Annotated in this window: 55 protein-coding genes, 1 tRNA gene and 2 pseudogenes; 24 read left to right on the plus strand and 34 right to left on the minus strand. The window is 38.9% G+C overall.

Features of this window, described 5'->3' with window-relative positions; genetic code table 11:
• From V7K44_RS19330 to V7K44_RS19360, 7 genes and pseudogenes are all read left to right on the plus strand, one after another.
• Positions 1-200 (plus strand): hypothetical protein (locus V7K44_RS19330; protein WP_334933524.1); only part of this gene is annotated, 200 nt, incomplete at its 5' end.
• The gene (gene proC / locus V7K44_RS19335) at positions 151-765 is read left to right on the plus strand and encodes a pyrroline-5-carboxylate reductase (RefSeq protein ID WP_334933630.1); all 615 of its coding nucleotides are present in this window, start codon (positions 151-153) and stop codon (positions 763-765) included. The genes V7K44_RS19330 and proC, both read left to right, overlap by 50 nt.
• Positions 766-969: 204 nt before the next feature.
• Positions 970-1,638, plus strand: a pseudogene (locus V7K44_RS19340) (ABC transporter ATP-binding protein/permease); the annotation flags it as partial.
• A gap of 492 nt (positions 1,639-2,130) precedes the next feature.
• Positions 2,131-2,928 carry a 2OG-Fe(II)-dependent halogenase WelO5 family protein gene (locus tag V7K44_RS19345; protein ID WP_334933525.1) on the plus strand — a complete coding sequence of 266 codons (798 nt, stop codon included), beginning with the start codon at positions 2,131-2,133 and terminating at the stop codon, positions 2,926-2,928.
• Between the two features lie 387 nt (positions 2,929-3,315).
• On the plus strand, positions 3,316-4,041 hold the full coding sequence (locus tag V7K44_RS19350; protein WP_334933526.1) for an alanine--tRNA ligase-related protein: 726 nt from the start codon (positions 3,316-3,318) through the stop codon (positions 4,039-4,041).
• 479 nt (positions 4,042-4,520) lie between these two features.
• Positions 4,521-5,726, plus strand: a complete 1,206-nt coding sequence (locus V7K44_RS19355; RefSeq protein ID WP_334933527.1) for an AAA-like domain-containing protein — start codon at positions 4,521-4,523, stop codon at positions 5,724-5,726.
• A gap of 602 nt (positions 5,727-6,328) precedes the next feature.
• Entirely contained in the window at positions 6,329-7,747 is a 1,419-nt protein-coding gene (locus V7K44_RS19360; RefSeq protein ID WP_334933528.1) for an AAA-like domain-containing protein, read from the plus strand.
• A 593-nt stretch (positions 7,748-8,340) separates the two neighbouring features.
• On the opposite strand, the gene V7K44_RS19365 is transcribed toward V7K44_RS19360, so the two are convergent.
• A tRNA-Val gene (locus tag V7K44_RS19365) sits at positions 8,341-8,412 on the minus strand.
• 206 nt (positions 8,413-8,618) lie between these two features.
• On the opposite strand from V7K44_RS19365, the gene V7K44_RS19370 reads away from it, so the two are divergent.
• Positions 8,619-9,062, plus strand: coding sequence for a hypothetical protein (locus V7K44_RS19370; protein ID WP_334933529.1), 444 nt, complete (start codon positions 8,619-8,621; stop codon positions 9,060-9,062).
• Positions 9,063-9,093: 31 nt separating this feature from the next.
• On the opposite strand, the gene V7K44_RS19375 is transcribed toward V7K44_RS19370, so the two are convergent.
• Both V7K44_RS19375 and V7K44_RS19380 read right to left on the minus strand, forming a co-directional pair.
• Complete coding sequence (locus V7K44_RS19375) at positions 9,094-10,740, minus strand: hypothetical protein (protein WP_334933530.1); 1,647 nt, start codon at positions 10,738-10,740, stop codon at positions 9,094-9,096.
• Positions 10,740-11,468 carry a hypothetical protein gene (locus V7K44_RS19380; protein ID WP_334933531.1) on the minus strand — a complete coding sequence of 243 codons (729 nt, stop codon included), beginning with the start codon at positions 11,466-11,468 and terminating at the stop codon, positions 10,740-10,742. Before V7K44_RS19380 ends, V7K44_RS19375 begins: the two co-directional genes overlap by 1 nt.
• A 51-nt stretch (positions 11,469-11,519) precedes the next feature.
• Here V7K44_RS19380 and V7K44_RS19385 point away from each other — a divergent pair, with 51 nt between their 5' ends.
• Both V7K44_RS19385 and V7K44_RS19390 read left to right on the plus strand, forming a co-directional pair.
• Positions 11,520-11,828 (plus strand): transposase, encoded by a 309-nt coding sequence (locus tag V7K44_RS19385; RefSeq protein WP_334933532.1) that lies wholly within the window; start codon positions 11,520-11,522, stop codon positions 11,826-11,828.
• Positions 11,825-12,373, plus strand: a complete 549-nt coding sequence (locus V7K44_RS19390; protein ID WP_334933533.1) for a transposase — start codon at positions 11,825-11,827, stop codon at positions 12,371-12,373. Before V7K44_RS19385 ends, V7K44_RS19390 begins: the two co-directional genes overlap by 4 nt.
• A 212-nt stretch (positions 12,374-12,585) precedes the next feature.
• On the opposite strand, the gene V7K44_RS19395 is transcribed toward V7K44_RS19390, so the two are convergent.
• The 14 genes from V7K44_RS19395 to V7K44_RS19460 form a co-directional block, all read right to left on the minus strand.
• Positions 12,586-12,894, minus strand: a complete 309-nt coding sequence (locus V7K44_RS19395; RefSeq protein WP_334933534.1) for a hypothetical protein — start codon at positions 12,892-12,894, stop codon at positions 12,586-12,588.
• Positions 12,845-13,615, minus strand: coding sequence for a hypothetical protein (locus V7K44_RS19400; RefSeq protein ID WP_334933535.1), 771 nt, complete (start codon positions 13,613-13,615; stop codon positions 12,845-12,847). Before V7K44_RS19400 ends, V7K44_RS19395 begins: the two co-directional genes overlap by 50 nt.
• A gap of 70 nt (positions 13,616-13,685) precedes the next feature.
• Positions 13,686-14,384 (minus strand): hypothetical protein, encoded by a 699-nt coding sequence (locus tag V7K44_RS19405; RefSeq protein WP_334933536.1) that lies wholly within the window; start codon positions 14,382-14,384, stop codon positions 13,686-13,688.
• A gap of 202 nt (positions 14,385-14,586) precedes the next feature.
• Positions 14,587-16,554, minus strand: coding sequence for a hypothetical protein (locus V7K44_RS19410; RefSeq protein WP_334933537.1), 1,968 nt, complete (start codon positions 16,552-16,554; stop codon positions 14,587-14,589).
• Between the two features lie 2 nt (positions 16,555-16,556).
• Positions 16,557-17,939: a hypothetical protein gene (locus tag V7K44_RS19415; RefSeq protein WP_334933538.1), complete on the minus strand. Its 1,383-nt coding sequence runs from the start codon at positions 17,937-17,939 to the stop codon at positions 16,557-16,559.
• A 9-nt stretch (positions 17,940-17,948) separates the two neighbouring features.
• A complete protein-coding gene (locus tag V7K44_RS19420) occupies positions 17,949-18,782 on the minus strand; it encodes a hypothetical protein (protein WP_334933539.1) in 834 nt (277 codons plus the stop codon).
• Between the two features lie 4 nt (positions 18,783-18,786).
• Positions 18,787-19,356, minus strand: coding sequence for a hypothetical protein (locus V7K44_RS19425; protein WP_334933540.1), 570 nt, complete (start codon positions 19,354-19,356; stop codon positions 18,787-18,789).
• Positions 19,353-21,644, minus strand: a complete 2,292-nt coding sequence (locus V7K44_RS19430; RefSeq protein ID WP_334933541.1) for a hypothetical protein — start codon at positions 21,642-21,644, stop codon at positions 19,353-19,355. The genes V7K44_RS19425 and V7K44_RS19430 overlap by 4 nt, the downstream gene beginning before the upstream one ends.
• Before the next feature lie 58 nt (positions 21,645-21,702).
• Positions 21,703-22,776, minus strand: a complete 1,074-nt coding sequence (locus tag V7K44_RS19435; RefSeq protein WP_334933542.1) for a hypothetical protein — start codon at positions 22,774-22,776, stop codon at positions 21,703-21,705.
• A 27-nt stretch (positions 22,777-22,803) separates the two neighbouring features.
• Entirely contained in the window at positions 22,804-23,169 is a 366-nt protein-coding gene (locus V7K44_RS19440) for a hypothetical protein (RefSeq protein WP_334933543.1), read from the minus strand.
• A gap of 33 nt (positions 23,170-23,202) precedes the next feature.
• Entirely contained in the window at positions 23,203-23,562 is a 360-nt protein-coding gene (locus tag V7K44_RS19445; protein ID WP_334933544.1) for a hypothetical protein, read from the minus strand.
• A gap of 101 nt (positions 23,563-23,663) precedes the next feature.
• Entirely contained in the window at positions 23,664-24,350 is a 687-nt protein-coding gene (locus V7K44_RS19450) for a hypothetical protein (RefSeq protein WP_334933545.1), read from the minus strand.
• On the minus strand, positions 24,280-25,032 hold the full coding sequence (locus V7K44_RS19455; RefSeq protein WP_334933546.1) for a tyrosine-type recombinase/integrase: 753 nt from the start codon (positions 25,030-25,032) through the stop codon (positions 24,280-24,282). The genes V7K44_RS19450 and V7K44_RS19455 overlap by 71 nt, the downstream gene beginning before the upstream one ends.
• Positions 25,033-25,304: 272 nt before the next feature.
• Positions 25,305-25,793, minus strand: coding sequence for a DUF1499 domain-containing protein (locus V7K44_RS19460; protein WP_334933547.1), 489 nt, complete (start codon positions 25,791-25,793; stop codon positions 25,305-25,307).
• A gap of 324 nt (positions 25,794-26,117) precedes the next feature.
• Between V7K44_RS19460 and V7K44_RS19465 the strand changes: the two genes are divergently transcribed.
• The 5 genes from V7K44_RS19465 to opcA all read left to right on the plus strand — a co-directional run bounded on the left by V7K44_RS19465 (position 26,118) and on the right by opcA (position 32,322).
• Positions 26,118-26,381 carry a hypothetical protein gene (locus V7K44_RS19465; RefSeq protein ID WP_334933548.1) on the plus strand — a complete coding sequence of 88 codons (264 nt, stop codon included), beginning with the start codon at positions 26,118-26,120 and terminating at the stop codon, positions 26,379-26,381.
• A gap of 208 nt (positions 26,382-26,589) precedes the next feature.
• On the plus strand, positions 26,590-27,639 hold the full coding sequence (fbp, locus tag V7K44_RS19470; protein WP_292782937.1) for a class 1 fructose-bisphosphatase: 1,050 nt from the start codon (positions 26,590-26,592) through the stop codon (positions 27,637-27,639).
• A gap of 334 nt (positions 27,640-27,973) precedes the next feature.
• The gene (tal, locus tag V7K44_RS19475) at positions 27,974-29,119 is read left to right on the plus strand and encodes a transaldolase (RefSeq protein ID WP_334933549.1); all 1,146 of its coding nucleotides are present in this window, start codon (positions 27,974-27,976) and stop codon (positions 29,117-29,119) included.
• A 126-nt stretch (positions 29,120-29,245) separates the two neighbouring features.
• Positions 29,246-30,775, plus strand: coding sequence for a glucose-6-phosphate dehydrogenase (zwf, locus tag V7K44_RS19480; RefSeq protein WP_334933550.1), 1,530 nt, complete (start codon positions 29,246-29,248; stop codon positions 30,773-30,775).
• 170 nt (positions 30,776-30,945) lie between these two features.
• On the plus strand, positions 30,946-32,322 hold the full coding sequence (gene opcA, locus V7K44_RS19485; protein WP_334933551.1) for a glucose-6-phosphate dehydrogenase assembly protein OpcA: 1,377 nt from the start codon (positions 30,946-30,948) through the stop codon (positions 32,320-32,322).
• 198 nt (positions 32,323-32,520) lie between these two features.
• On the opposite strand, the gene V7K44_RS19490 is transcribed toward opcA, so the two are convergent.
• Both V7K44_RS19490 and V7K44_RS19495 read right to left on the minus strand, forming a co-directional pair.
• Positions 32,521-32,760: a hypothetical protein gene (locus V7K44_RS19490; protein WP_334933552.1), complete on the minus strand. Its 240-nt coding sequence runs from the start codon at positions 32,758-32,760 to the stop codon at positions 32,521-32,523.
• 107 nt (positions 32,761-32,867) lie between these two features.
• Positions 32,868-33,503, minus strand: coding sequence for a glutathione S-transferase family protein (locus tag V7K44_RS19495; RefSeq protein ID WP_334933553.1), 636 nt, complete (start codon positions 33,501-33,503; stop codon positions 32,868-32,870).
• Between the two features lie 237 nt (positions 33,504-33,740).
• Between V7K44_RS19495 and V7K44_RS19500 the strand changes: the two genes are divergently transcribed.
• The gene (locus V7K44_RS19500; protein ID WP_334933554.1) at positions 33,741-35,150 is read left to right on the plus strand and encodes a cobyrinate a,c-diamide synthase; all 1,410 of its coding nucleotides are present in this window, start codon (positions 33,741-33,743) and stop codon (positions 35,148-35,150) included.
• A 48-nt stretch (positions 35,151-35,198) separates the two neighbouring features.
• Positions 35,199-35,627 (plus strand): bifunctional diaminohydroxyphosphoribosylaminopyrimidine deaminase/5-amino-6-(5-phosphoribosylamino)uracil reductase RibD, encoded by a 429-nt coding sequence (locus V7K44_RS19505; protein WP_322686592.1) that lies wholly within the window; start codon positions 35,199-35,201, stop codon positions 35,625-35,627.
• A 213-nt stretch (positions 35,628-35,840) separates the two neighbouring features.
• On the opposite strand, the gene V7K44_RS19510 is transcribed toward V7K44_RS19505, so the two are convergent.
• From V7K44_RS19510 to V7K44_RS19530, 5 genes are all read right to left on the minus strand, one after another.
• Entirely contained in the window at positions 35,841-36,263 is a 423-nt protein-coding gene (locus tag V7K44_RS19510; protein ID WP_334933555.1) for a tellurite resistance TerB family protein, read from the minus strand.
• A gap of 57 nt (positions 36,264-36,320) precedes the next feature.
• A complete protein-coding gene (locus V7K44_RS19515) occupies positions 36,321-37,733 on the minus strand; it encodes a 16S rRNA (cytosine(967)-C(5))-methyltransferase (protein WP_334933556.1) in 1,413 nt (470 codons plus the stop codon).
• 208 nt (positions 37,734-37,941) lie between these two features.
• The gene (locus tag V7K44_RS19520) at positions 37,942-39,393 is read right to left on the minus strand and encodes a glycoside hydrolase 100 family protein (RefSeq protein WP_334933631.1); all 1,452 of its coding nucleotides are present in this window, start codon (positions 39,391-39,393) and stop codon (positions 37,942-37,944) included.
• Between the two features lie 794 nt (positions 39,394-40,187).
• The gene (locus V7K44_RS19525) at positions 40,188-41,927 is read right to left on the minus strand and encodes a DnaJ domain-containing protein (RefSeq protein WP_334933557.1); all 1,740 of its coding nucleotides are present in this window, start codon (positions 41,925-41,927) and stop codon (positions 40,188-40,190) included.
• Complete coding sequence (locus V7K44_RS19530) at positions 41,911-42,720, minus strand: PspA/IM30 family protein (RefSeq protein WP_334933558.1); 810 nt, start codon at positions 42,718-42,720, stop codon at positions 41,911-41,913. The genes V7K44_RS19525 and V7K44_RS19530 overlap by 17 nt, the downstream gene beginning before the upstream one ends.
• A 437-nt stretch (positions 42,721-43,157) precedes the next feature.
• Between V7K44_RS19530 and V7K44_RS33240 the strand changes: the two are divergent.
• Both V7K44_RS33240 and V7K44_RS19540 read left to right on the plus strand, forming a co-directional pair.
• Positions 43,158-43,277: pseudogene (locus V7K44_RS33240) on the plus strand (Coenzyme F420 hydrogenase/dehydrogenase, beta subunit C-terminal domain); the annotation flags it as partial.
• A 65-nt stretch (positions 43,278-43,342) separates the two neighbouring features.
• Positions 43,343-45,028, plus strand: a complete 1,686-nt coding sequence (locus tag V7K44_RS19540) for a SulP family inorganic anion transporter (RefSeq protein WP_334933560.1) — start codon at positions 43,343-43,345, stop codon at positions 45,026-45,028.
• A gap of 346 nt (positions 45,029-45,374) precedes the next feature.
• Here the strand turns inward: V7K44_RS19540 and V7K44_RS19545 are convergent, their stop codons facing one another.
• Positions 45,375-46,040, minus strand: a complete 666-nt coding sequence (locus tag V7K44_RS19545; RefSeq protein WP_334933632.1) for a pentapeptide repeat-containing protein — start codon at positions 46,038-46,040, stop codon at positions 45,375-45,377.
• Between the two features lie 137 nt (positions 46,041-46,177).
• On the opposite strand from V7K44_RS19545, the gene V7K44_RS19550 reads away from it, so the two are divergent.
• A complete protein-coding gene (locus V7K44_RS19550) occupies positions 46,178-46,333 on the plus strand; it encodes a hypothetical protein (RefSeq protein ID WP_334933561.1) in 156 nt (51 codons plus the stop codon).
• Here the strand turns inward: V7K44_RS19550 and V7K44_RS19555 are convergent.
• A complete protein-coding gene (locus tag V7K44_RS19555; RefSeq protein ID WP_334933562.1) occupies positions 46,281-46,955 on the minus strand; it encodes a cadmium resistance transporter in 675 nt (224 codons plus the stop codon). The two genes, V7K44_RS19550 and V7K44_RS19555, sit on opposite strands and share 53 nt — an antisense overlap.
• A gap of 549 nt (positions 46,956-47,504) precedes the next feature.
• On the opposite strand from V7K44_RS19555, the gene V7K44_RS19560 reads away from it, so the two are divergent.
• On the plus strand, positions 47,505-47,921 hold the full coding sequence (locus tag V7K44_RS19560) for a cyclic nucleotide-binding domain-containing protein (RefSeq protein ID WP_094347260.1): 417 nt from the start codon (positions 47,505-47,507) through the stop codon (positions 47,919-47,921).
• Positions 47,922-48,074: 153 nt separating this feature from the next.
• Here V7K44_RS19560 and psb35 read toward each other — a convergent pair whose 3' ends face one another.
• The 6 genes from psb35 to V7K44_RS19590 form a co-directional block, all read right to left on the minus strand.
• A complete protein-coding gene (gene psb35 / locus V7K44_RS19565) occupies positions 48,075-48,302 on the minus strand; it encodes a photosystem II assembly protein Psb35 (protein ID WP_289797416.1) in 228 nt (75 codons plus the stop codon).
• Positions 48,303-48,592: 290 nt separating this feature from the next.
• A complete protein-coding gene (locus V7K44_RS19570) occupies positions 48,593-49,582 on the minus strand; it encodes a D-alanine--D-alanine ligase family protein (protein ID WP_334933563.1) in 990 nt (329 codons plus the stop codon).
• Positions 49,583-49,585: 3 nt separating this feature from the next.
• Positions 49,586-50,740, minus strand: a complete 1,155-nt coding sequence (locus V7K44_RS19575) for a KamA family radical SAM protein (RefSeq protein ID WP_334933564.1) — start codon at positions 50,738-50,740, stop codon at positions 49,586-49,588.
• Between the two features lie 414 nt (positions 50,741-51,154).
• Positions 51,155-51,607, minus strand: coding sequence for an HNH endonuclease (locus V7K44_RS19580; protein ID WP_334933565.1), 453 nt, complete (start codon positions 51,605-51,607; stop codon positions 51,155-51,157).
• Positions 51,608-51,615: 8 nt separating this feature from the next.
• Positions 51,616-52,056 carry a hypothetical protein gene (locus V7K44_RS19585; RefSeq protein ID WP_334933566.1) on the minus strand — a complete coding sequence of 147 codons (441 nt, stop codon included), beginning with the start codon at positions 52,054-52,056 and terminating at the stop codon, positions 51,616-51,618.
• 12 nt (positions 52,057-52,068) lie between these two features.
• Entirely contained in the window at positions 52,069-52,602 is a 534-nt protein-coding gene (locus tag V7K44_RS19590; protein WP_334933567.1) for a hypothetical protein, read from the minus strand.
• A gap of 489 nt (positions 52,603-53,091) precedes the next feature.
• On the opposite strand from V7K44_RS19590, the gene recA reads away from it, so the two are divergent.
• Together recA and V7K44_RS19600 are read left to right on the plus strand one after the other, a co-directional pair.
• Entirely contained in the window at positions 53,092-54,171 is a 1,080-nt protein-coding gene (recA, locus tag V7K44_RS19595; protein WP_179074924.1) for a recombinase RecA, read from the plus strand.
• Between the two features lie 363 nt (positions 54,172-54,534).
• The gene (locus tag V7K44_RS19600) at positions 54,535-54,858 is read left to right on the plus strand and encodes a thioredoxin family protein (protein WP_185580382.1); all 324 of its coding nucleotides are present in this window, start codon (positions 54,535-54,537) and stop codon (positions 54,856-54,858) included.
• Here V7K44_RS19600 and V7K44_RS19605 read toward each other — a convergent pair.
• Entirely contained in the window at positions 54,845-55,078 is a 234-nt protein-coding gene (locus tag V7K44_RS19605; RefSeq protein ID WP_289796246.1) for a hypothetical protein, read from the minus strand. The genes V7K44_RS19600 and V7K44_RS19605 overlap by 14 nt on opposite strands.
• Positions 55,079-55,187: 109 nt before the next feature.
• Positions 55,188-57,038, minus strand: coding sequence for a S8 family peptidase (locus V7K44_RS19610; RefSeq protein WP_334933568.1), 1,851 nt, complete (start codon positions 57,036-57,038; stop codon positions 55,188-55,190).
• Positions 57,039-57,157: 119 nt separating this feature from the next.
• Between V7K44_RS19610 and V7K44_RS19615 the strand changes: the two genes are divergently transcribed.
• Positions 57,158-57,592, plus strand: coding sequence for a hypothetical protein (locus V7K44_RS19615; RefSeq protein ID WP_334933569.1), 435 nt, complete (start codon positions 57,158-57,160; stop codon positions 57,590-57,592).
• Positions 57,593-57,671 lie beyond the last annotated feature (79 nt).

Genomic DNA, 57,671 nt, shown 5'->3' on the forward strand with positions numbered 1-57,671 from the left:
AGCTGAGAACATCGGAAGCTGGGTGCGGTGAAAATCGCACGCCCAGATTTAACAGAGAGGTGCCCCGGATAATACCGGGCATCGACTCTACCATACGGAGTAGATACTACAACGAGCAATATAGAAGCTGTCCAAGGCGTATCCATTGTAATATTGGCGGTGAAGCCGCAGGTTCTAACCTCTGTTATGGCTATGCTTAAGGATAAAATTTCACCTGATGCTTTAGTAATTAGTATTGTGGGTGGAGTGGGTATTGCATCTTTATGCCAAGGGTTGAATCATCCTGCTGTTGTGCGTACCATGCCGAATATTGCAGTACAAGTTGGTCATGGAACTACGGTGTGGAGCGCATCATCAAGTGTGACAGAGGTACAGCGATCGCATACCCAAGTTATTTTACAAGCATTAGGTAAGGAATTTGCTACTCAAAATGAGCATTACCTTGATATGGCAACCGCTTTGAGTAGTGCCGGCACTGGATTTATATTTCTATACATCGAGGCGATGATTGATGCTGGCGTGCAGATGGGTTTAACTCGCACACAAGCTCAAGAACTAACATTGCATACGATTGCTGGCAGCGTAGAACTGATGTTTCAGACTGATGAACATCCAGCCGTCTTACGCAACAAGGTAACGAGTCCTGGGGGAGTTACTGCTGCTGGTCTTTACGAGTTAGAAAAAGGCGGTATGCGAACCGTCATTTCTAATGCAGTGCTTACTGCTTTGAGTCGGACTCAACAATTAGGTAATTTAAAAAATTAGTGGTAATTAAAATTTTTTATCAGTAATTATGACTGATTATTCAACACTCAAAAGTTTAAATAATTCGGAATTCGTTATAAAGTTTTGTATTAGCGAGTCCGCGTACCCCTAAATACAAAAGTTACCGATTATAGAATCGGGGGACTTAAAACCCACGGAGCTTGCTAAATATAATTTAAAATTATTGAAATTTATTTCCCTAATATGTCAACCCAAGTTGTTCAAGCTAAATCCTCAACAAATGCCTTTTCCGACTTTATTCAATTCTGGAAAGATGTAACAGCGATCGCTGGACATTGCTGGTATCCAACCTCGCCAGGGCAAAGAGCATTCTCAGACGTAATTCGTGCATGGGGAATGCTTATTCTCTTAATTTTACTAATAATTTAACTGGTAAGTATAACTGTTTTTAATAGTTTTATTAATCGCTATTTGAGCGATATCATTGTTGAAGAAAAAGATTATTCTAAATTTATTGAAATATTATTATTTTATGGTGTTGGACTTGTCTGCATAACCCTTTTAGTAGGATTTGCTAAATTTGTTAGACAACAAATCGCTCTTGATTGGTATCAATGGCTCAATAATTCAGATTTTAGATAAATATTTGAGTAATCGTGCTTATTATAAAATTAATTTTAGAGCCGATGTTGATAACCCAGATCAACGTTTATCTCAATAAATTCAACCCATTACCAGTAATGCTCTTAGTTTTTCAGCTACTTTTTTAGAAAAAATCCTGCAAATGACGACTTTTTTAATATTGTCTGGTCAATTTCACAACAGATAGCTTATGCCTTGTTTATTTATACAATTATAGGTAATTTGATTGCTGTTTACTTAGATCAAGAATTAATTAAAATTAATCAAGACGTAGAACTCAAAGATGTTTTGCAACAAGTAAATCTGCAAAACTTGCTCAGTCGAATTGAAGGCAGTGCATTAACGAACTATTCAGTTTCCACTATTAGAAGTAAGGGAAGTAAAGGGGAGTCTATCACTACTAGGAATGGCTTAACCTATCGCTATGATAAAAATACCAACGTGTTGAAATGGGTAAGAGTTTAGCGAACTCCAAAAAACAAATTTATAATCTGAGAAGAGGCTATACTTACTCTTTTTGATCGCTGCGAGCGCCAAGTTTTTAATACCTTAAATATAAGATAAAAAAGTATTGTAACAAGTGAATAATTTTGTAAGAAAGTAACTTAGTTTTCAGGTTAAATAATTACTATCTTAATTAGAACTTAAGAAAGCAAAAATAACTTTAAGGCTCAATTGCTAATTTTAGTTACTGTTAAGACTTTCATTTGACGTTGATTTTTATCATTTGCTGTTTTAAAAAAACTTAATTTACAAGAAATTATGAGTGAGAAATTCAACATGCTAAGAACAATCAAGTGGCAAAAATTAAATGACTGTGAAATGAATAATCAAAATTTCCAGGCATTGCTGAGAAACGAGATTCCATCAATTCGCATTCCTAAATTTGCTTCATCTGAAGAATGTAACAAATTAGCTCTAGCAATTGAGAAAGTTGGCTTTGATTTTTATAGAAATGTGGAGCCTCCAATAGGAAGAATTGGAATTACTCAATTTGAATATAGAAATAGGGATAAGTTAGGATATTTTGATGGAGTTAAAAAAGCCAACACAACTTATAATCAGGTAACTTCTTTATCTTTTGACCCGCTAAAACGCTTGGCAACTACTCTGCGCCAGAATGTCTCAAGTAAAGTCAAAATTGCTTATGAAGATGAAGCTTATGGGGATTATTTTGCAGGATTAATCCGTCAGATTAATATTGCCTTGTTACACATAGACTTTGCTCAATTAGATGCTCCAAATTGGGGAATAGGAAATATTACTTCACAGCTAGTATGGAATCTTTATGTAAAAGCGCCTAGCCAAGGAGGTGTCTGCAAAGTCTACAACCGACAGTGGCAGCCCGAAGATGAAAAATATAAAACTCCTGGTTCGTATGGCTACGATTCTTCTTTAGTAGCTAACTCAGAAGTAAAACATAATATTCCACTCATCGGAGATTTAGTCATCTTCAACAGCCGGAATTTTCATGAAGTATTACCAGGCATTGGAGAACGTATAACAATTAGCTCTTTTATTGGAAAAATGCCAGGAGGTGATTTAGTTTTTTGGTCGTAAAGGCAAATTAGAACCTATAAGTAAGTGGGTGTTAATATTTACAGCTAATTTATATTTATTCATATACATTGAATTTTCCTCACCGACTTACTTAACTTGTAATAGCTTAATACAATTGCTAGAATACACTAAAACTTGAAATTTCGACTACTGTATGTCTTCATTCCAACTTAATGTGAGGATTTCCAAATCTCTGAAAGATAAGCTTAATTAATGTTTACGTTCATCGCACTAGTGAATCGAGAAATGAGGTAGTAGTGAAAAGAACTTACCTGTTGTAGTAAAAATGCTTTTAGCCTAAGTATTAACTGGGTATTTAGGTAGTTTATTTATTGTCTTTTCTTTTTTTCAATAATCGTTATTAAAGTCAAGTAGAGAGATTTATCTATGTCCACAGTACTTGCTTATCTTGAAGACACGTATAAATTTACTGATACTGCTCACATTGAGTATGTTACCAATGATGACCGGGGTTATTATTGTGTACTCGATAGGACTGTGTTTTATCCACAGGGTGGTGGTCAGCCCTCAGATATAGGCACTATTGAAGCAAAAGGAGTTCAGCTTCCAATCACTTTCGTAAGCTTTGTAGATGGAGATGTTCGTCATTATGGAGATTTTTCATCTATATCCTTAAAAAAAGGCGAAGAGGTAACTTTATATATTGATGAAGCCCGTCGTATGCAGAATACTAAGGCTCATACAGCTGGACATCTTATGTACACCATAGTCGAATCCCTTGATAAAAATCTAATCGCAGTTAAAGGGTATCATTTTCCAGATGGTTCCTATGTAGAGTTTCAAGGAAGCCCTTCGTTTGAAAATACAGAAACATTTATTGCTGAAGTTAATACAAAAATTAGTGAAGCTTTAAATGAAGTTAGCAGTGTAGAAGCTTCACTAATTACGCCTGAAGAATTAGCAGTACGTTGGTCTAATATCTCTAATAATTTACCTCCAGGGAAACCTTTGAGAGTAGTGACAATTGCCAATCTTCATCCAACTCCATGTGGGGGGACTCATTTAAAATCACTTAATGAATTAAAAAATGTAGTAGTCACTAAAGCAAAACGTCAAAAAGGAAATCTCAAGGTCAGTTATAAATTTGAGTAAATTCAGGCTTTTTATTACGAGGTAACAATCGCATTTCCTTGATTTAGAATAATTGCCTTATTATTTTAATTTATCAGTTTGCTACCGAGACTTAGACTAGTTACCGGTGTTAAACTGTAAAGTCATGGTTTTTACATCTATGTTTACAGATGCAAAATATGAGGTTAAAAAAAAATTCATTTTTGAGTTCAAACCATAACTTACTTACTTTTTTATTAACTGTCTTAACTATCTCAAGAATTTACTTAAATGCCTTAACTTTCCTTGATTTTTATTTTCAGCTAAGAGAAGATAAGTCTGCACATGATAGAGCGATCGACTTTGGCACTATCTCTTGAGCGATTATTCTTTAGTTATATAAAAATATATAATTTTTTCTCAAAAAATTTGCTTTCTTCATAGGCTAATTTAGTTATCATTTCCCACTACACGTTTGCTGTGAAAAATTATGAACTATATTGTTACGTTTAAATATAATATTGGTTACAAAAGTACAAGCATCACTATTTATAGTAATTGACTTGACCATGAGATATCAGGTTGGTGGTAGCCTGAAGTATGATGACTCTACATATATTGTCCGTCAAGCAGACGAACAACTTTATACTGGATTAAAAACAGGAGATTTTTGTTATGTCTTCAACTGCCACCAATCAGGCAAATCATCTCTGCTACACCGAACTATTCATCGCTTAGAAAAAGAAAATCATATATGTGTTTATCTGAGTTTAGCTCTATTAGGTACTAATCAAATTACACCTATACAATGGTATAAAGGCATTATTTTCAGCTTGTTTCACAAGTTAAATCTGACAAAACAGGTCAACTTTGAAAGTTGGTGGGAGCAACAATCAGAGCTTGATCCTGTACAACGACTGTATCAATTTGTTGAACAGGTGTTGCTGAGAGAAATTCAAAATAATCGCATTTTCATCTTTATTGATAATATTAATAGCCTGCTAAGTTTGAATTTCCCGGTCAGCGATTTTTTTATCTGGATTCGTTACTGTTATGAGCAGCAAGCACACAACCCAAGTTTTCAACGCTTGAGTTTTGCTTTGTTTGGTGTAGCCAGTCCATCTAACTTAATTGCCGATCGACATCGAACTCCCTTTAAGATTGGTCAAGCAATTAAGTTATGTGACTTTCAATCAGATGAAGCTATGCCCTTAGCTGAAGGTTTAGAAGAAATAGTCAGCCAGCCACAGGCAATATTGCAGTATATTATTCATTGGACAAGAGGACAGCCGTTTCTCACCCAAAAGCTTTGTCAGTTAGTTGTGCAAGTTGCTTTGGAAAGTTATAAAAGAACGATTACTATACCGAACGGAGCTGAAGGATATTGGATAGAACAATTGGTGCGATCGCACATTATTCAACATTGGGAATTCCAAGATGAACCTCAACATCTTCGTACCATAAGAGATCGCTTACTTTTTGACGAACACAAAGCACGAAAGTTATTAAATATTTATCAACAGGTGTTAAAAGTAGAGGAACTAAGGAATAGGAACCCGATAGAGAACTTGATACCAGCCGATAATAGTGAAGAACAGACAGAACTGTTGCTATCTGGTTTGGTAGAAAATTATAACGGCTATCTAAGAGTTAAAAATCCGATTTACCGGAGTGTTTTTACTCCTCAATGGGTATCAAGACAGTTAGAAAATCTTCTCTTTTCTTAATAGGAACTAGTAATCAGAATACATCTGTTAGATAAGTTCTGCATTGCTTGTCTGAAAAACAAGTATAAATTGCTACTAAAAATACATCATCTAGTCGTATATCTGTGGACTTTGCTTGTGCATAATTTCTGCCAAGTTTTGATTATAAATAGTTATACAACTATTAATACTCAGTATTTAGAGTTATACTAAAGCGATAATATTTTTGCAACACACCAACAAAAAAGTCATAAATTATATAAGTTAAAAATATTACATTATTTAATCACATTTGTACAAATTCAGGCAAATACAAGTCCTTTATTTCTTCAGAGAGTTTTTGCAAAACTACCATCCAAACACCGAGTTGAAAAGTGGGAAAAGTGGGAAAAGTGGGAAAAGTAGGATAAATAGATAATTGATGTCAGTCTTTACTATCAAGCTAATATAATGTAACTTAGTTTATCAATGAAGGCAGGAAGAAAACTGCCCTCTGTCTCCTGCCCGTGACCGCAGGGAACAATAATGTATCAAAAGTTGCTCCGTCAAATTCCAGTTTCAGTAGGCAAATAGAAAAAATTATTGCTTGTGGCACTCATTTATAATAAATACTTGTAACAGCAATGTATAAAACTAAACGCAGACGAGGAGTTGTACTAACATCCACAGGAATTAAACGGTTACAATCAGCAATTCTTTCTGTGGAAATAGTAGAAAATAAAGGCGGACACTTGAGTTTAGAAGAAATAAGTTCGCGCATTCATGTTTCTAGTAGAACTTTGAGCAAATTATGGTCTTTAAGTGAAAGTGTAGATCAAAAAACTATAAAACTCTGCTTTAGTGCTTTTAATCTAGAATTACACAGCGAAGACTACACCATAGTCAACAAAGCAAATGAAACTGAAACATCTGAGTTATTGTCTATTGCAAATATAGAAAAAGATTTATCTCAACGTTCCAAATTAACCTCATTTGTCGAAGAACATCACACACAAACTGAACAGATAGAAAGTCTTTGGTCATACCCGGATGGACCCGTACCTTTAGATTCTCACTTTTATATTGAACGTCCTCCACTAGAGAGAAAGGTTTATCGAGAAATAACTCAAACGGGCTGCGTGATTCGGATTAGATCCCCCAAACAAATGGGTAAAAGTTCTCTTGTGTTGCGGCTTTGTGCCTTCGCACAGAAACTTGGGTATCAGACTGTGAATCTAAATTGCTACCAATTCGATAGTGATTGTCTAACTGATTTAAATAAACTGTTGCGTCGTCTTTGCTGGAAAATTGCAACAGTGTTAGGTATTGAACCCAACCTCAAAGAAAAATGGAATGAAGAAATTGGTTACAACTTGAGTAGCGGCTTCTATTTAGAAAACTATTTGCTCGAGCAATGTCAAAGCCCAGTAGTTTTAGTGTTGAATGAAGTTGACCGTTTTTTTGAATATCCTCACATTTGTCACGAGTTTTTTGCATTGTTGCGATCGTGGTGTGAGGAAGCACGACACAATCCCAACTGGCAAAAACTGAGGTTAGTAATGGTTTACTCAACCGAAGACTATATCTCTATGGATATTAACCTCTCTCCTTTTAATATTGGTCTACCTATTCGTATGAACGATTTTACTCAACCACAAGTAGAAGATTTAGCTAGGCGGTATAGTTTAGACTCGTTTAAAGCTAAAGATTTTACTCAACTAATGTCACTATTAGGAGGACATCCAGCACTAATTCAGATTAGTTTGTACTATCTTAAGTCTCGAGAAATGACCCTGCAAGAAATAATAGAGGAAGCGATGGCCAATGGTGGCATCTACCGCGATCATTTATGGCGACATTGGCTCAAACTGCAAGAAAATCCTAGACTGGCAAAGACCTTTGCTGAAATTGTGGCAGCAAAGCAAGATATTTCTCTTAATCCGATTGACACTTACAAGCTTGAAGGTTTGGGATTAATTCGCTTTGAGGGCGATCGCATCTTACCGCGTTGCGAACTCTACCGCGCCTATTTTGCAAAACAGCTATCGGTAATTGTTGGATAAAGCAACTATAGGGCACTCACTTGATATCAAGTACTGCATAGGCGCAGCCCGCACTTCTCTACGAGACGCTGCGCGTAGCTTGCTTCCACGTTCGCGCAGCGTCTCGTAGAGAAGTGGTACGGCAAAGCTCAATGACCACCGTAGGCATCGCAGTTTCGTTTCTTGCGCGGTACGGTATTACGTAATAGTTGTGCTAAGTGTAACAAACTAACTACGCCATTGAAGTTTCGATTTTGTCCTTATATAGCATCTCAGAATTCTGAATATCAAAGCCATCACTGTTGATTTTAGTATTATTTATTACTTTTAACCTGAATTACTCAAGTCAAATTTTCTCCCTTTTCTAAACTAGACCTCTTGCAAAAGTCCCTAACACCCCACCCCCAACACCTCCCCGCTCTTCGGGAGGGGGGACAAAGCGTAGCTTTGGCGGGGTGGGGTTCTTTCTTATTTTTGATTTATGGAAGAGGTCTACTGTTTAATTTGGACTTGATAATTGGCTACGGTGATTGCATTACTGAACTTTAATAAATTCATGTATGAATTTATTTAACTCAATAGTTTGAACAGTTGTAATTGCTACTGTGTATAAGTGGGCGATACTGGATTTGAACCAGTGACCCCATCCGTGTGAAGGATGTGCGCTACCCCTGTGCTAATCGCCCAAGATCTCCAATGTAGTAAGCATTTAAGCTATTTAATCTACTTACCTGAATTTGTCTCTTAACTGATTCTATGTCAATTTATGTCAGATTTCAGCAAGACAACTATATAAAGTTATGTAAAATATTGAGTATTTATTGACACTAGAGTTGTTGCTGGTTATGGTTGATACGGATTAAACATACAGATAAATCAGTAAAGGGCTACCATGCTAAATAAACAGCTTCTAGGAATAATAGGCGCTTTAATGTGCATACTGGGAATTTTCTTACCAGCAGCAGTTGATGGTCATTGTGCAGGTTTTTTTAAGTTTGACTGGGAAAATCCCTACTTTACTAGATTTACCTGTGCAGCTTCTCAGCAGGGAAACATATTAGGTTGGTGGGGAGATAGAACAGATTGGGGTTCAGCAGGTACTGAAAGATTAATAAGTGCCTTTTTAGTAGTGGCAATATTTGGACTTACTACAGCAGTAATTACCAAACTATACCCAATCATTTGGGTTTTAGTACCTATAATGATTGCTTGTACTATCAATTTACATAGTAAAGTAGTATATCCTTATGTAGTTTGGCACGCTTGGATAGCTTTTATGTTTGGGTATATTTTACTGATAATATCAGCGTGTACCAAAGAAACAAAGTCTATTTAATAAATTCAACAACCATAACTTAAATATAAAATTAAACCGCCATACTAATTAAGAAATCTACGGCATCATCCTCTTCAATATAGCTATCATCACTTTCTCTTCGCTTCCAAGCATAAGCAGCTAGAGCTAATGCCATTACACAATCTGTAGGTAAACCTTTATCTTCTAGCTTGTAGAATCTCATTTCAGTTTTAAGTTGCTTTAACCTATCCTGTTCATCATAAGGAATAACTAACTTAGCTTTCTCTACAATCCCTGCCAAGTTGGATAGCATCATAGTTTTGTGATTGTGCTTATTATGTCTAGCTGGCTTTTTAGTAGAGTTAATAGGTATACAAAGTAAACATTCTTCTTCAGTTAATTCTTTTTCAAGTGCTTCTTTTAAATATTGCCCAGCTAATGCAGTGGCATCATAGTAAAGTTCACCAGGGAATTGAGCCAACCTTCTCTTAACCCTTTCAATAGTTCCATTCTGGTCAAACAGTGGAGTCTTACTAATCCTTTCAAAAGCTACTATTCTAAGTTCTCTATCAATATATTGAAGTGTAATCAGTACAGTAGAGTCACTATTAGTACAACCTGCTACATCTACACCAGTAAAGAATTGTGAGTTGGGGCCACCTTTAGACAAGTAGGGATAATCATCAGAGCTACCATGTTCAGGTAAACAGAAGCCTGTAACTGGATCATCATAAGGGAAGAAGCATTCATTTCTTTCACCTTTTTCTATAGCTATATCTAAATAATTTCCAGCAAAGAATGTGGAACCGTAGTTAGCAAATTTACCATAGACTTCTTCTCTAACTTGAGCTTGAGTCATGTTAATCATGTTTGCCCTAATGGTTTCTTCAGGGTTTACTGGATTATCAAATTGACTAAACTCTGCGATCACAACAGATTTATCACCTTTAAGTTTTCTTTCTTTAAATTCACTCCATAACTTTCTAAAATAAATAGCACCTTGGCCAGCAGTTTCTCCCTCGCCCTGTGGTGTCGAAATAAAATATTTACGCCCACTAACTTCAGTTCCTCTGACATTTAATATTTTCATCCTTAAATGTTCTAAAGCATATTCACTAGCTGACTCATCTAATGTAGCTATATCTAGATAGAAACCTAAAATGAATCTTCCTCTTTGAACAGTAGCTTGAAACCAAATAATACTGTTTAAACAAGTTTCTATAAAAGGTGCTTGTCCATCAGAGATATGCTTAATAAACCCTATGCTAGTCAGAAAGGGGCTATCATTAACTAGATTGATTATTTCATCCTTTACTAACTTTGCTTGCTTTAAAGAGGGGGCACAGTTAATAGATTGAAAACGCTTACTATAGTCACCAAAGAAGGGGGAACTGGTAGGTCTTTTTCTATAGAATAAAAACCACAGGTGCATGAGAGCAGTAACAAATGTTTTACCACTTCTAGAACCTGCTTTAAGCACTCCCTCCTGGGCATTAACAGCTTGTCTTAACCATTGACGTTGTTTAGGATGTCCAACTATGGTATCTCCTGTTTCAGGGTGTATACGCTCTAATTCATTTAAATATAAATTAACCTTTTCCCCTAAAAAATACTTAACAAATAATATAGGGTCATTAGCTCCAGCTATAAATTGATTCCTTAATGTCTCAGATTTAAGAATCCCTTCAAGGTCAGAAGGGATGTTAGTAATATTCATTAGTCATCATCTCCCAACTCATATTGGATTTCTACGTCAGCAGGTTTAAGAGATAATAGCTCATCTACTTTAGTCCCAGGATTAGCAGACAAATAACCTTGAATCATATCCTGAATCAACTGTTTAGGTTCTACACTAAGTTGCTCATATAATGCCTTTAATGTAGATTCATTTTCATTTCTATCTCTAAGTTCTTTTCTCGTTTTTAAAGTGGCATTCATCTGAACTTGATGAATTTGAATAACTTTAGATATATCAGTAATAGCTTTGCTTAATCCATTAATGTTATTAGTTAATACTTCAATATCTCTAGCTTGCATACCAGTAGGATTAGCCATTGCTAATACAGCAGCATCATACCTATCAATAATCTGTGACTGATGTTCAATAAGTCTGCCTAACATAGCATCAGAAAGCATTAAGCTATCATCCAGTAAGCTTTCTTTAGAGTAATCAGTAGCTAATAGTTCCTTTCTTTCTTTAGTTGATAATGATTTAATAGCTCTCATATTTTGTTGTTTAATTAATATTGAATGTTGACCATGAGTAATTTTAGATTTAGCTCCTTTACCACCATGAGCAGCGCAGCATTTATAACCTATCATTACTTTATTTTTACACTGAGTACCATCTTTTTTAATACGGGTACATCTTTCAGGTAGTGCTCTATCCCCTTTTAAATATCTATATTTATAAACTGCACTTTCTTTATAGAACCCATTTGACATCTTATGAGGTTTTGAATTAAGGTACTCCTCAGCATCTACAATCCAATGCTAATGGCGTATTCCAGCAACCTCACTGATGCAGAATGGGAAATTTTTGAACCCTTATTGCAAGATATCTTACCGATTAAAAAGCAGACTAGACCGACCAACTGGACAAAGCGAGAGATATTCAATGGAATTCTCTATCAACTGAAAAATGGGTGCAATTGGCAAGACTTACCCAAGGATTTTCCGCCTTATTCCACCGTCTATTGGCACTACAAACAGTGGCGAGCGGCTGGGGTATTTGAGGAACTGATGAGTGTCTTACATGGAAAAGTGCGTGAACAGATTAAAAAAAACCGCACTGGACGACGTTGATCATCATTGACTCCCAAGCGGTGAAAAATACCTGCAATGCCAGTGTGGAGTCGAAAGGTTTTTGTTTTTACAAAGCCACCAACGGTATTAAAAGGCATCTGGCTATTGACACACTTGGGTTTCCCTTCTTTACACACTGCACTCGAGCCAATGTCTCGGATGATGCCGGATTAATTGAGATGCTTACTCTCAACATCGATTATTTCAAGTCAAAACCTCTTGATATTCCCAAGAGCACCATCCTGCTAGATCATGGATATCACCCAGAATATTTGACTCAGGAGTTAGAGCGGATTTACCCTGAGATCATGACCAAAATCCAGTTTCAACTTTCTACGAAACCCTCAAAACAAGAGAAAGCTGCACTTGGAAAATCTGGATTTGTTCCGGCAATAGCCAGATGGGTGATCGAACGCTCCAATGCTTGGATGGAGCGTTGTAAAATTCTGGTTAAGAACTTTGAACGAACCCTCGCTGGTGCCACTGCCAAACTCAACCTCTGCTTCATCAGGTTAATGATTAAAAGGCTTGCAGTCCCTTCCTAAGATGTCAAATGGGTTCTATATGAAGACAAAAAGATATCCTCCAATTGTTTATATAATTAAAGGATATCATATTAAAAATATAGATAAATAGGCTGATTACATCTTTGATTTATTGATTACAATTATTTTTATTTCTTTAACATCTAGTTCAATTGATTCTAATTTAGCAACTATTTTAGAATGAGCTTCAGTAGCATCACTTTGTAGAATAATTAAGTTTTTTTAATCTCTTCTGAATTAGAATTAATAGATTTAATAAATTGTTCTTGAGTAGATAAATAAGATTTAAATTCAGGAACTACATGTCTACTTATAAATTCAGTTAACTTTTTAGCTAAAAAGAATACTCCTATACCTACAATTGATAATGTAACTAATACTGTTAAAGCATTAGTTGTTACTGAATTTAAACCTATTTCATATATATCCTGTTGAATATCATGTTTATTAATCTTTTGAGTTTCAATTATTTTATTTAATTTGTCTATGCCAGGGTGAGAAGTAGATTCTTGTATATCCATAAATTGTATATATATTAATAATTCTATTTTTAAAGATTAAGCAGTCAGTATGAAGCCACATCATTACCCCTATATTAATTGTGCTTAATGCTGAAGTAGGTGCAGTACTAGGTAAAGCAGCGTATGTAAAAGTATTTCTTAAAGTAAAACTAGGAGTGGTAAGGGCTATTGAAGATGAACCTATAAGGTAACTACCTGCAAATACATTGTTTTCACAATATAAACCAGGTGCGCCGCTAGAAGCAATAGCAAACCAATACCATCCAGCATTTAAAGCTAAAGTTCCAGAAGATAAGCCAGGAGATCTAGTTCCAGTACCAGCAGTAGATTGATCTCCAACATCAACTATTAAAGTGTCAGGTAGACCAGTAGTAAAATTATTTGTATATAAGCCCCATCTCATAAATTGACTTGCTAAAGTTGTACCTTGTTGCACAGCTAAATTATCAATAGTAATATTATGAGCAATATAAAATGGTTGATAATTGATAGTATTAGCTATACATCCTGTAGTCAAATTAGTTAATCCTTCACTATAAGGATTCATTGGATAATATAAACCTGAACGAAAACCAGGATGTAAATCAGCAGCAGTTATAATTCTTCCGCTATTAGTAGAATTAATTGATAGTAATTGCCCATTTCTATTAATACTAGGACCATTTAAACCAATCTTGAAGGAATCTAAACTTGTTCCTTTAATATCAAAAGTTGAAGCCATATTTTATATTTATCTATTTAATAGTCATGAGGATATCTAATGTACCCTCATGTTAATTTAATTAATATTATTAAGCAGGATTACTATAATAAACTAGGACTCTTGCAGCACCAGCAGTTGATGTACTAGCAGCATAAGTAATAATCAAAGATTCAGCAGAAGCATTAGGTTGCTCATTAGGAGTAGAAACATATTTATCTTTAGCAGTTCCATACAAATCTACTAAATTACTTCCCATATATTTAGAAGTTGTTCCACTAATCCCTACTGTCGTTGTAGCAGTTCCAGTAGTCCAAGGAGTATCAATTATTACTTCCACTTGGCTAATAACAGCGTTAGCAGGGAGAGTAAACATGGATACACTTGATGCACTATTAAAAGCTAAAGAGGTAGTATCAATAAGAACACCATTGGTAGTGCCACCACCACTAACTGTTGTCCAGCTTGTTACACCAGAACCATTGGTAGTAAGGACTTGGCTAGGGGAACCAGCACTAGTAGGTAGTGTTAAAGTATAATCTGCGGTTTGACCACTAGCAGGTCTAGCAACTGTAATCTTCCAATCTGCACCAGTAGAAGCTGCATCAGAATTAATTACTAAAGCAGTATCATTAGTTGTTTCAAATTGAGAAGCAGTAACTTTCTTAAATGCACTATCAGCAGAATCTTTAACTTGTAAATCTCCTGCATTATTTTTAAGTCTTACACCTGCTTTTTCAATTTGAATAGAAGGTAAAGAAGTCCCTTTTAAATCTAAAATCTGAGCCATATTATTTATTAATAAGTTTTATATTATTTACTTTCAATTATAATGTATCCACTGCCACTAGTAGCTCCACTTCCTGCATCTAAGGTTAAGTTAATAGCAGTAGATGAAAGGTATTTATAAGTAGGATTAGTGCAGTATTCACCTATTTGATCAATATAAATTTGTGAGTTATTAGCTAGTCGGAAAGTATTAGTTGAATCACCTATTGAAATAGAAGCACCAGTTCCATTAAAGTTAAACCTGAGTGTGTTTGTTGACCATTAGAAGTATTGTTAATATAACAAGTAATACTTGCATTAACACTTCCCATATTAAGAGTATAAGTTACCGCAGAAGTGGTTGCGGGACTATCTAATATTTCTGCGGTTATATTACTATTTGTAGGGACTTTTATTTCATGAATAATAGTAGTACCTCTTTTAATATTTATATATATATTAGAAGCCCCCATAGTTGCCACTAAACCATTAGCAAATATTCTGACTAATACTTTACTAGTAGAACTTGAAGGAGTAATAGATGCTGTATAAATAGTACTAGTTCCTAAAGCAGCTCCTGTATAAGCTACTTGACCAGCATCTTCTACTGATTTAATTTGTATTACTCCAGCAGTAGAAGGACTCTTAGGTATATAAGCACCACTAGCTGAAACATAGGTTAGTACCTGATTATTTGTAGGAGCAGTAGTATCTATTGGTATACCCCTAAATTGAGAAGCATTCCATTGTGCTGTGTTATTACCTACAGTTGCAGCAGTAACATCTGCTGATCTTGCTATAGTAGAAGGAATCTGAGCAACAGGAATTAAAGTACCTCCGTCTAAACTTGCAACACCATTTTGAGCACCTCTAGTAGAAGTAGCTAATGCTCCAACTTGAGCAGCAGTTACAGAGTGAGGATTACTGGTATTACTTGTGTGAGTAGTTAAATCACTATTCCTAGCAATTGTTGTAGGAATTTGAGCAATAGGAATTAAAGTAGATGCATCAAGTGAAGCCACACCATTAGCAGCAGCCCTAGCTGTAGTTGCGATCGCGCCTACTTGAGCAGCAGTTGTACTATGTGGATTACTTGTGTTACTGGTATGAGAAGTAAGTGAACTTGAATCAGCTTTAGTTGATAAACCAGCACTTAACTCTGTATCCCTTGTGATTGAGTCAGGTATTTGGGAATCAGGAATCTTAGCACCAGTATCTAAAGTAGCAACACCATTTGCAATTCCTTTATCTGTAATAGGTATTGCTCCAGTTTGTGCAGCAGTTACTGAGTGAGGGTTAGATGTATTGGTAGTATGCGTAGTTAATGAAGTACTAGAAGCAGCACCAAGGGCAGTAAGAGCAGCAGATGCAGATGTGCTACCTGTTCCACCTTTAACAATAGAAAGGGTTCCTCCCAAGTTATTCAGAGTCAAATTAGCTTCAGTTACATCAATATCAACTTCAGAATTAGTAGTATCATTTACAATAGAAATTTTATTGGAAGCTGCATTAATATTTTTAAATTCTAAATTAACCCCTGTCTTTTGTTTAAATAAACCTACACCCCCTACCCCAACATTTGATGCTGTGTTTACTTCACCACTACCACCAGCAGATATTGTTTGATTAATCCATTTGCCAGTAGTAGAGTTATAAGTTAGAGCTTGTCCATTAGAAGGAGAAGTAAGTGTAACATCAATTAATTCAGTTAATGCATCTCTAGCACTAAGTAAAGCATCCGTTTCTATTTTAGTATAAGTAGTAGATTTGTTAGCTTTATTAGCTAACAAATTATCTGTTTGAATAGAGGTATAATAATTGGTTAAATCAGTACTTCCACCACTGGTAGAAAGAGTTTGATTAATCCATTTCCCTGTAACAATGTCATCATAAACTAAAATTTGTCCATTAGTAGGAGAAACAACACTAACATCTTGTAAATCAATTAAATTAACTGGATTATTGTTTATTAAATTATCTACTTCTTCTTGAGTATAGTAATCGCTTAAATCAATACTAGATGCATTAGTTCCTTGAGCTAATATATCCCAATCTAAAGCTTCATCGCTTGGTTCTTCTGTAGTAGTTTTATTGGCTCTATAAGAAGAACCATTGTGACTAACAGCTTGATTTTTATAATAAGTTTTGGTGGAGAGATATTCACCTCCCCATATAACTGATATTCCATTCATATTTAATAACTATGTAATTGTCCAGATATATATAATTCAGTGTTAGGAGTAATTCCCCTTACTACTATTTTAATAACATTAGTGTTAATTAATGAGTAACTCTTAGTAATAGCATTATCAATAGTTTCTGGGCTAACATCTTCCCAAGTAAGATCATTTAATGCTTGTAGAGTAAAGCCAATATTTTCAGAACCAATTAATGTTATATCTAATCTCTTATATTTAGTAACTGTAATAAATCCACCAACGTAAGTCGATGCATCTAGTATAGAAGGAATACCAAAATCAGTAGAGTCTAAATCTTTTGTTATTAAAGGAACTGTGTCTTCTAAATCAGTTTGGTAATCAACTAAGTAACTAATAGTAAATTGCCCTGAAGAAGTCCAAGCTCCATTAGTAGCAGTCTTCTCTATTAGTGAAGCTTTATTTTCTAATTCATAAGCTCTACCAAGTTCTTTTAATTCAATAGAAGATAGTCTCTTTTGGTCGCCAACAGATAATTCTTTATCTTCTTCTCTAGCAATCTCAGCTAATTTAGCATTCTTTTCAGCTTCAATAATAGTCAATCTTTCAGCTAAAGTTAATTGACCTGATGCACTACTACCAGAAGTTTGAGTAGAAGAAACTTGCAACTTTTCTTTCCAGAAAGCAGAAGCTGTAATTTCATTTAAGATGTGAATTCTTAAGTAAGCAAGAATTAACGTTTCATAGTTAGCTTTGCAAGCACTAATTAATGATTCATTCTTTTCAATGTCTAAACCAGCAGCAGTTTGTAACTTAGTAACAGGATCAGAAACTAAAAAGTATTTAACGCCAGCAGCTATAGTATTAAAAGCATCAGCATGATTAGCAGTGATAACAGTTAAATCAACAATCTCTAGTTCTTCTTCAGAAGACTGATAAACTATAATATCCATTACAGGAATAGCTGAGTTAACATTTAGTTTTTCAGCTACTACATATAAATTTAAAGCTTGACCAGCAGTTTTCCCTTCTACTCTTACTCTAGTTCCTTCATCATAAGCTATAAGAACATTACTAAAAGTAGTATTATTATTAATAGCACTTGTTAACCCAGCAGTTACGTTAGCAATACTATTAGCACTAGCTACAAAACTAACAGTAGTAGTTCCATAAGTAACTCTAAAAGAATTCCCTGTAGCAACAATAGTAGGAGTTAAGTAGCTAATTTCTTTAATAGCAGCTATTACTTCAGAAGCAGGTAAAGGGCCTATGTCAACTAATCCTTTACTAACTAAATCACTAATAGAAGAGTAGGTAGTTTTCTTAAGAGTATCTTCATCATATTGCGATCCATAGATATCAGCTATCTGAGGTCTAAGATAAGTAGTCTCAAATAAGTCCCAACTAATAGAAGTAGTCATATATAATTTTTATAAATTAGGTTTAAAATTAAGAACTGGTACATAGCCAGCATCTTTTACGTCTACATACAATGCACCATTAAATACTTTATTTAAAAAATCAGGCTGAAGAAGAATAGTTAAATCTGATTTGTAGTAATAACCTTGATATCTTAAAAGAGTTTTATAACTATCAACAGTTGGTTTAGTAAATATGACCTTTAATTTTTCTTGAAGAGTGCCACTATTATCTATAGTTACATCGTTGTATACAAGACCCTTATATAGAGGGCCAAAAATAGAAGTATCAAGAGAACCATTAATATTTAAATTTGGTCTAACACCTTTTATTCTACTTACACTTTGAGCATTATCTATTCTATATTCTGGAATAGTAGTATCACCTGTAAAAGTATTTACAGAATTAAGAGCATAAACTCTTAAATTTTGTTGTGATAAAGGAGCTTGTATAAGATGATTAGAGGCATATACTATATCTGTGGGGTCTTTAGGAACATAAACAAGCTTTGGATTAAAATCATAAGGTTGCTTTCTTATTTGGTCAGCTATCTTAGTCCAAAATTCAGGTTTACTTTTTAATTGATTTAATAAATTATCTATGTAATTTAATACTTTAGTAGCAATAATATTAACTTCAGTTAAAGCTTTAAATCCAAAAGCATTTCTATATAAAAGGTATAATCCTTTATTATTCTCATAAGTATAATAGTTAGTATTAAAAGTGTAATCATATATATCATCAGGGTCAGTACTAGGGGGTACTCCATAAATAATATTATATAAATAATTTATCATCTCTGGAGTTAGATTTAATTTAAGAACAGACCTTTGTGGATCATCCATATAATTAAGTAAAGTTAAAGTCAAACATAGAAGGAGAGGAAGTTATTTTAACTTCTGTAGCAGGTTTAGAAGATAATTGAATTACTACTACCCCTTCATCTAATATGTTATTTTGAGCAACTTTAAAGTATTGTTTATTATTTTTTAAATCTATAAAAGGTGCATCAAATCTTAAATTATAAGAGACTAGTTTATCTCCATCTGGTACTTGAGGATACCAATAATAAGGTATTGTAGTAATCAATAGAACATCAGCATTTTTAGTAGAAACTGCACCAGTCGGTAAAGTAGGTAATTCTATACCCGGACTAATTTGTGCCCTTCTAATACCTTCTAATAAATACCCAGGTAAAGCCCAAGCTCTTTTAGTTTTCTGTATAACTTGAGGACCTTGAACTGCATTCTGTACTAATTTAAAACTAACACTATAATCATTTACATTATAGTTAATATTTGAAGTAATGTTCTCTGTGTAATCCATTACTACTATCCCACTAAATTGAGATACAAGGTGAGCTATAGAATATTGTTTAGCTATTAACTCATAGTTTTCAATTGACCTAATAAGACTCATATTGTTATTCCTGATATACTTAAAATCTTCTGCAATACTGCAACGTCTACTTCTACTTTGCTAGCACCACCACCTGAGAGGAAATATAAATTACCTGGATCAATATTTCGTTCTATATCAAATGTTCCCCCTGTAAGTATTTCATAAGTCATTACAGTCTGTATACCACCGTCTGTGGCTCCATCATAAGATAAAGTTAAATTGTCATATTGCAATACTAAAGAAGTATAGGTTTGATAATCCCTTACTCTTAAATTCAAGTTACTAACATTACGTTTCCAGAACTTTAAGCAAGTAGATTTGCAATAATTAATTAATGATATTAAGAACTCATTTGTTTGACTCCTTAAATGAATAACTAATGGATCAATACCATTTATAGAACTAAGATATTCATAATTATCTATTTCATCTAAAGTAGGAAGTCTTAGTATTTTATTATTTAAATAGTCTTCAGCGTAATCAATAATAACAGAAGGATCTCCAGGATTAACTACTTGACTTCCACCTAAGTTAACTGAACCATCTCCATATTGTTGACTACTAGTAGGTTTAGTTCTTAAAGTAGCAGGAGTAGAAACAATTTGCTGTCTTAAAGATGTACTACTAATTGGCAAAGTGAAAGGTAATAATCTCCATTTCTCCACATTAGTAAGAGTACCAGTTATACCTAATAAGCTATAAGCAGCTTTAGCTATTTCGTCAGAGAATGTTACACCACCAATATCAAAAGCATTAATAGAATTACTAATCCAATAACTATCAGTAAAATTAGGAAGATATCTATTATTTAAATACGCACTATTTAGAGGGGTTGATAAATCTTTAACTGTAGCTTGTACATTTACAAATCCAGCTAAATAAGGTCTTAAGGTACTACCATCATTTATACCTGAAGTTAATTCTAAATTCTTTACAGCTAATAAATTAACTGGTGATTCACAAGTTCCTGAAGCTACTAATGCTGGAGTGCTACTGACATCGTAGATTTCAAAATAACCTTTACTTAAATTATCTAAAGCATTTACTTCATAAGCAGTAGGAGTGAGTAAAGTATTAGTTCCACTGGTTTTTCTAGGTATACTATCTGTTTTAAACCAAGTTTTTAATATGCAAGTTTTAGGAACACCTGATTTATTAATAGATAATATTTCTAATTGATGTCCTAATAAAGCTCTGCCAACTACAATACTATCTAAAGTGTAAAGTGAGTTTTTATAAGTAATAGTTTTAATACTAGTGTTAAATGGTAAATCATTAGGAAACCCATAAGTAGTTTGATTAGGTGAGCTAGGGTCACTAGGATTACTATCACTACCTGAATAACTTCCTATATTGAGATTACTACTTGAAGAGTATTTAGATAAAGCATTTAAAGCAGTTATTGTAGAGCCAGTAGTAGCAGAAGCTAAAGTTCCTATTTGTCTCCAATCATAGTTAATCCCTGAATAATTCACACTAGCATCTAAAGCATTTATAATCTTATTAAATTCAAAACTGCTATTATAACTACTACCATCAGCACCAGTTCTAATTTTAAAATTACTTGGGAAGAACCATTGGTATTCTCCACTTTCAGGATAAGCTGGGTTAGCGACATTTTCAGGGATAGGAATTAAAACTTGTTGTACATCTACCGCTTTATTAAATATAATTTCACACTTAATAGGGCCACCATACAGAAAGGTTAAAGCACCAGCAGGAGCATTAACATCTGCCACACCTTCTAAACCTACATCATCAAATAAACCTGAACTGATATAAGGGTAAGCAATTAATCTAGGAGTATTAGGTGATTGTCTAGGTTGTAATTTAATAGACAAAGGACTTTGAATTCTTACAACTTGTGAAGGAATAAAAGAGCCAGTAGTGCTGGTATTACTAATAATAGATGATCGTGTGCTAGAGGAATATCTAATCTCATACTCAGCAGGAGTTATTATTCTTGTACTAGTTAAAACTGAAGTGTTATTTGGATTAGGTAAAGGTCTTTGTACTTTTTTAATCCAATCATAATAAGTTCTATAAGCCGCCGCCCAAAGTCTCATTAAACCATAAGGATTTATATTAGCTCTAGTTAATCCCCCTGCTACCCACATATCAATTAAACTATTAAAATTAGCAGGGTTTCCAGCTTGACCAGATAAACCTACTGTACACCCAGGAATAAAAGCAGGGTCCTCAGAGATTGTTAAAGGAAGGGTAGAGGTAGTTATAGTAAAATCAGTTGAATTAGGAAACTTTTTTAAAAACTGTATTACCTTATTTTTATGTAGAGGATTAGACATTTAAGTTTCTTATTATTTATGAAAGAGGGAGATTAAATAATGTCTCCCTCAATTAATATTAGAGAATTGTAGGAACTGAATAGCTAGTAGCATTCAATTGTAAGAAAGCACAAGCACCACGATGATTAGGTGCATAGCCCCAACCCTCAGTCAAAATTGTGTTTTCCAAAGCAAAAGTAGCCTTAACATCAGTCTGTAATCCAGCTAAAGAAGCTACAGCAGGTTGACGGCTGAGTAGTGGAGTTTTGTTTACACCACCATCAAGACCTACAGACACCGCATAACCAACAGGAACAATAGGTGTTTTGACTACTGGAACATTACTGATAAACCCAATTAGACCTTCAAAAGGAGATAGTTGACGCTGACGATCACCATTAGCACCAGCAGTATTGACCATTAGGTTACGACCTAGTTGATTCTCAGCAGGTACAAATCCTGTCAAACCTTCAAGCGTGTAGTCATAATCTGATACCCAGATTTCAAGTTGACGGAACCCATGATGTCTAACTTTATCAATCAACTTAGTACGAATCTCAGCTAGGGTAGGAGCACCAGCAGAAGCAACAGCATTATAATGTTGTAAATCCCCAGCTTGGAAGCTATAACCATTGATAGCAGGATTAGCTGTACTTGTGTCTGAGTTATAGAAAGGAATAGAAGTTGTTTGATACTTGTTAAGAGAATCAACTATTACTCGGTTTGTGTTAGTAAACAAAGCTTGACGCAATGCACTAAATCTAGACTTTTGGAAACTGGTTAACTTAGCTTGAACATAACCTGCAACTTCTTCTGAAGTCATTAAACGTACAGATCTAGTACTTAGAGTCAAAGCTGTCATGAATTCTTCAAAAGGAATTTCTTGAGTGTAATCAAAAACAGTGCTTCTGGTAGTAGGACGAGCAGCTTCAGTAAGTGCTTCTAAATTTTCTCCATCATAAAACTTAACTACTTTAACAGGAGTATTAACTGTTTCTACTAGAGGAGCAAAGAAGCGGTTATTTAAATCTGTGTAAAAAGTTAAATCTTGGTCTAGTTCACGCAGAATGCTGACAATAGATTGATTATCAACCGTTACAATATCAGCATCATTAGAATTTAATTCACCAAAATAAGTAGTGTTATAAGTCATATTATTTTAAATAATGTTTTATTAATATTAAAGAGAGATTTTAATTCTATTAGCATTAAGAGCAACACCAACTTTATTTGTACCTGTACCAGATACAACACCTGCTGCACCAGCAAATACATTAGTGCCAGGGGTAAGAGCCAAGGATGTACCTTTATTTTCAATAATGCAATTACCTTCAACAGCTAGAGCAGTACCAGCTTTACGTGGATAACGAGCTACTCCAACTGGAATAGTAGAAGCAGTTGCAAGAATAGCTTGACCACTTGAGTTAATAGAAACTACTGCACCTTCAGGAATATCTACTGCTGCAATTAGGTTAATAATAGAACCATCTAAGTTAGCAGAAGCAATAAAGCGATATAGAGTCACATTGTAAGCAACATTCAACATATATTTTTTTGTAATTAAATAATTTTAATAAGATTAATAACCACGCCAGGGTTTAAGTTTTCTTGTAAATTCAGGAGTTGCAGGAGTTACAGATACTCCAGGCTTAGGGGTAATGGTTTTATTTTGATTAGTACTTTGAATAGCAGCTTGAATCTTAGGAACTAAATTATTTTTTAAATCAGATTCATAAGAAAGTTGTTTATTTAAAAGGTCAGCTTCAACTTCCTCTTGAGTAGCACCAACAGGCTGAATACCTAATAGCTTGACTACTCTTTGAAAGTCAGGCTTAACTTTACTAATAGCTATGTCTAAATCAATTACAGGAGCTGCTGGTACTTCTATACCTAAATCTAATTCTTGAGATTCAACAATAGGTTCTTGAGATTCACTCATAATTTATTTCTTAACTTTTTTAGCTGGAACTTTAGCAACAGGCTTAGAAGCTTTACCAACTGGTTTTTCTTCTTTCTTTTTAACAGGGAATGCCATAATTATTAAGGTTGATTAATAGTTGTATTATTTAAATTATCTTGAGTATCTTGAACTTTTGTATTCCCTGTATCTATAATAGCTGATTTTTCACCAGCATTGTTAATAGCTTTCTCAGAAAATAAACTATCTGGAGTTGAATTTGGAGCATCTAATGAATCAACTAACGCAGCAGAGTATTGAATATTTAATCCCTTTTCAGCATCTAATTGTTCTAATTCTTTTAGTGCTTCCTCTTCTGTTAATCCTTCCACCTGAATCAGATATCTTTTTCTAGATATAAGTTTATTTTTAACAGCTTCAACTTGTAACTTTTTATCTTCTATATTCCTGGGCATAACATCAGGTAATTCAATTCTATAGGAAATTGCTATGCCTAAGTGGGCAAATATAGAACTAATAGCTGATATTAAATAGTTAGCTCTATTAAGAGTACTGCGCTGTAGTGGCTCATAAAGAACAGAGAGGGAGGAAGAACTACTTGCACTTCTAGCATTCTGTAACTCTAAAACCATTACTCCTGTGAGAGAATAAATATCTTGTAAGACAATTAATCTCTGTCTCTCTAAGTAAGGATTATCTACAGGTTGAAGATATCCAATCTTAGGAGTGATATTAGCCTCAGCGGCAGCATTGTTTATTGGTAGATGGAGTATTACTGCTACTATTTCTATTCCTACCCAGAGATTCATACATATGAATTTCACGCTTCTGTAGGTCAATATCCTGCCACCTAAGACCTATTCCTTCACTGACTCTTAAACCAGTATTAAATAGCATTAAAATGAAGCCATAGTAATGAGAGTAATGCTGGTCATTTAATAGAGAGTCTAAAATTCTATCAACTTCACTAGCAGAAAAAGGTTTAGGTTTAGGTTTTCCAGGAATTTTAACTTCTATATCTCCAAATAGATCCTTTTTTAGAACCTGGAGTATGGTTAGATATCGTTTCAAAGTGGAAGGTTTATTACCTTTATCTTTAAGCCAAGCTATAAATTCTTTAGCTTGCTGAGGAGTAGAAATTACTTTTTTGTAATTCTTTAAATGTCTAAGCAGAGATTCATCTGCCACATTATAATATCCCTCTAGTCTTTGCTCAAGTAGCGTTAAAAGAGGAGGAGATTTTGGAGTTGGTTTAGAGTTACCATTACTACCAGTATAAATTATACCCTCTAACCAGCATTTATATTTGCTAAGGGTATAGTCAAAATTACCTGTGAGGCAATCTTGGTAAATAATCTTGGCGCAAAACTCTAATCTAGCTTTTTCTACTTTATCTACCCAGCGACCCCAGCCAATAGAATACCTTTCATCCTGGTATGTCCACCTTATGAGGCAGCTATCCCCATTTTTAATTACCTTAATGATTCTCATTCTCTATGTCAGTTTATGTCAGAACATAGAGACAACTTCATTATTTATCTAGATTAGATAGCTGTTTGGGCTACTTTTTCATCCGTGTGAAGGATGTGCGCTACCCCTGTGCTAATCGCCCAAGACTCTTTATATTACCATAAATAGCAACATAAAAAGCACAATCATTACAGATAGTCAGAGATTTCTCCGCTAAGTATATAAGTATAAATTATTTAAATGGTATTGCGATCGCACTTCTATCAGTTAAATAAGAATAAGTAGAGGAAAAATCAAATATTTAAATCGCGTAGAGCCAGACGAATTTGCTCGGCTCGTCTGCGGTTGACACCAAGATCGGATTCTCCCACACGAGAAGCCGAGCGCAGATGAATTACTGACTCATTAGGAGGTAAATAAAATTCTACATCATCAACAAATTGGAAGATGCGGCTTTTAGAAAGAGCGTGGATGTAATTATCTGTTTGTTCTACAATTTCTGTACGCGGAACAACACCGATAACTTTTAGTAAGATTTCTCTAGCTGCATTACGGTCTACATGATAAGGAATCGGGTCGATAGCGTGTTTTTCATCTGCGTTTTGGCTGACAACACAGTTGTCTGAAGCCGGACAAGAACTAAGATGACCGTTATCAACTCCCAAGCTAGAGGCAGCCCAAGTAGCCCCAGGAAGTATTAAACTACTAATCAAAGTTAAGAGTATTGCAAAAGCGGTACTCCGTAAGAATCGCTGCCGGAATGCTGTTAGCAGACGGGACATGATAAATTTACTCCTTTTGTTCGGTTATTTCGGGTGAGTACTGCGAGTTGCCTGTTTGCTCTACAGATTACCATCTATCCAGCCACACTCTGAGTTTGGGCAATCACAATGTAGCCGCGCCGACCAGTCCCTTGTGCTATTGTTCCTGCCAATAAGGGAATCAAGCCTAAAAAGTGACCAATAATTCAGATTTCCATTGACTACGAACCCAAAATCATTAGCAGGGGTTGCGACTCTATTCCCTGATGATTCCAGCTTTGACTCAGAAGAATTGGCTGGTATCTGCTTTGTTATGACCAATATTAGAAAGTTTGATGGTTGTAGATGAACATAGGAATAATCCAGCCTTACAGTAACGGGTTTTTAGAAGTTGTACCAGAGAGCGATTATTGGCAGATTGCAGCTATACACATCAATGGTCAAGCCTACTGCCCTACTCCTCAGCTTTATCGTTCAGAAAAAGTGGCATTAGCAAAAGCAACACAAATTTATGATTGGATAGCTGACCACGAACACCAAATCAGTGATGAGACTTACTACTGCTCTGAATTGAAACTCATCATCTGGCAGCAACCAAAAGTATCTTAGTTAACCAGGCAGATTGCTTGCCTTGGGCAAATCTGATAGTAGTTTCTTATAGGCTCTGGGTGCAGGGGTAACAGAAGATTCATTTCTTTAGTTTATCTAAAGTCGCATCTAAGTTATCAAATTACCTTTCTAAGATAGAAGCAGCAACTATAAGTTGCTATAGATGACTAAAACCCAATTAACAGCTAGTGGCTGCGGAGAACATAAAATGGCTAAAGCGCCAGAATCTTTAGACTTATCTACCTACGATGCTACAGACAGAGCTTTAGATCGTGACTGTACAACCTTATCTCGTCACGTCCTCCAACAACTTCAGAGCTTTTCGCCAGATGCACAGGATTTAAGTGCGCTGATGAATCGCATCGCCCTGGCCGGAAAACTGGTTGCTCGTCGCATGAGTCGCGCTGGTTTAATGGAAGGTGTTCTTGGATTTACTGGGGAAGTTAATGTCCAAGGCGAATCCGTCAAAAAGATGGATGTCTATGCCAATGATGTATTTATCTCAGTGTTTAAGCAAAGCGGCTTAGTCTGTCGCCTCGCGTCTGAGGAAATGGAAAATCCTTATTACATCCCCGAAAATTGCCCCATTGGTCGCTATACCTTGCTATATGACCCAATTGATGGCTCATCCAATACTGATAATAATCTCAGCTTAGGTTCCATTTTCGCCATTCGCCAACAAGAAGGAACTGATAGCGATGGTAAGGCAACTGACCTGCTCACCAACGGACGTAAGCAACTCGCTGCCGGATACATCCTGTATGGGCCCTGCACGATGCTGGTTTATACTATAGGTAAGGGCGTTCATTCCTTTGTTCTTGACCCCAGCTTAGGAGAGTTTATTCTCACAGAAGAAAATATTCGGATTCCTAACCACGGGTCTGTTTATAGCGTGAACGAGGGTAACTTTTGGCAGTGGGAAGAATCAATTCGAGAATACATTCGCTACGTTCACCGCACAGAAGGCTACAGCGCTCGTTATAGCGGCGCAATGGTGAGCGACATCCATAGAATTTTGGTTCAAGGCGGCGTGTTTCTCTACCCAGGCACAATTCAAAACCCTGAAGGGAAATTACGCTTGCTTTATGAAACGGCTCCTCTCGCCTTTTTGATTGAGCAAGCAGGCGGCCGTGCTACTACAGGACTGGTAAACATCTTGGATGTGGTACCAAAAAAACTGCATCAACGCACACCTTTAATTATTGGCAGCAAAGAGGATGTAGCAAAGGTGGAGTCTTTTATTCAAAACGGACACTAGTGTTAGAAGGCAGAAGATAGGAGAAAAAAAGCTTGTAAATTACGCTTTTAAACTTTTTCAACTGCATAGTTATTTTTGCCATACTGCACTCGAAGACGGTAATAAAAGGATCAAGGATGCGTCTAGCATCTGGCATTAATTAAAAGTTAATCATGGTGATTTAGGATTGGGAATGCAGAATCGCACTTCTTGAAGATGTATTAAAGATTATCTCAGCTGGCCGATGCAATAAGTGATTGGCAACGCCACAATTCAAAAGTAAGCATCAAATTTTGATGGGTTTTGCCCACTTACTTAGAAACATCACCATACAGGAGTGAAACAAATTAGAGCTATGTCTACCAATCATCTACTAGAAATTAACCAATACGGTCAAAGTATCTGGATGGATAATTTGACCCGTGACATTATTCAATCAGGTGAACTCAAAGACATGGTTGAAAATCAAGGAATCTCTGGGATTACCTCTAACCCAGCTATCTTTGAAAAAGCGATCGCAGGTAACGTTATTTATGATGCCGATATCGAAGCCGGAGTTCGGGCTGGTTTACCCATAGACAAAATTTACGAATCCCTCGTTTTTGCAGATATCCGTAATGCTTGTGATATTTTACGCCCTGTCTATGAAGCCTCCAATAGACTAGATGGTTATGTGAGTATTGAAGTTCCGCCAACCATTGCCCATGATACTGAAGCAACCATAACCGAAGCCAGACGCTATTTCCAAGAAATTGGTCGGGAAAATCTGATGATTAAAATTCCCGGTACAGAACCTGGTTTGCCAGCAGTAGAACAGGTAATAGCCGAAGGGATGAATGTTAATATCACATTGCTGTTTTCTGTAGAAAGCTATATAAACACAGCAATGGCTTATATTCGGGGCTTAGAAAAACGGCTGGCTGAGGGTAAAGACATCAGTAAAATTGCTTCAGTCGCTAGTTTCTTCCTCAGCCGGATCGATAGCAACATTGACGGCAAGATTGATGCTAAGTTGAAAAAAGGCGTTGATGATATTTCCGTCGAAGCAAAGCTGAGAGCTGTGAAAGGGAAAGTAGCGATCGCTAATGCTAAGATTGCGTACCAAGAATACAAGAAAATCATTAGAAGCGAGCGTTGGCAAGATTTGGCAGCAAAAGGGGCCACAGTACAACGGCTACTTTGGGCTAGCACCAGCACCAAAGACCCCAACTACAGAGATGTGATGTATATCGAAGAGTTGATTGGCCGTGATACCGTCAACACCGTACCACCAGCGACGATTAAGGCTTGTGCCGATCATTGTAACGTAGGCGAAAACTTAGAAACAGATGTAGACAAAGCTTACACGCTGATTGAAAACCTCAAAGATCCCGACATCAACATCGATCTCGATACCGTAATGGATGAACTGTTAGTCGATGGTATTGACAAGTTTATCCAGCCCTTCCAGTCCTTGATGAACTCTTTAGAAGACAAGATCAAGGTATTGTCACCAGTGTAGGGACTAGTGACTGGGGACTGGGGACTAGGGACTAGGGACTGGTAAACAATTTTCCTAATACCCAATACCCAATACCCAGTCCCTAATCCCCAATCCAAAATCCAAAATCCAAAACCCAAAATTGTTATGGTTAGTCTGCTAGAAAATCCCTTGCGCGTTGGTCTGCAACAACAACGGATGTCCGAACCCCAGATTATAGTCATTTTTGGCGCTTCTGGCGATCTCACCTGGCGCAAACTAGTGCCAGCACTTTACAAATTGCGGCGAGAACGGCGTATTCCACCAGAAACTACCATTGTCGGTGTAGCACGTAGAGAATGGAGCCATGAGTACTTCCGCGAACAAATGCAGAAGGGCATGGAAGAGGCACATTCTGATGTCGATTTAGGGGAACTCTGGCAAGATTTCTCTCAAGGTCTGTTCTATTGCCCTGGCGATATAGACAACCCCGAAGGCTACCAGAAACTGAAAAACTTATTGAGTGAATTAGACGAAAAGCGGGGCACGCGAGGTAATCGAATGTTCTACCTATCGGTTGCCCCCTCATTCTTTCCTGAAGCGATTAAGCAGCTAGGAAGCGCCGGGATGCTAGAAGATCCCTACAAACATCGTCTAGTAATTGAAAAACCCTTTGGTCGAGACTTGGCTTCTGCCCAGAGTCTTAACCAAGTGGTACAGAAATATTGCAAAGAAAACCAAGTCTACCGCATTGACCACTACTTGGGTAAAGAAACAGTCCAGAATTTGCTGGTGTTTCGCTTTGCCAATGCGATTTTTGAACCGTTGTGGAATCGTCAATTTGTTGACCACGTACAAATTACCGTGGCAGAAACCGTGGGAGTGGAAGACCGGGCTGGTTACTATGAAAGCGCCGGCGCACTACGGGATATGTTGCAAAATCACCTCATGCAACTTTACTGCCTAACGGCGATGGAAGCACCCAATGCAATGGATGCCGACAGCATCCGCACAGAAAAAGTGAAGGTACTCCGAGCTACTCGTTTAGCTGATGTTCACAATCTGTCGCGGTCAGCAGTCCGCGGTCAGTATAGTGCTGGCTGGATGAAGGGTCAAGAAGTGCCAGGGTATCGGACAGAACCAGGCGTTGCTCCTAACTCCACCACACCGACTTACGTCGCCATGAAGTTTTTGGTAGATAACTGGCGCTGGAAAGGTGTTCCTTTCTACTTGCGTACCGGGAAGCGGATGCCGAAAAAAGTCAGTGAGATTGCCATTCACTTCCGCGAAGTTCCATCTCGGATGTTCCAATCTGCCGCCCAACAGGCAAACGCCAATATTTTGACAATGCGGATTCAGCCGAATGAAGGTATTTCCCTGCGTTTTGATGTGAAAATGCCGGGGGCAGAATTCCGTACCCGTTCCGTTGACATGGACTTTAGTTATGGTTCCTTTGGCATCCAAGCAACATCTGATGCTTACGATCGCTTATTCCTTGATTGTATGATGGGCGATCAAACATTGTTCACCCGCGCGGATGAAGTAGAAGCCGCTTGGCAGGTAGTGACACCAGCCCTTTCTGTTTGGGATGCACCCGCCGACGCCAATACTATTCCCCAGTATGAAGCTGGTACCTGGGAACCAACAGAAGCAGAATTCTTAATTAACCAGGATGGCCGTCGCTGGCGCAGACTCTAACAATTTTAGATTTTAGATTTTAGATTTTAGATTGAGGACGGCGAAATCGGGAATAGATAATAGGGAATATGAAAAACTATTACTAATTACCAAATTACTAGTTCTTAATCCAAAATCCAAAATCTCAAATCTCAAATCCAAAATCCAAAATCCAAAATCCAAAATCTCCTATGGCTCCCCAAGCTTCTACAATTTATTCACTTCAGGCGCCAAAAGATATTTCGCTTAACGAAATAGAAGCGGAACTTCATCAAATTTGGCAAAGTTACGGCATTACTGGCGAGGACGGTGGGCTTCCTGCTGCCACTCGCGCCACAACATTTACCTTAGTGGTTTACGAACCCGAAGAAACTCAGTATCTTTTGGCTACTTTGGGATTTTACAACGGCCCGCTTGACGGGATTTTAGGGCCTCAGATGGTAGCTGCCTTGCGGCAAGTGCAGAGAAAATATGCACTACCAGATACTGGAACAACAACACCTGAAACTCTGGCTATCTTGAGAGAAGAATTCATCAAACGTCAAGGAAACGGTGCTGCGGGAGACAATGCTTCTATTGAACTTCCCAGCTTAAATGCCCCAAGCCCCAGAATTGCTGATGAAATTGCCCTCCGCAACCCTTGCCGCATCATCGCGCTATTTCCCATTACTGGCGAAGATGAAGGAGTTAAGGCTCAAGTTTCTGCCTATTGCCCCATCCAAAAGCAATCTTCAAGTACACTAATTTGCTGCGAATACATCACTCTCAGTGGTACTGCTGCTGCCTTAGAACGCATCGGTGGTATGATTCCAGCATTGTTAATTGGCGGTTTACCCAAGTTTCTTTGGTGGAAAGCAACACCAGACCCCAACAACACTCTATTCAAACGGCTGTCAGCCGTCTGCAATAATGTGATTGTGGATTCTTGCCGCTTTAACGAGCCAGAAAGTGACTTACTCCGCCTGCAAGAATTGGTGGACAGTGGTGTTCCCCTAGCTGACCTCAACTGGCGTCGTCTCTCAGCATGGCAGGAATTGACAGCTGAAGCTTACGACTCACCTCATCGTCGGGCTGCCCTGCGGGAAGTTGACCGAGTAACTATTGATTACGAAAAAGGCAACCCCGCACAAGCATTGCTGTTTTTGGGTTGGTTGGCAAGTCGTTTAGCATGGCAGCCAGTTTCGTATCAAAAGGAAACCGGAGATTATGACATCACTCGCATTCACTTTATTGCCCAAGACCAACGGCAAGTAGAAACCGAATTAGCGGGCGTTCCCCTTGCTGATGTGGGCGATATTGCTGGCGACTTGATTGCTTTGCGCCTCAGTTCGACCAATCCGAAGGCAGACTCTGGTACAGTAATTTGCTCGGAAACTGGTGGTTGTATGCGGATGGAAACTCACGGCGGCGCTCAATCTGCCGGTCTGTTTCAACAGGTGACTTCACTTTCTGAACAAAAGGCGGAAGCATTGCTGAGTCAGCAGGTACAACGCTGGGGTCGCGAATCACTTTTTGAAGAAAGTCTGGGAGTGACAGCAAATATTTTCAAATTGGAAACAAATAGTTAGTTTTGCCTGGAAACAATAAAAGTTACCAAAATTGCGAAAATCAAACATAAACTCTTCAGATTTTTGGATATTTCAATACTCTGGAGGGTTTTTCTATTTTCCTTGGAGGCAAGAGACGCGATGAATCGCCGTCAAGACAAGAATCAATCCTTTGTATATACGATGATTTATCGCGTCTTTGGCGAGCAATAATTTTCATCAAAAAATCTTAACCGAACCGTATTGCATTGGCATAGCAGGTCGATGCATTGGCATAGCAGGTCGATGCATTAGCATAACAAGTCGATGCATTGGCATAACAGGTCGATGCATTAACATAGCAAGTCGATGCATTGGCATTACAGGTCGATGCATTGGCATTACAGGTCGATGCATTAACATAGCAAGTCGATGCATTAACATAGCAAGTCGATGCATTGGCATTACAGGTCGATGCATTGGCATTACAGGTCAAGACGTGGGACAGCTTTAGAAGACTTTTGCGTACACCGTAGCCTTGCTTGGGAGAGGGATTTAGGGTGAGGGTTTCGATTCATGCAAGAAGTCTATTGAAAAGATACTTCGTATTTACCTCCACGCTCTAAAGCGCGTTTGTAAGCAGGTCGTTCGTGAATGCGCTCGACAAATTCTTTAAGCTTTAGCCGGTTCTTGACCTCTTTGGGGAGTGCAGCCACCACTTCCAGGGGAAAGCTCATTTGGATATCGGCAGCGGTAAATTCATTGCCCGCAAACCACGTACTTTTACGAAGTTCACCTTCTATGTAGTCAAAATGAAGTTTGATCTGAGGCGCGACGAATCCGCTAACTACGCTGCTGTCACCTGCCCCGAAATTGTTCAATATTAACCGCATCACTAGTGGTGGCATTGCCGAGCCTTCGGCGTAATGCAGCCAATACTTGTAGCGCAGATGCTCTGGTGTACCGGATGCTGGGACTAGCCGACCATTACCGTAGCGCTCGACTAGGTATTCGATAATTGCACCCGACTCAGCGATCGTCAAGTCTGCATCTGTAATTACTGGTGACTTGCCGAGGGGATGAACTTGGCGTAGCGACTCCGGTGCCATCATCGTCTTGGCATCGCGTTCATAGAATTTGATCTCGTATTCGATACCTAATTCTTCAAGCAGCCACAGCACACGCTGCGATCGCGAGTTGTTAAGATGATGCACTACTATCATAAAACGTTCCTCTTGTGGTAGCTGATTATTATCCGATCTCGGCTAATCTCCAACTGTATTATTCAACAGATGTTTCCAGCGTAACTACCCTAATTGGGTGGTTTTCTTGTTTCTAATTGGTATAACTTTGAGTTAGTCGGTTGGAGAAACTGGTGCATCTGCTTTTGCAAAAAGTAACGATAGACACACAGCCAAGAATCGAAATAGTTGCTGCATATATATTAATTTGTTTCATTTATGGCTTTAGTCATTGCCGGGGAACGTAGTGGGGTGGGTAAGACAACAGTCACGCTCACCCTTTTAGCATCTTTACGCCGTCGCGCTCGCTTGGTGCAATCTTTTAAAGTGGGGCCAGACTACATCGATCCGATGTTTCATCAACACGTAACTGGTCGTGCTTGTCGCAATTTAGACCCCGTATTGACTTCTGAAGCCTACGTTCAGCAATGTTTTGCCCATCATAGCCAACTGAGTGAATATGCCCTCGTGGAAGGGGTGATGGGGTTGTTTGATGGAGTGAAAGAGGGAGCAGGGGAGCAGGGGAGCAGGGGAGCAAAGGAGAAGAACAATGCCCAATGCCTAACTGATTTTGCAAGTACGGCACACATTGCGCGGCTGTTAGATTTACCTGTGGTGTTGGTGATTGATTGCAGTCGTTTATCTGGTTCTGTAGCTGCGATCGCTCACGGCTATCGATCTTTTGATCCCCGAATTAAAATAGCTGGGGTAGTATTAAATCGCGTCGGGAGCGATCGCCATCTCTCTCTCCTCAAAGATTCTTTAGAATCCTTACAATTACCCATTATTGGGGTACTGCGGCGTCAAGATAACATCACAATTCCCGATCGCCATTTGGGTTTAGTACCTACAGCCGAACTCCCCGAACTCAACGCTTTAATCGATCGCCTCGCTGATTTAGGAGATTCTTGCTTCGATTGGCAACGCTTATTACCTTTGTTAAAATCAGAACCCGTTTCTCCCTCTGCTTCAGCCTCCTTATCTCCCTCATTCCCAGTTAGGATTGCAGTAGCCCGCGATCGCGCATTTAATTTTTACTACCAAGACAATCTCGATTTGCTGCAACAACTTGGTGCAGAATTGGTTTTCTGGAGTCCCTTAGATGATGCTGACATACCAAAAGATATCCAAGGAATGTATTTTGGCGGTGGTTTCCCGGAAGTTTTTGCCCAGCAACTCGCAGAAAATACCAGCGTTCGTGATGCAGTGAAAACGGCAATACTTAAAGGAATGCCTACGGTTGCCGAATGCGGCGGATTGATGTACTTATGCGAGCAAATTATCGATTTTGAAGGTAAATCTTGGTCAATGGCGGGAGTGCTACCAACATCTGCTGTGATGGGTGGACGTTTAACTTTGGGCTATCGTCGTGCAGTCGCTTTGCAAGATAATTTGTTAGTTAAGGCAAATACAACTGTTTACGGACATGAGTTTCATCGTTCCCATTTAACTTTAACTCCCACTCAACCCCTATTTGAAACCTCTCGCTACGATTGCGAAGAAAATATGGGATGTGAAGGATGGGGTTTACCTGCAAATGTTCATGCTTCTTATGTTCATCTGCATTGGGGAGAAAGTAGAGAAATTCCCCAGCAGTTTCTTAAAGAATGTCTAAAAGAAATCTGTTAGGGATTAAGATTTTTTTATTTCTGTCCAACTAGATAAAATATGCGAAAAATGAATGAAACATTTATGTTAGCTGCTTTAGCCATAAGCAGAAAAGCTTTGCCAAAATGTTTGCCCAACCCACCAGTAGGCTGTGTCATTGTAGGTACTGAAAAAATAGTGGCAAAAGGATACACCCAAGCGCCAGGGAAATATCATGCTGAGGCTGATGCACTTAACCAGATTCAAGGTAAAGCGTTTGACTGCTTGAAAATGTACGTAACTTTGGAACCTTGTTCTTTTTATGGACGCACACCCTCATGTGCTTTAGCCATTGCCGAAGACCCTCGTATAGATGAGATTTATGTATCTTTAGTAGATCCAGATCCTCGTAATCAGGGGAAAGGATTGGACATTCTTAGGAAAGCAGGGAAGGTAGTTCATCTTGGATTATGTACTGATGAGGTGAATAATTTTCTTAATCAATATCTATTAAAGTGATGAAACAAGAATCTTAACAATTCAAAATTCAAAATTAAAGACATTTTGATTCGGGGATTATACTGTTGAGTTAAGCTTTTTTCTCTCCTCCTGACCCCCATGCCTGCCTTAACGGATAAATTATCATTAACCCAAGCGTATTGGGGACAAAGAGATACAAAAAGGCAGTGAGATAATTCACCGCCTCCTTTTAGAGAAACTTATAACTCCATGTTAGTTTTGAACGTCAACCCAACGGCGGTAAAGCTTTTGAATTTGTTTGAGAAGCGCAGTGTGAGCTGGTTGATTTGACTCATTCGGCTTCGCCATATCCTGCAATTGGGTCAGGAGTCTGGCTTCTTCGACGGCAACTTCACCATCGCTATAAATTAAGCCACTGATGGCTTCAATCAGATTTTCGCAATCTTCAAGACTGGGGCGATCGCCTAGATACTCCCGCACCCAGTCGTAGCATTCGTTTGGCTGTACAGGAACTAATTCGTACAGCCAAGGCTTAATTTCTGGGTCGTTAGCTAAACCTTTTGCTTGAGCTATTTCGCGGAGATATTGCCGTTCTTCTGGCTGGATTCTGCCATCGATCCAGGCTGCTCCAATCAGGATTTTTACTAAGTTTTTTACATTGGAAGGGGAAACCATTGCTGCCTCCTCTGGTAGATTCAGGCCTCCACCAAATCGTACAATCCTAAACAGTATTCACTCGGAATTATTGGTTTTTCTTAAGCGCACCATAAAAAAACCATCCATGTCTTGTCGATGGGGCCAAAGTTTAAACCAACCTTGAGGCGTACTATCGGTAGAATCAGGTAACTCAACGCCACTGGGAAACTCAATTTGCCAATCAGGTGACTCAGCTAAAAACGCCGAAATCACTTGTTCATTTTCTGCTGGATGCAATGTACAGGTGGCATAAACTAGTACACCACTAGGTTTTACAAAAGTTGATGTATGTGTTATTAATTCTCGTTGCAGTACCGAAAGTTCTCGTACAGATTCTGGTGTCTGTCGCCAACGCGCATCAGCATGACGGTGCATAGTTCCCAAACCAGAACATGGAGCATCGAGTAATACGCGATCTGCGGTGTTTTGAAATTGCTTGAAGTGCCGACTGTCGCCAGTGTAAATTTGAATAGATTGTAAATTTAGCCGTTGAGAATTTTCTTGGAGTTTGCGAAGACGAGAAGGAGTGCGATCGCAAGCCCAAATTTTTCCCTCATCTGCCATTAACTCAGCGATGTGGGTTGTTTTACCCCCTGGTGCAGCACAGGCATCAATTACCACTTCACCTGGTTGGGGGTCGAGCAAATGACCTACCAATTGAGCGCTGCTATCTTGTACAGTCCACCAACCTTCTCTAAAACCCGGTAGTTTTTGAATTGACCCAGTATTACCAATAAATCGTAAAGCTTGGGGTAAATGAGGAATCCGTCTCACCAAAACACCAGCAGATTGCAAAGCCGCCTCAACTTCCTCAATGGAAGTGCGAAGTGGGTTGATTCGTAAGTCAATTGTTGGTGATTGGTTCATCCATTCACACAATTGTTCTGTCTCAGTCAAACCCAGTTGTTCTAACCAAACTTGAATAATCCAGTCAGGAAAACTGTGTAAAATACCCAAGCGTTCCACTGGGTTTTCTGGAAGTTCTAACGGATCAAAATGGGGAACTGGGGACTGGGGAAGTAACAAAGAATCTTTCTCCTCTGCCCCGCTGCCCCTCTGCCCCGCTGCTTTTCTGAGATACTGGCGTAATAGACCGTTAACAAAACCCGTGAGTCCAGAAAAACCGTTTTCTTTAGCGAGTTGGACTGTGGTATTAACAGCAGCTGAGGCGGGAATACGCTCTTGATAACGTAGTTGGTAAAAGCCCAGATGTAAGATGGTGCGGAGGTCTTGTGGTTGTTGATGAGATTTCTTTTTGGCGAATTGATCGATGAGAGTATCAAGAGTGCGCTGCCTTCTGACGCTCCCATAGACCAATTCTGTCACCAAGCGGCGATCGCAATCAGCCAAATTAAATTTTTGCAGCACTCTATCTAGGGCAACATCAGCATAAGCCCCCTTATGAACATCTCGTAAGGCGATAAAAGCTAATTGACGGGGGTTTGTCATGGAAACTTGATTCAGGAGTCAGGAGGCTTTTGTATTCTAACTCCCAACTCTGCCAATTTTAGATTTTAGATTTTCAATTTTGGATCCAAGAAAAATTTAAAATCCAAAATTGAATAGCTCCTAACTCTATCAATTTTAGATTTGGATTTGGGTTGAAGGAAAAATCTAAAATCCAAAATCTAAAATCCAAAATTGAATAACTTTCCTATCAAGACATATATGGGTCTACACTAGCGATTTCAAACTCACACGCCCTAGAAACCTGTTCTGCTGGTAATTTTCCAAAGCTGATTAATGGTAAAGAACTGGGGTCTGCCATCAGTTCTTTTGCTAATAAGAACCCAGTGATTGTCCAAGTTTGATATTTCCTCGCTTGTTTCCCAATCAGTCGCCCTTTTTTACCATCGTAATACTCTGGCCATTCATCTGTACTAAGGCGTCCTTGGGCAACTTCAATCGCCTTTTGTGCGAGATTTGTTCTATTAGTTTTTACAGCCGCCGCTGCCAACATCCACATTAAAACAGGCCAACTACCAGCATTATGATACGACCAAGGTATATTTTTGGGGTCACATCCAGTCACAATTCTGTATTCTTCATGTTCCAAAGCTGGGAAACAAATTTTCATTGGCATATCTCCCACCAAATCATCCCATCGTTCCTCAATGAGAGTCATAATCGCTTGTGACTGTTCTTCGGTGGCTAAGTCGGAAATGATTGCCATTAAGTTTCCGAGTGAAAAGAAGCGAGTATCTAGCTGCGATGGGCCAACATTACCTGCTAGATAACCACCTTTTTTTGGCAGCCACTTATCTAATTCATAATAGGGAACAGAATCTACATATATGTTGAACAGATTAACAGCAGCTTTGCCATATTCTTCACTTTTGAAGCGATAAATTGCATTCAGACGATTAATATCTATCCAATAATGCTGGCGAATATGAGCGCATAAAAGAGGTAAACGGTTATCAATGGCTTCAACAATATCAGAATTACCTTTACAAATTAGCAGTTCACGAGATGCGCGCAATGCCGTGTAAAAGAGGACTTGCAATTCTAAAGGATGCCCATAAATGCCCATACGACGGTCAATCATACAAGCGCCATCTGGAACCAATAGCGTTGGGTACATATCAAAACGATTCGCCAAGCAGATTTCCATGATTAACCTGATCCCATTCTGGAATTCAGGTTGATAGGCGAGAGAAAAATCTTTTGTGGCGACTACATAAGCACGCAATAAAATAATCCACCATAGGCAAGAATCTACAGGTGTAACTCTAGCGATCGCATGTTCGCCAAAGTCTGCTTCTAAATATTCTTGCCCATTATCTGATACCACTTTAAAGCTAGCTGGTATTAATCCTCGTCCTGGCTTATAGGCATCTAATGCCTTTTCTTTAGGCTGCAACTTTAAGGTTTCTTCTAAGAAATTACGAACAATATCGGTTCTACCTTTAATCAGAAAAATTAGAGCAGCAGAAACAAAATCCCGGACAAAGCACTGATCGTAATTGAGTGCCTCTACAGAAGCATCATAAGCGGCTACTGTCCCAACAGGGCGACCTTGATAATAGAGAATTGATTTTTCTAGTGCTAGCCATGCTTCTTCCACTTCTTTTAAGTTCTCAGTAGTTTCCAATTCGTTTAGGTGCATTGCCAGAATAACTCCATAAGGATTGTGAATTTTTGGTAGATGTGTCTTCATTTATTATTTTTACTATTCTCAGCATAACAAAAACGATTCTTTGAATAGCAAAGATAATTGAGCAAAAAAATAATCAACTAACAAGGAATAAAATTGCTGACATTTATGCAAATTTATTGTTAGTTAATTGCTTGTAATCTATTACTATTTTGGTGAATTATAGTTATTTTTCTCCACCGCAAGTAGTAACATGAGTCCTAAAAACAGTCACCTAAGATATACTTTTAGATTATTTATTGTTCTGTTGTCTGTCCAGAATCTTTGCTTTACCAAACAAAAACATATCTTCAGTGCTGTTTAGGGTTTGTGTGAAGTTAAAACTTGTTGCAGTATATTTACTTGAGCAGGATTAGTTTTTGACACTAAGAAGTCAGATTATTCCCCTATTATCTAATAATTTATAACGTTTTTTCTGAATATGCAAGATAAAGGCTATAAATTTTAATATGTCAATACTTCTCAAGGTTTAAATATCTTACCCTACTGATAGATGAAACGGGACGTTTATGGGAGTACAGTCAAAAATAATCAAGAGTACTGAGTTGAAATACCGCCCATAAAGTACAGATAATATACAAAGTACACAAGTACTGAGATGAGATTTTATATAATTCATATCTGCCGTTCTCCGGTTTCCATTCGACAAATTCTTCAAAATTTATCGCTTCTACTAAATCTTGAAACATAACACTATTTCCTCAAATATTATTTATATTTTGACTAGCATCGATAAACTGGTAATTTTATGTTACCTGCTGCTGGAATTCTTTATAAGCTCGATTAATTGCTTGCATTGAAGCTTTTGCAATTGTAGAACTATTAACATCAGGATGATACAATCTTGCTAATCGGCGGTAGGCAATTTTAACAACATTGGGGCGATCGCTCTGATTTACGCCCAAGACTTCCCACCATTCCCCAGATAATCCAGAGTCGAGAGTAAATTGACTCCAAATCTTGATGCTTCCGCCATTACCGCCACTTACCAGCGTTTTCCCATCAGGGCTGAAAGCAACGGGATTACACCCAGAAAGATTTTGTAGTAATTCCCCAGTGCAAAGGTTCCAAAGTTTGATTGTACCGTCTCTGCTGGCACTGGCAAGAGTTTTTCCATCAGGGCTAATGGCAACAGACAAAACCGCCGTTGAGTGTCCAGTCAAAGTGGAAACTAATTCTCCAGTTTGGAGGTTCCAAAGTTTAATTGTGGTGTCTGTACTACCACTAATAAGAGTTTGACTGTTAAAACTGATTGCAACTGTATTCACTGCTGCCAAATGTTCAGTGAGAATATAGCGTTGTTGCCAAGTTTTGAAATCCCAAATTCTAATTGTCTTATCGGTACTACCACTTGCAAGGATTTTACCATCGGGACTGATGGTGACAGATAAAACTCCGTCTGAGTGTCCATTCAATGTGCGTTTTACTGTTCCCGTGTAGCGTCCCCAAATTCTAATCGTTTTATCGGCAGCACCACTTACAAGAATTGCCCCATCAGGACTGTAGGCTACTGAGTTAACAAAACCATTATGACTATAACTAGAGTTTAAATAAAAGAATGTGCGGAGAAATTTTTTTGTGTCTATCTGCCAACTGCTGATTTTGCAATCGACACTACCACTTGCAATCTGCTTTCCATCTGGGCTGATGGCAACAGATAAAACTGCTTCTGCTTGTCCAAAGAACGTGTACAGCCATTTTCCGGTTTTCAAATTCCACAAATTAACTTGTCTGTCATCACTACCACTAACTAAGGTAGTACCATCAAGACTGATTGCGATCGCATTAACTGCCGCTAAGTGACTTTTGAGTGTGCGTACACATCTCCAAGTTTCAGGTAGCTGGGTTGTCAGAGATATTCTTTCCGCTTCAATATTGGGAGTAGAAGCTTTAGGCGTAGCAAATTCTGATTTTTTCTTGAATTTAGCCTTAAGCACTTGTAACTCATCTTCGACTTCCAAAACAGCAAATTTTTGGTTGAGATCCTCACCAGATAAAAATGCATCTAATTCCATCACTGCTTCGGAATAGTAGCCCATCTGCAAAACTTTCTCTTCCATCCGCTCAAAAAGCTGCGCTGGAGTTTCGCTAATTCCCGATTCGTCTAAAAGTTTGGCAATACCATAGGCGGCGAGTCCCACCATTGCACCAATTCCCGCCATCGGTGCTGCACCAATCCCAAATGCTAGCCCTACTTTCGGCGCGACTAAACCCATACCACCAACGACGCTATAAATACCAGCACCGCCAACTGCACCAATTCCCATTGTAGCGATCACAACAGCATCTTTTTCTGCTATGGCTTTAAAAGCGCCATAAGCAGCTGCACCAGCCACAGCGCCAGCACCAACTACAGGAGTTGCACCAATTCCAACAGCGCCAAATCCGCCTGCGAGTCCCATCCCGCCTACTGTTGCGGAAACACCAACGCCTGCTAGGGTTCCGCTTGCAATAAATGCTGCGCCTGTTTTAGAGTTTTGTGTCATTGCGTAATGCTTTCTTGAAATTTTCTAGAGTCATCAGATTTTGTCTGAGTACAACTACTATTGCTTGCTGCTGTTGAAGCTGAGTTAGAAGAATAAGCACAAGTTTATTTTGAACTTTTTTATTCACAACAGCTTGAAGGGCTAAATCATCATCATTGTTTCTCAAAGCTGTCTGAACTGTTTCGTTCCAGTATTTAGCTTCTTTCTGGGCGTTTTCAAAATCTTTCTCAATACTTTCTTGATTAGTAACAGCACTGTTCACAGCTTTTTGTGTCTCAAGAATAGCCTCTGACAAAAGCACTGTTATGTCGTTTTTAGCTTTAGTTTGCTCTTGAGGTTTAGGTGGTAGCAATAATGCGTTTTTCATCTGCTGTAATTCATCATCAACCCATACATCAACATCTTCATGTTGAAAGTTGATGAATGTCGTTGAAAACTCACTTTTATTAGTCTTGCTACTTAATACTTCATTCTGCGCCTCTGAAACCTTTTTCTCCCAAGATTTCAAACTACTTTTAATCGCGTCTACTTGTGGTTGCTGCTCCCCTAGAAGTGTTTTTAGTCTACTAGCAATTGCTTGGTATCGTTCCTTTTGGAATTTTGCTTGACGAATTAAATCCTGATTACTTCCTTTCAAAGCAAGTTGATATTCTTGTTCCCATTTATCAGCTTCTGCTTGAGCTTTCGCATAGTCTCGTTGAGCAATTTCTTGGGCTACTCTGGAGTGGCTTGCTCCTTCGCGTAACTTTCGTAGCGCATCCTGTGGTGATTGATTTTGGTCATAAAGTCCCATAAATTTATCTGAGTAGGCTTATTACCCAGAGCGTAGACTGATTAATACTGTTGCGTCCTCGTAAAAATTACTTAAGCCTTGACTTTTGCTTTTAATGCTACCTCAGAAAAGTCTCAGTACAATATGTTATTAATTCCTAGTAAAATAAATTAGGCAAAACTCTGGTTAATCTGCCTCCCTTTGCGTTTAAAAATATAACGATTTTACGCACTCATTACCAAAGAATCGAAACTAATCCTGATGCAGTTATATTTGAATCACAGGTTAATAGTTGTACTTCATTACCTTTTTACTCCAAGCAAATTATAGCTTGCTCAACTAATGATCTTGACCGTACTTGTATGCTTTGCATCCCGATATTAAATCCGCCTTTATTTGGATTAAGGCAGAAATTTATCTCTGTAACTGAGACTTTAGGTAGCGATCGCACACCATACAATACACACTATATTCATTATGTCAAGGAAACCTGCGCTTTTATTAATCAGCAAATAGGCGAACTTGAACCAAAACCCATACGCAATCAGGGAATTCTCGACAACCCTGATGAAATTTACCGAAAAGATGGAATAACATTTGTGTGTGCTTCAACAAATTGTGTATAAGAATTGAAAATAACCATATGGCAACATCTAATATCCTCAAAGAACCACAGCTTTTACGTTTGAATCGCTTTTTTGGTGGACTGCGTGGCGATTTCACGGGAGGACTAACAGCAGCAGTAGTAGCATTGCCTTTAGCTTTAGCCTTTGCGGTAGCCAGTGGTGTGGAACCAAAGGCGGGACTTTACACCGCGATTGTGGCGGGAATTGTCGCCGCAATTTTTGGTGGTTCGTCAGTACAGATTACAGGGCCAACAGGTGCAATGGCTGTAGTTTTGGTGGGAATTGTCGCCAAGTACGGCCTTGAGAAAGTTTGGATTGCTGGGGTGATGGCTGGGATTATCCAGATTGCCTTGGGGGTCGCCAAACTTGGACAATTAGTAAAGTTTATTCCCTATCCGGTGACGGCGGGTTTTACTAATGGTATTGCCGTGATTATTTTTTGTGGTCAGTTAAATAATTTCTTTGGCTTAAAATTACCACGTAGCGAACATTTTTTGCCGGGACTGTGGCAAAGTCTAACTCATGTAGAAGCTCTAAATTGGGCAGCAGTTGCCTTGGCAGTTGTGGTGATTGCCACCAATCTTTTGTGGCCCAGAATCAATACGACAATACCAGGTTCTTTAGTGGGACTGGTATTAGCAACTGCGATCGCTTCTGCTTTTCATCTAAATGTACCAACAATTGGCACAATTCCTCAATCTTTACCGATGCCTCAAGGTATTCCCCACTGGAATGATTTTAGTGTGATTCGAGAACTAATTAATCCGGCTTTGGCTTTAGCTGCACTGGGAAGTATTGAATCGTTGCTATCGGCGGTAGTGGCTGATGGGATGACAGTCAGCGAGAAACATAATAGCGATCGCGAATTAATTGGTCAAGGGTTGGCAAATATGATTGTGCCATTTTTTGGTGGCATCCCCGCCACAGGTGCGATCGCTCGGACTGCTGTTAATGTCCGTTCTGGCGGTAAAACCCGACTATCTGGGGTAATTCACGGTGTTGCCTTAGCCATCATCGTTTTAACTTTAGCACCCCTAGCAGCACTGATTCCTTTAGCAGCACTTGCTGGAATTCTAATGGTGGTTAGCTTGCGGATGATTGAGTGGGAAGCCATTGGTTTATTGATGCGTGCTACCTACTCCGACTTTGCGGTGATGATTCTCACCTGGCTAGTGACAATCTTGTTTGACTTAGTTCTCGCTGTCGAAGTGGGATTGATTGCAGCCGGAGCCTTGTTCATCAAACGGATGAGCGATTTAAGTTTAGTTAAAATACCTGAAACCGAAGTATTTCCCCCTGGTACTCCTCTAGAATTAGGTAAGGAAATTGCCGTTTATCGGGTAGATGGCCCCGTATTTTTTGGTGCTGCTGAACGATTTGCTACCTTCCTCCGCGATGAACCGGAAGTAAAGTATTTAATTCTCCGGTTGCGGTTTGTGCCAAATATGGACACAACTGGATTAGTAGCCTTAGAGGATATTTATCATGACTTAGAACGGCACAATTGCCGCTTAATTCTCACAGGTTTACAACCCGAAGTCCAACAACTACTGGAACGTACAGGATTGTTAAAAACAATTGGGTTATCAAATTGTTTTGAAACAACCACAGAGGCGATTTGCTCTATCTCTCCTCAGATTGCATGTTCTCAACCTGTAGCAGCTGATTTGAAAACAAAAGAATTGATGGAATTGATTGACTGATAATACAGCAGAATTCAGGAGTCAGAATTATCGAATTCAAAAGTAATATTATGTCCGCTTGATTACTTATTAAACCCGAAGAACCCCACCCCGCCAAAGCTGCGCTTCGTCTCCCCTCCCGAAGAGCGGGGAGGGGATTAAGGGGTGGGGTTCTTCTAGCTCACAAGGGCAGAGAAACGCTATAACAATTACCCGGACATGATATAAAACACGCTTTATACCATTAAAACCGTGGCAAAAGAAGCGATCGCGGCGACCTTATAAATATTAAAATAAAGCCTGTATTCATTATTGAATCAGGCTTTTAAGGTTTTTTAGGAAATTTTTACGGAGAACTTCAGTTTAATTACTGAATAGCGAATCCTTCCGGTCTGATTGCATCGTCCAAATCAACGCCCATCAGGTTAGCTCCCTGGATGTTTGCATTTGTCAGATTTGTATTTTCCAAGTCTGCGTTTTGTAGGTTAGCGGTTTGCAGATTTGCTCCCAAGAGGTTGGCTTTTTCTAAGTCTGCATCAAAAAGGTTTGCTCCCATCAGGTTTGCTCCCCAAAGGTTTACCTTGCCTAAATCTGCTCCTTGAAAGTTAGCTCCTTGTAAGTTTGTTTGCTGCAAGTTAGCCCTTTCTAAGTCTGCATTTTGTAAGTTAGCACCTTCCAAGTTTGCTGCTTGCAGGTTTGCGTCCTTTAACATTGCCCCAGCAAGGTTGCAGCCGACACATTCATTGGTTTGTAATAAATGTCTTACGTTTTCTGCTACAGGCACTATTGGCGATATCGGTGATATGACTGGTGCTGTCACAGGCTCCATTGGCGATATCGGTGATATGACTGGTGCGGTTACTGGCTCCATTGGTGATTCAACTGGAGCTAGTTCAGATTCCGTAGCTATGGATGGTACTAGTGTTTGCGCTCTAGCGCTGGGCTGGATAAGCAGAGTAAATCCCGCTACAACTACCAGAAATACTGCTTTTACGAGCCACTGAGTTAATTTTTTAGAGTTTGATTGATTCATTAGTTCCTTCATAATCTGATTCCTATTAGTGGGCTTGCTTTTATAAGAGCCATCGATAATGTGCTTTATTCTCACTTTAGATAACTGAATTGATAAGAGCAAATATTATTGTTATTCATATTGATAAATTTAAGTGATTGACAAATCTTTTTGGATGGGAAGCGATCGCTGATTTGTTTGCTTACATCAGGAATTGCGATCGCGTGGAGCATCCACTGGAGGGGGGCGATCGCCTCATACTTAGTTCCCAAGCATTGCCAGACTGGGTAAAAGTCGATATGTTTCACTTTTAATCAAGATGGAGAGTCCCAAGTAAATTAAGATAAAGGGGAAGATTTTGCGACCGTAGCGAGTTAGAACGGGAGTCATCAAAGGATTACGAGTCAGGTTGTAAGAGAGTAAACACCACATCCCAACAGTGCAGTAACAAACACACAGAATTACACCCAAACTTGGAAGATTACTACTGGCAAACAACGGAACATAAATTCCAATGTTGTTTCCTCCATTGGCAATGGTAACACTGGAAACGCGGTAGGTTTGCGGATCGCGGATGGTTGCTAATAGTGATTTTTTTTGGCGTGCAGATTTTGCAGGAGAGGTTAAATCAACTGATACCGCTTGTACTGTCTCTCCCTGTTCTTCTCGATTGATGAGATTACTGATACCAATAGCTACGGGAAGCAAACCTAGCAAACCAATCCAGGTAGTGGGAATCATCAGACCACCGAAGAAACCAGGAAGACTAGCACATACTAAGGTAGTAAATCCCAGAAATTCACCGAGAACAATATGCTTAGGACGAAAGTTACGATTGACTTTTCCGAAGAAAGCTGTCAAATATAAGTTGTCGTCAAAGGTAGTTGCAAAAGCGACAGAGATTCCAATCAATAATGTACTAATTAACCAAGCCATAATTGTTGCTCACAGTAATTCAATGCTGTTTTGTCTTAATCCTCTCTGCTTCTCGATGTGAGGGCAGGTTAGGAGATTTTGTGACTGTTTTTTTAACGACAACCGATCGATATTCGTTATTTATCAGCCAATTACCCAATTTTTAGAGGCATCGCCTCCAATCAAATTGGTGATTTTTTTCTCAGCAAGGTACCTTGGGAGCTCATGGAGTCAATATTATGACTTTCAAGGAAATAAGATCAAATACTCTTGTTTCTTAAAAGGATAAATAAAAGTGATTGACAACTGTCTATAAGTGAAAAAATCACTTCCGGCTAAACCGCATAGGGAAAAGTAGCAGTTCGTCATATCGAATACTGAGTTAATATCTGAGAAGTTTAGGCGCGTAGTTTACCGCCGTAGGCATCGCTCTTATTGAAAAGAACCCTTATTAGATGGTAAAGCCTCAGATATCCTTGACGGCTAGCATTCAACATCGGTAATATGACTAATCGCACTCTGACTTCAGTTTTGAGATGTTCCGTAATGTTGGACTTTTAACTTGTAATTATGCTAACCAGTGTTGACCGTTTATTATTTGTCCGGCGAGTCCCGATTTTTAAGGAATTGCGGGATGATTTTATTGTGCGGCTCACTTCAGTGATGAACGAATTGTCATTCCCAGCTAATTACACCATCTTTCGACAGGGAGAAGAAGGGCGATCGCTCTATATTGTGGTGTCAGGTCGAGTTAAAGTTCACATTGGAAACAAACAACTTGCAGAAGTGGAACAGGGAAAATACTTTGGTGAAATGGCAGTATTTGATACTCAACCTCGGTCTGCCACTGCCACGACTCTGGAACCTTGTGAATTTTTAGAACTGACGCAAGAGCAATTGTATGATGCGATTGAAGAAACTCCCGAAATTGCGGTGAATATCATTCGTGAGTTATCCCGTCTGATTCGCAGATTGAACGATATATAAATGTAACTTCTTTGCGGAGTTAATAGACAAATGTAGAGACGTAGCAGTGCTACATCTCTACAAGGGTTCTGGATAATGAATGTAAAATTTGGTTCAAAATAAAGCAAAACTGCTGTAAGTTTGATTATTAAACTCAGCACTCATCACTGCTTATTACTTAGGTTCACCCAAACCTGGAGTTTCTTCTTTATCAACTTTAGGCACAAAATCAGGACGTTCTTTGCTTTCCCATCCTGCGGGGCGTTTCGAGTTGTACCAAGCTATTGACCCAATGGTGACAGCAGCAATAAAACCAACGACATACACCAAGGTAAAAGCAACAGGAAAATGAGGGCCAGCATCTATAGCTGGTGCTGCTGTTTGCATAAATAATAAATTCATGAGTATATTCTCCACAGTTAGGTAACAGTATTTAACACACTATAAGATGAGCGTATCACCTAACATCCCTCTGTAGTTTAGTTTGAGCAACTTCATATTGCATAAAAAAGGGCAGAGGGGAGGGGGAAGTAACTGACAGATGTAGGTTTGTTGCACCTGTCATATCATGTCCGCTTGATTAATTACTAAACCCCAAGAACCCCACCCTGCCTGCGGAGAGGGGTGCAATGACTATGGGAATCACAACTAATTACCCAGACTTGATATCAGCCTGCCCCACTGCCCCTTCTTCAGCATTTATATCTTTGCCATGCAGACTCGACTATTTGAGCAATGATTTCTGTGTATGCCACACCACCCAAACGTCCCATGATTGGCAAGTCTGAGCGGATATGATCTAGCCCTGGCAATGGGTTAACCTCCATAAACTGCAACACACCGTTAGGATCGCAGCGTAGATCCACGCGGGCAGCATCACGGCAACCAAGAGTATGGTAAGTATCCAGCGCCAGCTGCCTTGCCTGTGCTGCCAGTGGTTCAGGATCTATGAGTAAACCATAAGATACCCGTTCTAGATACTCATCCTTGTTGAGGGTGGTGTAGGCAAAAGCTTCTGCTTGTCCTGTAAAAATTACTTCCATCACACCTACTACCCGTGAGTTACTACCGTTGCCAACAATGCCTACTGTTACTTCTCTACCAGGAAGAAAGGTTTCTACGAGTATTGGTTGCTGAAAAAGTTCGTGTAACGCTTGATAAGTATTTACTAGTTCCTCGCGTTCTTTGACAAGAGAACGACCAGTTACCCCTTTAGAACTGCCTTCCGCCATAGGCTTGAGGAAAAGCGGCATTGGCAGCGACACAGCTGCTGCTTCTGCGGTAGTATTTACGACCTCAAAGGAGGCTGTCGGCAAACCGCGATCGCGAACTACTCTTTTAGCTAGAGCTTTGTCTAACGTCAGGGCACAGGTAAGCGGATCGGAAAAAGTGTAAGGTTGAGCGAATAATTCGCAGATTGCCGGAACTTGAGCTTCACGAGAGCGACCCTTTAAACCCTCAGCAATATTAAAAATCAAATCCCAGCGATCGCCTTTTGCCAAGCGTCCAGCAAGTTCTCTACCATTGCCAACACGTTCAATCTGATGACCTAACTGAAATAGTGCAGTTTCCAGACCGATAATAGTTTCTTCATCGTCGAACTCCATCACCTCAGAGGCACTAAAACCAGCCTGAAGGTAGTCTGCCTTCAGGTCATAACACAGACCAATTAATAACCCCATAGTCTACTCCACTGGATCTACATAGGTGTACGTCTGACCTGCCCAATTTCGCACTGTAGCTGTGCCCTGCTCATAACCCATTAGAGTCTCGGCTTGAATTGGGACTTTGCCACCACCACCAGGGGCATCAATTACATAAGTTGGTACAGCGTAGCCAGTAGTATGACCACGTAATTTAGAGATTAAATCAAGCCCAGTTTGCACACTTGTTCGCAGATGTGCAGTGCCAACAACAGGGTCGCATTGATAAAGATAATAAGGTCGCACACGCAGTTTGAGAAGACCGTGAAACAGATTCTTCAGGGCTTTTTCAGAATCATTCACACCTTTTAACAGCACGGTTTGACTGCCTAGAGGAATGCCACCATCAGCGAGGCGATCGCAAGCTTGTGCGACTTCTGGGGTAAGTTCCTGCACATGACAAAAGTGCAAAGATAGCCACACACGGTGTTTACGTAGCAAGGCAACCAGTTCCGGTGTAATTCGCTGCGGTAAAAAACTCGGCACACGAGAACCAATTCGGATAAATTCAATATGTTTAATGGTACGCAGCCGCCTAAGCAAATTGTCTAAAGGTTCATCAGCCATCAATAGAGGATCGCCACCGGAAATTAGCACGTCACGGATCTCGGTGTGTTCCTCCAGGTAAGCAGCGATCGCATCCAACCGCCGTGTTACTGGGTACATCTCACCTTGGCTCACCAAACGAGAGCGAGTACAGTAACGACAATAAGCAGCGCAACTATCTAGGGCAAGCAGCAACACTCGGTCAGGATAGCGGTGTACGAGTCCTGGTACTGGAGTGTCGTTATCTTCACCGCATGGATCTACCATGTCTGCTGGGCTAACTATTAGTTCTTCTTGGCGTGGTATCACTTGTAACCGTAATGGACAAAGCGGCTCTTCTGGATCGAGTAGCGATGCAAAGTATGGGGTTACAGCTACAGCAAACTTTTCTGGTGCGATTAAAAGTCCCTGTTCTTCGGTAGTACTAAGCCTTAATAACTTCTGAAAGTGTTCCAGCTTAGTCAACCGATGCCGCATTTGCCAACGCCAATCGTTCCAGCGTTCCTGGTTGTAAGTCTCTCCCAAAATCTGACAAATTTCTTCACACCGAATATCAGTTACTAAAGGATTCAGAATAGTGTTTTTGATCATGATTAGACAGAAATTAAGCTGAGAATAATAAACAAATCACAGCCTAATAGAGTGCAGCGCAAATCCAGCTACCATCTCAATTAAGCAAGCAGACAAGTAGGAGCAATTCATGAATTGCCCCTACTCAAGTCCCTTGTTAAAGGTAAGCAAATTTCTGTCACAGTGTATTAGTATGTTTACTTAGATTTTTAGTTAAAATAAAAAAAACTACTTTAAGCTTCACGGCAAGTATTTTCCTATACAGGATATACTTGTGCTGTCATCATAGCGATCGCTCTTACAGTGTCTTTGTTACCTTGAGGCAATCGGCTTTTCGTGTTGTTGCGTCGTATTAATACATACATCAATGTCGTATATTTAATATGTTAGATTTTCCAGCACACATTAAAGCAATAGATGACTACACTATTTGGTTTAATCCTTTAGAGACTGGAGTAACTGGCTAGGGCGTGCCATTTTCACAGCAGGATAAAGATTCGGATAGCGAACAAATATATAGTGTTCATATTTATACCAATGCATTTCACTCTTTTCTTTGTTACAAACCTGGCAAATAACCCATAAATTCCTGAATTCCATTGATAACCAAGGATACTGTGACCGAGGTAGCTTATGATCTATCGTCTTACCACCTTTGTCAGAGTAGTGAGATCCACAAATTGGACAATACCAGTTAGAATTTACTCTCACCCAATCTTTACTTTCTTGAGTTGTTCCACACTCAAAATCACCATTAATATACCGCCAATAATCGAATTTTCTATAAGTTTCAAAATCTTCATAAGTTAGCCTGTGATAACGCTTGTTGCCAATTGTATCCGCAAGCGCAAATAATTCTTTAAGGTTTTTATCTTCAATATTAACCATGTTTTCTGCTAAAGCTTTACTGTTCTATATGTCTTTTGGTTATGCTTCTTTTTATATTTAATATTGGTATTTTGACTAAAATCAATAAATTCCATCTCTGTCTCAGGAAACTGCTTATCTATTTCTTCTGCAACCTCATTAACTTCTTTAGATAATCTTTGGTTATACTCGTTTATTTCTTGATTAGTGACATATATATTACCAATCCTATCAGCCTCAATAAATAATTCTTCAAGTGTCAATTCCTCAAGCTGATAATTATCTATAAACTCCTCTATTTTTTGATAAAAATTAACAATATTATCCCAGCCAATATTCTTGTAAAAGTTTTCTTTTAGCCAAATCTGGTCTTTTTCATGAAGCTTATTCCGATTCTTTGAGTTAGCGAGTTGAACAACACGATAACTCATTCCTCTAAAATTCCTTTTTTTAGCTTTTTTATCAGTCATATATTAAGTACTTTATCCTAAAGTCCATTTGAAAAAAGTAATTACTGCTTTCCGAATTTCACTATCTTCATATTTGAGGATTTCTTTAGTATTCATAGCTAGTTTAAGTTTAATTTGATCGACTAAATTTTTTAGAGACTTATTGTCTTTTTTGAGTTGTTCATTCACTTCTATTAAATTTTTGTTTTGAGAATATATTGTCTTTAATTCAACTTCTAAAATATTATTTCTCTGAGACAAGCTTTTAATTTCAGCATCGTATTTTTCTCTCTCCTGTTTCGGATACTTTTTAACTTGGTCAATTTTGGCAGCATATTCCTGCTCCTTCAACTCAATTTCTTTAGTTTTCTTAGTTACCAGACCTTTCTGAGCAGCCTGAAGACGCTGACGCTTAATTAATTCAGAACCAGCAAAACGCGAAATAGCTCTACGAATGGTAATCTCATCAGGATTGGTACTAAAGTCAATTACTTCCAAAGCACGCATAGCATCTGCTTTTGTCCATGCCTCACTTTCAAGTAACTTAATAGCTTGTGACTTATTCACTTTTGCTTAGAATAATAAATGTAACTTATATCACAATTCTATCAGTATATAATTTCCATGCCAACAGGCTCTCTTCAAGAAGAACCCTAACTTTACTAAACTTATCGATGTCGAGGACTACTACGGTTTATGTTGTGAGTGAGCAAAATTCAACGGTTTATTGATCGCGTCGCGTTGTACTAAGCTTTTATCTCTCCAAAATCAAGCAATCTAACTATGTACACGGCGTCAGGTCAGTTATTTAGGTAATTTTTTCTTTGAAAACGCTTGCTTACCCAGCCAAAAAAAGCTATCTCTGAATGCAAGTTGGTATCATTGTGCAAAACTACACTAATCTGGTAGCGATCGAGTTACGATCTTGTCACACCCCTTTTTTGATTTGAGAAGTCCTATTCCAGAATTTTCTGGTTAAAATAGTATATCTGTTCTACTCAAACTCCGACACCAACACTCCTTAAAACCATATATTAAGAGGCATTAGAGACAGGAATGGCTATCAACACCGATACTTCTGGCAAGCAAAAAGCTCTGACTATGGTGCTCAACCAGATTGAGCGCAGCTTTGGCAAAGGAGCAATCATGCGCCTGGGCGATGCTACCCGGATGCGGGTGGAAACAATTTCTAGTGGAGCGCTTACCCTAGATTTAGCATTGGGTGGTGGTTTACCCAAAGGTCGGGTAATTGAAATTTATGGGCCGGAAAGTTCCGGTAAAACTACAGTAGCGCTACACGCCCTCGCCGAAGTGCAAAGAAATGGCGGTATTGCTGCCTTCGTTGATGCTGAACACGCCCTAGACCCTACTTATGCTGCTGCATTGGGTGTAGATATTGACAATTTGCTGATTTCCCAACCTGACACTGGCGAATCAGCTTTGGAAATTGTCGATCAGCTAGTTCGCTCTGCTGCGGTTGATATTGTAGTTATAGACTCAGTAGCAGCATTGGTTCCCCGTGCTGAAATTGAAGGCGATATGGGTGATATTCACGTTGGTTTGCAAGCGCGGTTGATGAGCCAAGCCCTGCGTAAAATTACGGGCAACATTGGTAAATCTGGTTGTACAGTAATTTTCATTAACCAGTTGCGGCAAAAAATCGGTGTTACCTACGGTAGCCCAGAAACTACTACTGGAGGTAATGCATTGAAATTTTACGCTTCGGTGCGTTTGGATATTCGTCGAATTCAAACCTTGAAGAAAGGTACAGATGAATTTGGTAATCGCGTTAAAGTCAAAGTCGCCAAAAATAAAGTAGCGCCGCCCTTCAGAATAGCGGAATTTGACATTATTTTTGGTAAAGGGATTTCTACCTTGGGTTGTATTGTAGACTTGGCAGAAGAAACTTCCATTATTGTCCGCAAGGGGGCTTGGTATAGTTACAATGGCGATAATATCTCCCAAGGACGAGACAACGCTATTAAGTATCTAGAAGAAAAGCCTGAATTTGCTGAAGAAATTAAGAAACTGGTGCGTGAAAAGTTAGATAAAGGCGCTGTTGTTTCTGCTAACTCTGTAGCTAAAGCCAGTGAAGAAGATGAAGAGGAAGATGTCGATTTAGAGCCAGAAGAATAAAAAATGTGGATTTATTAATCTGCACTTGCTAATAGATGGTGCGTTATCAAGATAGATGACGCACCTTATTTTTTCTAAAACGAGATTTGGGCGTTGTTAAATACAAGCTTAAATCCAGATATGGAATAGCTTTAGACTGATCTTCACATCCTACTTGATATTTTGTCGTAGGCGTAGCCCGTCGTAGACATCGAATTGATGTGTCACCGACGAACCCATCAATTTAAAGTTAACAGACTACTATTAGGGAAAAATACTGGATCGGGGTTTCAGCCTGAGATTGACACTAATGACCAGCTATATGGTAATATTTCATGGCATTATGCTAAAAAACTTTGTTTATAATCAAAGAGTAGCCAACCCATGAGTTTAGCTGTAATTAAGTTCTCTTCAGAAGAGTGCGGCATCTGCCACAAAATGTCTTTTTATGACAAAAAGGTGGCTGAAGAACTGGGTTTAGAATTTATCGATGTAAAAATGCAAGATACGACTGCTTACCGCAAGTATCGCAAGATTTTGTTGACTCAATATCCCGATAAATCAGAAATGGGATGGCCCACTTACATCATCTGCAATTCTCCAGAGGGAGAATTTCAGATTGTTGGTGAAGTAAAAGGAGGCCATCCTAAAGGAGAGTTTAGAAGCCGTCTGCAAGAGGTTCTGGATTCCACAGCTAATCAGAACTAATTACCTCAAAAGATTTGACCTCTAAGGCAGGGCCAATCATGGCAGTTGTCATGATATCTTCACGCACCTGTCCTTTAACTTTCGCTTTTTGTCCGGCTTTGAGTAAGTCTTTGTCAGCCCCTCTAAGGATTTCGTAAGTAACACCTTCTTCTGTAACTAACGCCCATGCGCCTGTACCAATATCACGACGTTCGACTGTACCTGTAAGTGTAATGCTCATAACAGTTCTGAGTGCTGAGTGGGGGGTAGGGAATTAGGAGAGGAGAGACGCGATTGATCGCGTCTCTACAAGAGTTAGAAGTTATAAAAATTGATTTCCCATTCTCAATTTACGCAATTTTTTCTTCGTTTTTCAATGCTAAACGAGCAAGTCCATAACAGATTAGAGCGTTGGCAATCAAGAAGAGGCGTGCGAAGTTACCACTTCCTAATCCCCAAACTGCCGGATCGAAAAACGCACTTGTAGTTAAGCACGCTGCTACACCTAAGGTTGAACCAATGGCAAACCATTTCCAACTAGGATGTCCCAGCAGCAATGCCATCAACACAATGGGAATTAGGACGCTAGCAAATAGGGGATTTAATGCATCAGTTCCCTGGAGGGTATTACCTAGTTCGGGAATTGAACTGCCCAAAACCCGGAAAGGCCATTGGGGAAGATCAAAAATATAGATTCCCTTGAGGAAGAATAAGCCAGAACTGCCGGCAATTAGTCCACTAGATAAAGACCAACTCCAAGTAAAGGGGAAGTAAACCCGTAAAAACCAAGCTAGCAGATAGGAACCAACTACCATTAAAATCTTGGGTAAGAGCGCGATCGCACCACCATCAATCCAAAAGCCGGGGTTAAGATAGCCGCTATCCCTTAACCACCGAAAGAAATCTGGAAAACTGATTTGTCCGCTAAAGGCTAGTTTGACTGCTGCTTCTGCATTGAGTTGTCCAGCGCCATAATAGTTCAAACCATCATCCTGAATAACTCGCGCCGACTGCTTGAGGACTTTTAAAATTTCATCTGGTTCTTTGATACCAGCAGCTTTGATTAATGCCGCAACACCAGCAACGTGCGGAGCAGCCATACTTGTACCCTGGAAGCCCAGAAATACCCCTTCACCCTTTTCATCGATGGTTTCTTGAAGAATCTTACCAGCTTCACTACCACCAGGAGCAGAGATGTCAACCCCGGCACCAAAGTTAGAATAGGGCGCTCTTTCGCCATCTGGGCCGATTGCCGAAACGCCGATAACGTAGGGATAGCGGGCTGGATAGCTGGCCCCATTGGTGTTTTCATTCCCAGCTGCGGCAATAATAACTACACCTTTTCTATGGGCATACTCGATCGCTTGTTTCATCAACTGGCTTTCACCAGTACCACCCAAGCTCATATTAATCACATCTGCGCCTTTATCAGCAGCAAATTTAATCGCTTCGGCAATATCGGCAACAGTACCACCGCCATAAGAACTGAGTACCTTCAGCGGCATCAGGCTGGCTTCGTAGGCAATTCCAGCGACGCCATATTTGTTATTTGTGGCTTGGGCAATAGTTCCGGCAACATGGGTACCGTGACCATTATCGTCTGTGGCTTCTTCTCGGTCGTTAACAAAATCGTAGCCCTTGACGAATTTTGTCTCATACAAGTCGCGAACCTTGGTAATCCCGGTGTCAATGACTGCGACTGTGATGCCACTGCCTTTAGTTTGACTCCATGCGCCTTCAATACCGATTTTGTGCAAGTTCCACTGCTTGCTGTAATATTGGTCATTGGGGCCAGTTAATGAAGGACTTGCTTCTTCATCTCCTTGGGGTGTTAAAAATTCACCTAGCCAAGCGGTTTTACCTGGTTGGGGAATCTTGTTGTAGATATAGTTTGGTTCAATGAATTCTGTCGCTTGGGCAAACTGAGATTTTTTCAGTTCTTGCAGTCGTTGCCGATCGCCCTTGATAATATACACATTATCTTTTTTGGAAAACTTGTTGTCTAATTGGGGTGTAACGTTGTATTGTTTGGCGATCGCTTGCAAATCCTGCTCCACTACAAATGATGGAATATCTTCGCGAAAATCAAGCAAAATCGTCTCAAACTCTCCTTTAACTGCCAATCCCTGGAAATTCAGGAAACCAAATATGGCAGCTCCCAGCCCAATGACAAACAAGCACCATAATATAAGTTTTCTCATATTAACTCATCACCGCTTTTTGCCAGTTTGCTCATACCATAACTTATCTGCACCCCTTGTTGGTAGATTTTGCACTTTTAGTTACAAGTTTCACTCAGGACTAAGGATTTTTTTAAACGATGGAACGTGGTCTTTTGTGGTTGCCGCTGTTAGTAATGTTTTTCTGGTTGGCTTGGCAAGGCTCGAAGGAGTATCAAAAAGTCGAAGCCTATCGCACTTGGGCAGAGCAATTTGAACGGGCCAAGTATGATATTTATGCTGTATTAGGTCAAAAAGAAAACAATATCACTTGGGGAAAACCCACGCCTCAAGGGCCTATTAAACTAGAAACATTCTCTTTGCTTGATATCAAACAAATCCAGCTTTTAGTAGATGAAAAATCAGTAGATGTAAACAATCTACCGGAGAAAGGTCGTTCTATAGAATTAGAATTTCTATTTTCCGAATCTACTAACTCAGTGCGGGTGCCGTTTACAGAAATCCCTTTGGCAGCAGAATGGGGGAAGTTTTTGCAGGGGCTGTTACAAGACTTGCGATCGCAACCACAGCAGTAGTTATATTAAAACTATAAGTTCCAAATAAGACGGCTATTTCTGGTCAAAAAGTTAGATCGCTAGTGGTGATATTATTCAT

The sequence above is a fragment of the Nostoc sp. genome (assembly GCF_036917235.1).
Taxonomy (GTDB): domain Bacteria; phylum Cyanobacteriota; class Cyanobacteriia; order Cyanobacteriales; family Nostocaceae; genus Nostoc.

What these genes read in the sequence shown, in the direction of transcription:
- V7K44_RS19345 (WP_334933525.1), top strand. Translation starts at nt 2,131, where the DNA reads ATGAGTGAGAAATTCAACATGCTAAGAACAATCAAGTGGCAAAAATTA.
- V7K44_RS19350 (WP_334933526.1), top strand. Translation starts at nt 3,316, where the DNA reads ATGTCCACAGTACTTGCTTATCTTGAAGACACGTATAAATTTACTGAT.
- V7K44_RS19360 (WP_334933528.1), top strand. Translation starts at nt 6,329, where the DNA reads ATGTATAAAACTAAACGCAGACGAGGAGTTGTACTAACATCCACAGGA.
- V7K44_RS19370 (WP_334933529.1), top strand. Translation starts at nt 8,619, where the DNA reads ATGCTAAATAAACAGCTTCTAGGAATAATAGGCGCTTTAATGTGCATA.
- V7K44_RS19375 (WP_334933530.1), bottom strand. Translation starts at nt 10,740, where the DNA reads ATGAATATTACTAACATCCCTTCTGACCTTGAAGGGATTCTTAAATCT.
- V7K44_RS19380 (WP_334933531.1), bottom strand. Translation starts at nt 11,468, where the DNA reads ATGTCAAATGGGTTCTATAAAGAAAGTGCAGTTTATAAATATAGATAT.
- V7K44_RS19385 (WP_334933532.1), top strand. Translation starts at nt 11,520, where the DNA reads ATGGCGTATTCCAGCAACCTCACTGATGCAGAATGGGAAATTTTTGAA.
- V7K44_RS19395 (WP_334933534.1), bottom strand. Translation starts at nt 12,894, where the DNA reads ATGGATATACAAGAATCTACTTCTCACCCTGGCATAGACAAATTAAAT.
- V7K44_RS19400 (WP_334933535.1), bottom strand. Translation starts at nt 13,615, where the DNA reads ATGGCTTCAACTTTTGATATTAAAGGAACAAGTTTAGATTCCTTCAAG.
- V7K44_RS19405 (WP_334933536.1), bottom strand. Translation starts at nt 14,384, where the DNA reads ATGGCTCAGATTTTAGATTTAAAAGGGACTTCTTTACCTTCTATTCAA.
- V7K44_RS19410 (WP_334933537.1), bottom strand. Translation starts at nt 16,554, where the DNA reads ATGAATGGAATATCAGTTATATGGGGAGGTGAATATCTCTCCACCAAA.
- V7K44_RS19415 (WP_334933538.1), bottom strand. Translation starts at nt 17,939, where the DNA reads ATGACTACTTCTATTAGTTGGGACTTATTTGAGACTACTTATCTTAGA.
- V7K44_RS19420 (WP_334933539.1), bottom strand. Translation starts at nt 18,782, where the DNA reads ATGGATGATCCACAAAGGTCTGTTCTTAAATTAAATCTAACTCCAGAG.
- V7K44_RS19425 (WP_334933540.1), bottom strand. Translation starts at nt 19,356, where the DNA reads ATGAGTCTTATTAGGTCAATTGAAAACTATGAGTTAATAGCTAAACAA.
- V7K44_RS19430 (WP_334933541.1), bottom strand. Translation starts at nt 21,644, where the DNA reads ATGTCTAATCCTCTACATAAAAATAAGGTAATACAGTTTTTAAAAAAG.
- V7K44_RS19435 (WP_334933542.1), bottom strand. Translation starts at nt 22,776, where the DNA reads ATGACTTATAACACTACTTATTTTGGTGAATTAAATTCTAATGATGCT.
- V7K44_RS19440 (WP_334933543.1), bottom strand. Translation starts at nt 23,169, where the DNA reads ATGTTGAATGTTGCTTACAATGTGACTCTATATCGCTTTATTGCTTCT.
- V7K44_RS19445 (WP_334933544.1), bottom strand. Translation starts at nt 23,562, where the DNA reads ATGAGTGAATCTCAAGAACCTATTGTTGAATCTCAAGAATTAGATTTA.
- V7K44_RS19450 (WP_334933545.1), bottom strand. Translation starts at nt 24,350, where the DNA reads ATGAATCTCTGGGTAGGAATAGAAATAGTAGCAGTAATACTCCATCTA.
- V7K44_RS19455 (WP_334933546.1), bottom strand. Translation starts at nt 25,032, where the DNA reads ATGAGAATCATTAAGGTAATTAAAAATGGGGATAGCTGCCTCATAAGG.
- V7K44_RS19460 (WP_334933547.1), bottom strand. Translation starts at nt 25,793, where the DNA reads ATGTCCCGTCTGCTAACAGCATTCCGGCAGCGATTCTTACGGAGTACC.
- V7K44_RS19465 (WP_334933548.1), top strand. Translation starts at nt 26,118, where the DNA reads ATGAACATAGGAATAATCCAGCCTTACAGTAACGGGTTTTTAGAAGTT.
- fbp (WP_292782937.1), top strand. Translation starts at nt 26,590, where the DNA reads ATGGCTAAAGCGCCAGAATCTTTAGACTTATCTACCTACGATGCTACA.
- tal (WP_334933549.1), top strand. Translation starts at nt 27,974, where the DNA reads ATGTCTACCAATCATCTACTAGAAATTAACCAATACGGTCAAAGTATC.
- zwf (WP_334933550.1), top strand. Translation starts at nt 29,246, where the DNA reads ATGGTTAGTCTGCTAGAAAATCCCTTGCGCGTTGGTCTGCAACAACAA.
- opcA (WP_334933551.1), top strand. Translation starts at nt 30,946, where the DNA reads ATGGCTCCCCAAGCTTCTACAATTTATTCACTTCAGGCGCCAAAAGAT.
- V7K44_RS19490 (WP_334933552.1), bottom strand. Translation starts at nt 32,760, where the DNA reads ATGCATCGACCTGTAATGCCAATGCATCGACTTGCTATGTTAATGCAT.
- V7K44_RS19495 (WP_334933553.1), bottom strand. Translation starts at nt 33,503, where the DNA reads ATGATAGTAGTGCATCATCTTAACAACTCGCGATCGCAGCGTGTGCTG.
- V7K44_RS19500 (WP_334933554.1), top strand. Translation starts at nt 33,741, where the DNA reads ATGGCTTTAGTCATTGCCGGGGAACGTAGTGGGGTGGGTAAGACAACA.
- V7K44_RS19505 (WP_322686592.1), top strand. Translation starts at nt 35,199, where the DNA reads ATGAATGAAACATTTATGTTAGCTGCTTTAGCCATAAGCAGAAAAGCT.
- V7K44_RS19510 (WP_334933555.1), bottom strand. Translation starts at nt 36,263, where the DNA reads ATGGTTTCCCCTTCCAATGTAAAAAACTTAGTAAAAATCCTGATTGGA.
- V7K44_RS19515 (WP_334933556.1), bottom strand. Translation starts at nt 37,733, where the DNA reads ATGACAAACCCCCGTCAATTAGCTTTTATCGCCTTACGAGATGTTCAT.
- V7K44_RS19520 (WP_334933631.1), bottom strand. Translation starts at nt 39,393, where the DNA reads ATGCACCTAAACGAATTGGAAACTACTGAGAACTTAAAAGAAGTGGAA.
- V7K44_RS19525 (WP_334933557.1), bottom strand. Translation starts at nt 41,927, where the DNA reads ATGACACAAAACTCTAAAACAGGCGCAGCATTTATTGCAAGCGGAACC.
- V7K44_RS19530 (WP_334933558.1), bottom strand. Translation starts at nt 42,720, where the DNA reads ATGGGACTTTATGACCAAAATCAATCACCACAGGATGCGCTACGAAAG.
- V7K44_RS19540 (WP_334933560.1), top strand. Translation starts at nt 43,343, where the DNA reads ATGGCAACATCTAATATCCTCAAAGAACCACAGCTTTTACGTTTGAAT.
- V7K44_RS19545 (WP_334933632.1), bottom strand. Translation starts at nt 46,040, where the DNA reads ATGAATCAATCAAACTCTAAAAAATTAACTCAGTGGCTCGTAAAAGCA.
- V7K44_RS19555 (WP_334933562.1), bottom strand. Translation starts at nt 46,955, where the DNA reads ATGGCTTGGTTAATTAGTACATTATTGATTGGAATCTCTGTCGCTTTT.
- V7K44_RS19560 (WP_094347260.1), top strand. Translation starts at nt 47,505, where the DNA reads ATGCTAACCAGTGTTGACCGTTTATTATTTGTCCGGCGAGTCCCGATT.
- psb35 (WP_289797416.1), bottom strand. Translation starts at nt 48,302, where the DNA reads ATGAATTTATTATTTATGCAAACAGCAGCACCAGCTATAGATGCTGGC.
- V7K44_RS19570 (WP_334933563.1), bottom strand. Translation starts at nt 49,582, where the DNA reads ATGGGGTTATTAATTGGTCTGTGTTATGACCTGAAGGCAGACTACCTT.
- V7K44_RS19575 (WP_334933564.1), bottom strand. Translation starts at nt 50,740, where the DNA reads ATGATCAAAAACACTATTCTGAATCCTTTAGTAACTGATATTCGGTGT.
- V7K44_RS19580 (WP_334933565.1), bottom strand. Translation starts at nt 51,607, where the DNA reads ATGGTTAATATTGAAGATAAAAACCTTAAAGAATTATTTGCGCTTGCG.
- V7K44_RS19585 (WP_334933566.1), bottom strand. Translation starts at nt 52,056, where the DNA reads ATGACTGATAAAAAAGCTAAAAAAAGGAATTTTAGAGGAATGAGTTAT.
- recA (WP_179074924.1), top strand. Translation starts at nt 53,092, where the DNA reads ATGGCTATCAACACCGATACTTCTGGCAAGCAAAAAGCTCTGACTATG.
- V7K44_RS19600 (WP_185580382.1), top strand. Translation starts at nt 54,535, where the DNA reads ATGAGTTTAGCTGTAATTAAGTTCTCTTCAGAAGAGTGCGGCATCTGC.
- V7K44_RS19605 (WP_289796246.1), bottom strand. Translation starts at nt 55,078, where the DNA reads ATGAGCATTACACTTACAGGTACAGTCGAACGTCGTGATATTGGTACA.
- V7K44_RS19610 (WP_334933568.1), bottom strand. Translation starts at nt 57,038, where the DNA reads ATGAGAAAACTTATATTATGGTGCTTGTTTGTCATTGGGCTGGGAGCT.
- V7K44_RS19615 (WP_334933569.1), top strand. Translation starts at nt 57,158, where the DNA reads ATGGAACGTGGTCTTTTGTGGTTGCCGCTGTTAGTAATGTTTTTCTGG.